Here is a 55,362-nt window from a genome sequence, read left to right as displayed (position 1 = left end):
CGCGGCAGATCTGGCCGTTCTGCGGCTCGATGACCTGGACGGTGCCGCTGGTGTCGATGAAGACGTTGACGGCGTGCGCACTGCTCTTCGTCGTGCCGAAGATGATGCCGACCGCGTAGCCGTACTCCGGGGCGGCCGCGTAGGCGTCCTTCGACGACTGCCCCTTGTAGACGTAGCTGAAGTCGTCGCAGTCGAAGTAGTTGGCCTTCCAGCTGTACTTCGCGAGCCCGGAGTTCTGGTACGTCGACATCGCCTGTGCGGTCGTGACGGCCTGGTAGAACAGGTCGCCGGTGTTGAGCTTCAGGTCGTAGCTCGCGCCGGGCCACGCGGCGCTGAACAGGCCGTTCAGCTTCTTCTGCTGCACGTAGAACTTGTGGAACGTGACCATGGCCGCAGAGTGCGAGCTCGAGACGTACGCCCAGTTCCACGAACCGGAGTCCGAGCACAGCGTCATGGTCGTCCCGTTGTTGTTCCACGACATGGTGTAGGACTGCGAGCCGTCGGGGTTGGTCTGCGCGGCCTTCGCGGTCAGCGACATCACCGGATAGCCGGTGCCGTAGTCCGACGGAGCCCAGAACGCGTACTCCCACGACGTGGCGGTGCCGTTCGAGTGCAGCGGCCACGAGCGCGCCTGCATGGTGATCGACGAGGGCGTGGAGACCGGGTTCCCGGAGAACTGCAGCGGGAACACGTCGGTCCAGTAGCTGTCGTAGGCGCCGAAGTACGCCCACTCCCACGAGCCGCTTCCCGCGTTCTGGACGTTCAGCACCCGTCCGTACGAGTCCTGCACGACGTACGGCGTGTTGGGGTCGAGCTGGTCGGCGGGGATCGGCTCGCTCAGCGAGAGGACCGGGCCCTCGCCTCTGGCGGGACCGACCGCGCTCTCGCCTCTTCTCGGGGCGTGCAGGTGTCCGGCGAGCAGGTCACCCGGATCGGCGTGCGGCTCCCGCTGGGCGGGCACGAGCAGCTCGGTGGTCTCGGTCGGGGTGATGCGCAGAATGGTCATGGCGGCCTCGGATCGGAGAAGGTTTGGACCCGCTCAACGGTCCGCCGGCCGCCACGGCCCGACAAGATATCTATGGGTGGGACAAGGGGCGACTGCGCGACACGGAGGTCCGGCACACCACCCGGAGGTGTGTCGCCGCAGGGTGAAATCCTGGCCGCGCCTTCTTGACCCGGTCAAGCAGTGCTATCGCAGCGCGGCCTCGATCGCCGAGGTGACGGCGGCGTCCTCGGGCTCGGTGCGCGGCCGGAACCGGCCGATGACCTGCCCGTCGCGCGAGACGAGGAACTTCTCGAAGTTCCACTGCACGTCACCGGCCGTGCCGTCGGCGTCCGCGTGCCGCGTCAGCTCCTGGTAGACGGCGTGCTGACCGGGGCCGTTGACCTCGATCTTCTCGAACAGCGGGAACGACACCCCGTACGTCGCCGAGCAGAACGTGGCGATCTCCTCGGACGTGCCCGGCTCCTGGCCCATGAACTGGTTGCACGGGAAGCCGACCACGGAGAAGCCCTCGGTGCCGTACTTCGCCTGCAACCGCTCCAGACCCGCGTACTGCGGGGTGAGGCCGCAGCGCGAGGCGACGTTGACGACGAGCGCCACCTTGCCCCGCAGCGCGCCGAGGTCACCGGGCTCACCCGCCAGCGTGCGGACCGGGATGTCGTAGATCTCCATGCCGCCAACGTAGTTCATTTCTTCTGCCCACCCGGAGCGGGCACGATCAGTCCGGCGAGGGAGGGCGGTGCGGGGGCGATCCCCGGCCCGCCCGCGTCGACCCAGTCGATCACGCCTTCCAGCGCCTCGTCGTCCAGCACGGACCCGACCCACACCGCCCGTGCCCCGGCGGCACGGGCGGCGGGGCTGGGCCGCACGACGACCACGTTCGACGCCTCGCACGCGTCCAGGCAGTCGGCCACGAGCACGGAGGGGAGTCGTTCGCGCAGAACCTCGAGCTGGTAGTCGTGGTCGACCTCGGGGTGCTTGCGCGCGGTGCCGCAGCAGCAGCCTCGGCACACGGTGATCCGGGAACTCATGATCACCGTTCTACGCAGTCGACGGTTCGTTGCACAACGAGAACATTCCGCTGGCCGTCCGGGGACATCGCTCCGGAAGGCTCGATTCCGTGGCACGTAAAGGAAGTTGGACAGTGCTCCTGCTGGCGATGGTGACGGCTTGCACACCCGCGCCCCCGCAGGAGCAGAGCACGCAGGTGAAGATGACCGGCGACGGCAGCATCCCCAAGAACGAGACCATCTCGCTGGACGACGACGAGCACGCCGCCATCGCCAACCTCGACCCCGGCCTGCTCCAGGCGATGCGCCAGGCCGCCGCCGACGCGAAGCTCAAGGGCGTCGAGTTCCGGGTGACGTCGGGCTGGCGCAGCGCCGAGTACCAGCAGCGGCTGCTCGACGAGGCGATCGAGCTGTACCGCAGCGAGGAGGAGGCGCGGCGGTGGGTGCACCCGCCGGAGAAGTCGGCGCACGTCACGGGCAAGGCGATCGACATCGGGCCCACCAACGCCGACGACTGGCTCATCCAGCACGGCTCGGACTACGGGTTGTGCCAGGCCTACGCCAACGAGATGTGGCACTTCGAGCTGCTCACGACGCCGGGCGGGCAGTGTCCGCAGCCGCAGGGCAACGCCGGCTAACGGCCGTGGATCACGGCCAGGGCGTGCTCGCGGGCCGGTGCGCTCAGAGTGGTGTTGAGCTCCTCGAACAGGGCCTCGGCCGTGACGCCGTTCCAGCCCGGCGGCAGGAGCGACAGGGGCAGGCCCGGGTCGCTGTACGGCAGGCGGCGCCACGCCGTGAGCATCGGGACGTAGGACTGGAACGCCTGCTCGGGTGAGGTGATGCCGGCGTCCAGGAACGGGCGGTGGCGGCGCAGGAAGTCGGCGTACAGGTCCGTCAGCTCGTCGAGGTCCCACCACGCGCGCACTTTCGAGCGCAGGTCGCCGAACGCGAAGTGCCGGCCGGTGAAGATGTCCACGTACTCGGACAGGCCGCGCCGCTCCAGGGTGCGGCGGGTCTCCGTCGCGAGGTTGCCGGGCGCCACCCACACGCCGGGGGCCGTGGTGCCGAAGCCGAGCTGGGTCAGGCTGGTGCGCAGGGCGTGGCGCTTGTCGCGTTCGGACTCGGGCACGGAGAACACGACGACCAGCCAGCCGTCCTCGGCGGTGGCGCGGCGGCGTTCGAAGATGCGGGTGTCGCCCTCGGCCAGTGTCTCCAGGGTGGGTTCGGCGAGCGCGTAGCCGGCGCCGTCGCGGCGTTCGGCTCGGACGACGCCCCGGCGCTTCAGGCGCGAGATCGACGACCTCACCGCCTGGCCCTCCACGCCCAGGTCGGCCATGAGCTGGACGACGGAGGCGACGGAGAGCCAGTTGTGCTCGCCGCGCGCGTAGAGGCCGAAGATCGTGATGATGAGCGGGCCGAGCCGGTCGCGCCCGGCGGGAGCCGCCGCTTCCACGGTCATGTTCGCGACGTTCAGTGCCCTCTCCTCACCTTGATCAGCCGAGCTTAACGCCCGGCCCGCCGAGGTCGGTCAGCGTGACGGTGTTGCGCAGCTCGCCCAGGCCGCTGACCCGTGTCACGACGACGTCGCCGTCGCGCAGGAAGACCTGAGGCTCGCGGGCGTTGCCGACGCCGCTGGGGGTGCCGGTCAGGATCACGTCGCCCGCGCGCAGGGTCATGCCCTGGCTGAGCTCGGCGATGATCCGCGCGAACGAGAACGCCATCTGCTCGCTCGACGCGTCCTGCAGCAGCACGCCGTTGACCTCGCACTGCACCCGCATGCCGGTCAGATCGACGGAGTCGGTCGTGGTCAGCCACGGGCCGAGCGGCATCGTGGCGTCGAGGCTCTTGCCCTTGAGCCACTGGCCGCCGTGCGCGCGTTGCAGGTCCCGTTGCGAGACGTCGTTCGCGACGAGGAACCCGAACACGTGGTCCAGTGCCTTCTCCTCCGGGATCGACCGGCCGTCGCGCCCGATGACCATCGCGATCTCGGCCTCGTAGTCCCACTTCTGGGACACCGCCGGGTCGTAGGCGATCGGGTCGGACGGACCGATGACCGTGTCCGGGCCCTTGGTGAAGAACGTCGGCCGCAACGGGCGGGAGACCGGGTCCTGCCCCTCGCGCTTGCCCGCGGACTCGTCGAAGTGGTCCCAGTAGTTCCAGCCGGTGCACAGGACGTCGCGGTTGAAGCGGTGCACCGGCGCTTCGAGCCGCACCTCGGTCAACGGCAGGACCTCACCGGTCTCGACCGGCGCGCCCCGCACGACCTCGTCGACCGTGCACGACAGCAGGGCGATCGACTCCCCGTCGACGACACCACCACGCCGCACACCGCCGACCGTCACAGAAGCAAGCCTCACCCGCCGACCTCCTCGGGTATCGCGTTCACGTTTCGTAGATCATGAATACGCTATCGATTCAGCTCGGCCTGACCAGCCGCTCTTCGGGGATCACGGCGACGCCGAGGATCTCGATGAGCGCCTCCGGCTGCCACAGCGCGGTGCAGCCGATGCCCGCCATGGCCGGGTATACCGGTCCGGCGAGCTCGCGCCACACCTTGCCGATCTCCCTGCCGTGGGCCTGGTAGTCCGGGATGTCGGTGAGGTAGATCGTGATGCTGACCAGGTCTTCCGGCTCGCCACCGGCCGCGCGCAACGTGGTGAGCACGTTGCCGAACGCCTGGCGGAACTGCTCGACGATGCCGCCGGGGACGATCTTCATCTGGGCGTCCAGCGCGGTCTGTCCGCCCAGGTACAGGGTGGTGCCGGCGAGGGTGCCGTGGGAGTAGCCGCTCGGCGCAGGAAGGCTGGCCGGGTTCACTGCTGCTGGCCTCATGAGTATTGACACTATCTGACGGTCGTGAAGAATACGAGATATGGAGCCCGACCTGAGCAAGTACCAGCTCGACGGCGACAACTCGATGTACCGGCTGCCCAGCGGCCTGGTCGCGCCGGTCGTCACGCGCGGCGGTGCCGAGAACCCGGACACCGCGAACTCCGGCGGCGCCATCCGGATCTCGGGCGTGAGCATCCAGCACACCCCGGCGACGAGGCTGTGGTTCGGCAAGGTCACCAACGAACCCGGCTACCGCTCGGTCACCCACCACCACGGCGAGGCCGAGACCGGCGGGTACGTGCTGTCCGGCCGCGCGCGCATCTACTTCGGCGAGAAGTTCGAGGACTACCTCGACATGGAGGAGGGCGACTGGGTGTTCGTGCCCCCGTTCATGCCGCACATCGAGTGCAACCTCGACCGCAACAACCCGCTCACGTGGATGACCACGCGGACACCGGAGAACATCGTCGTGAACCTCGACGACGTGCCGGACGAGGACCTGCGCGACTGGCTGACCCGATGACGACCTCCCGGATCTTCACCGACGCCATCGCGCTGGAGAAGGCCGAGCCGGAGCACTTCGACCTCGCCTTCACCGCCGTCACCCAGCCCTGCCCGTGGCCCAAGGCCTACGGCGGGGACCTGGTCGCCGCCGCCGCGGCCGCCGCCATGCGCTCGGTCACCGACGGCAAGACGCTGCACTCCATGCACAGCTACTTCCTGCGCCCGGCCGACATCGGCGCCGCGGTGCGGTACGAGGTCGAGGTGCTGCGCGACGGACGCGGGTACAGCACGCGCCAGGTCCGCGGCTACCAGAACGGCAAGTGCCTCTACGTCTGCCTGGCGAACTTCGCCGCGGGAGAACCCGGAGGCAGCTTCCAGGCCGAGACCGCCGCGCTACCCGGCCCGGACGCGCTGCCGAGCACCGCCGACCTCCTCGCCGAACGCTCCGGCGGCACGATGACCGAGGAGTCGAAGGCCTACTGGTCGGGCGGCCGCAGCTTCGACATGCGGCACGTGCCCGGCCCCGTCTACCTCGCGGTCGAGGGTGAGAAGGTGCCGCACCAGGCCGTGTGGATCAAGCCGTTCGACCCGCTGCGGCCCGTCGACGGACTGACCGGCGCCCAGCGCGACCTGGCCGCGCTGGCCTACGTCTGCGACTACACGATCCTCGAACCGGTCCTGCGCGTGCTCGACCTGCCGTGGGCCAGGCCTGGCCTCGTCACCGCGAGCCTCGACCACGCGATGTGGTTCCACCGCGCGGGCCCGGTCGACGACTGGCTGCTCTACGTGCAGGAGGCCGTCGCCGCCGACGAGGGCCGCGGCCTGGGGTACGGCCGCTTCTTCACCCGCGATGGTCTCCACCTCGCCACCGTTGCCCAGGAGGGCATGATTCGCGCTTCCTGACCCGCCGCCCGCGGAAGGACCCCACCATGGACACCTTCGCCCGTGACCACTTACCTCCCTCGGCGCTGTGGCCGACGATCGAGTTCACGACGCCCGAACTGGAGTACCCGGCGAGGCTCAACGCCGCCACCGAGCTCATCGACGTCCCGGTGGCGCGGTTCGGCCCCGACCGGCCCGCGCTGCGCACCCCCGCCGGCGAGGTCTGGTCGTACGGCGAGCTGCGGACCCGTGCGAACCAGGTGGCCCGGGTGCTGGTCGAGGACCTGGGTCTCGTCGCGGGGCACCGTGTTCTGCTGCGCTCGCCCAACAACCCGTGGACCGTGGCCGCGTGGCTCGGCGTCCTCAAGGCGGGCGGTGTCGTGGTGACGACCATGGCCGCGCTGAGGGCCCGGGAGCTCCAGCCGATCGTCGAGCGGACCCGCCCGTCCCTCGCGCTCGTGGACCCGCGGTTCACCGAGGACGTCCAGGAGCTGACGTCGCTGACCGTGGTGGACTACGACGACCTCCAGGTGCTCGCCGCGACCAAACCGGGGGAGTTCACCGCCGTGGACACCGCCGCCGACGACGTGGCGCTGCTCGCGCCGACGTCCGGCAGCACCGGGTCACCCAAGATCACCGCGCACTTCCACCGCGACGTCCTGTCCATCGACAACACGTTCGGCCGGCACGTGCTGCGGCTGAGCGAGGACGACGTCGTCGCGTGCACGGCCCCGTTCGCCTTCACGTTCGGCCTGGGGATGCTCGTCGTGTTCCCGTTGAGGGCCGGTGCGTGCGCGCTGCTGACCGAGGGCGGCACACCCGCCCAGATCGCGGACTTCGTGCGACAGAACGGGGTCACGGTGCTCGCGACGGCGCCGACCGCGTACAAGGCGATCCTGCGCGACGGCGTCGAGGCGAAGCTCGGCGGGCTGCGGACCGCGGTGTCGGCCGGCGAGCACATCCCGAGGGAGACCTGGCAACGGCTGCACGACCGGCTCGGGCTGCGCGTGATCGACGGCATCGGTGCCACGGAGCTGTTGCACATCTTCATCTCCGCGGCGGGGGACGACATCCGGCCGGGTTCCACCGGCAGGCCCGTGCCCGGCTACCGGGCCACCGTGCTCGGTGCCGACGGCGAGGAACTGGGGCCGGGCGAACCGGGACGGCTCGCGGTGATCGGTCCCGTCGGGTGCCGCTACCTCGACGACGAACGGCAGAAGGACTACGTGGTGGGCGGCTGGAACGTCACCGGCGACGTCTTCCACCGCGACGAGGACGGCTACTTCCACTACCACGCCCGCAGCGACCACATGATCGTCTCCTCCGGCTACAACATCGGCGGCCCCGAGGTCGAGGAGGCCATCGACACCCACCCGGACGTGCTGGAGTCCGCCGTCATCGCCAAGCCCGACGACGAACGCGGGTCGGTCGTCTGCGCGTTCGTGGTGCTGCGCGAGGGCGTGGAGGGCGGCGACGCCAAGGCCCGCGAGATCCAGGACCACGTGAAGCGCACCATCGCGCCGTACAAGTACCCGCGCGAGGTCCGGTTCCGCACCTCGTTGCCCCGCAACGCGAGCGGCAAGCTGCAGCGCTTCGCACTCCGCAAGATCGTCGAGGAGGAGGTGCCGGCGTGAAGATCGCTGTCGTCGGTGGTGGCCCGGCGGGCCTGTACTTCGCCGCGCTGATGAAGCAGCTCGACCCCGCGCACGACGTCACCATCTGGGAACGCGACGCGTCCGACGTGACGTTCGGCTTCGGCGTGGTGTTCTCCGACGAGACGCTCGGCGGGATCGAGAACGCGGATCCGGAGTTCGCCGACGCCATGTCCCGCCGGTTCGCGCGCTGGACGGACATCGACGTCCACCACCGCGGCGAGAGTCACACCGTCGGCGGGCAGGGGTTCGCCGCGATGAGCCGCAAGGAGCTGCTCCACCTGCTCCAGCAGCGGTGCCGCGACCTCGGCGTGACCGTGCACTTCTCGACGCCCGCACCGCCCGTCGGCGACCTGCGTGCCAGTCACGACCTGGTGGTCGGCGCGGACGGTGTGAACTCGCTGGTGCGGCAGTCGTCGCCGGACGTGTTCCGCTCCACTGTGGACCGCAGGCACAACAAGTACATGTGGCTCGGCACGGACCGCGTCTTCGAGGCGTTCCAGTTCTTCATCAAGGACACGCCGTGGGGGACCATGCAGGTCCACGGTTATCCCTACTCCGACACGGGTTCCACGTTCATCGTCGAGATGCACGAGGACGTCTGGCGCCGCGCCGGCTTCGACACCGCCGAGCAGTTCGCACCGGGCGTCTCGGACGAACGCGCCGTCGACCGGGTCCGCGAGCTGTTCGCGGAGGAGCTGGCGGGCCACCAGGTCTTCGCCAACAACTCGAAGTGGCTCAGCTTCACCACCGTGCGCAACGAACGGTGGCACGACGGCAACCTGGTCCTCGTCGGCGACGCCGCGCACACCGCGCACTTCTCCATCGGTTCGGGCACGAAGCTCGCGATGGAGGACTCGCTCGCCCTCGCCGCGTGCCTGCACGAACACCGCGACGTCGAGACCGCGCTGACGGCCTACGAGACCGAACGGCGTCCCGTCGTGGAGTCCACCCAACGCGCCGCGCAGGCGTCGCTGGAGTGGTTCGAGAACATCGGCATGTACGCGGACCAGGAGCCGACCCGGTTCTGCTTCAACCTGCTCACGCGCTCGCGCCGGATCACCTACGACAACCTCCGCACCCGCGACTCGGAGTTCGCCGACCGCGTGGACGCCGCCTTCGCCGCGTCCCAGGGGCTCGAGACCACCGCCCCGGCCATGTTCCAGCCGTTCCGCCTGGGGCGGCTGGAGCTCAAGAACCGCGTGATCGTCTCGGCGATGGACATGTACTCGGCGACCGACGGCGTGCCCGGCGACTTCCACCTCGTCCACCTGGGCTCCAAGGCCATGGGCGGCGCGGGACTGGTCATGACCGAGATGGTCTGCGTCTCGCCCGAGGGCCGCATCACGCCCGGCTGCACCGGCCTGTGGACCGACGGGCAACGCGACTCGTGGGCGCGGATCGTGGCGTTCGCGCACGAACGGAGCACCGCCCGCATCGGCCTGCAGCTCGGCCACTCCGGCCGCAAGGGCTCCACCCGCCTGATGTGGGAGGGCATGGACGAGCCACTGCCCGAGGGCGGCTGGGACGTCGTCGGCCCGTCCCCGCTGCCCTACGGGCCCGGATCACCCGTCCCGGCCGAGGCGACCCGCGAGGAACTGGACCGGATCACGGCGGAGTTCGTCGCGGCCGCGCAACGGGGCGCCGAAGCGGGATTCGACCTGCTCGAACTGCACTGCGCGCACGGCTACCTGCTGTCCTCGTTCCTCTCTCCGGTGTCGAACCGGCGCACCGACGAGTTCGGCGGGTCGCTGGAGAACCGGCTGCGGTACCCGCTGGAGGTGTTCGACGCCGTCCGCGCGGTGTGGCCGGCCGAGCGCCCGATGATCGTGCGCATCTCCGCGACCGACTGGGTCGACGGCGGCAACACCGAGCACGACGCGGTGGAGATCGCCCGCGCGTTCGTCGCTCACGGCGCTGATGCGATCGACGTGTCCACTGGTCAGGTCACGGCGGATGAACGCCCGGCGTACGGTCGCAGCTACCAGACCCCGTTCGCGGACCGGATCCGTCACGAGGTCACCGGTGCCGCCGTCATCGCGGTGGGTGCCATCGCGTCCTACGACGACGTCAACTCGATCCTGCTCGCGGGGCGCGCCGACCTGTGCGCGATCGGCCGCACCCACCTCTACGACCCGCACTGGACGCTGCACGCGGCGGCCGAGCAGGAGTACCGCGGTGCCGAGTGGCCTGTCCAGTTCCGCGCGGGCAGCCGCAAGCCGCCGTCCGCGCGCACCGACGCCGTGCGGCCGCGGTTGTCGCTGCTGCGGGCCGACCCGCCGGACCGGAACGTGCACCTGCGCTGGACCCCGCACCGGGAGCATTCGCTTCTCGCATAGGCATTTCCGTGGCGTTCAGGTGAAACTTCATTCGGCTATGAATTGGAATCTCCTGTCAGGTCACATGTTCAGGGCCCACGCATTGGTCTGATGGGGCAGACCTCCCGTGCACGCGGGTGAGGGGGTGTTTGGAGCCCGGCCGGTGTCCCTAGCGTCGGCGGTCTGTCTCCCGAACACACCGCCGTTGAAGGGATCTCGCTCGTGCGAAGACGTGTGCCGGCGCTGGTGCTAGCGGGCGTGCTCGCCGGCAGCACGCTCACCGCCGCTGTTCCGGTGGCCGCCCAGCCACCCGTGTCCACTCTCACCAAGTCCGTGCAGGGCGTGTCCGATCCCGCCTCGCACGGAGACGTCGCCTCCTGGGTCGTGTCCTACTCGAACGGTGCCAACGGCCCCGCCACGATCACCGACCCGATCGGCGCCGGCCAGACCCTCCTGGCCGGCTCGCTGCAGGTACCGCCGGGCTGGACCGGCACCGAGGGAAACCCCGTCACCGCAACGCATCCGAACGTGCGCAACGGCGGCAAGGCCCTGTCCAGCGTCCTCACCCCGCCCGTGCAGGCCAGTGCGAGCTCGACCGGCGGTGACGGCTTCATCCCGATCCTGCAGCGCACGCCCGACGGCCGCCTGCAGTCGTGGAACGTCTACCACCACGCGACCTTCACCGCCCCGAAGCTGGTCTGCATCGACCTCACGACCAACGCGTCGTGCGCGGGCGGTCCGTGGCCGAAACCGCTCAACACCACAGCCGGGCCGTTCGGTTCGGGTGCCACCGGTGACATCGCCAGTCCGCTTGCGGCGCAGTACGTCCGCGACCAGGCGAACCCCGCCCGCGTGTACTACTCGGCCACCACGCCCGGGTCGCTCGGCGTCGGCTGCCTCGACCTCGCCGCTCCCGGCAACTGCGGCTACTGGCCGCTGATCAACCGGGCGGGGCAGACGATCGAGATGGCCGGACTCGTCCAGATCGGCGGAAACCTCTACGGGGTCGCGAACACCGGCCAGGTGGTGTGCTGGACCCCCTCCACGCAGAGCGCCTGCGGAGGCCAGCCCTACGCGCCGATCGTGCCCCTGACCAACCACGGCAACTACTACCTCGGCGCGCTGGCCGTCGCCGGGGGCAAGCTGTTCGCCTCGTCGTCCAACATGAACAGCGGCACCCCGACGATGGGCTGCTTCGACCCCGGCACGACGAGCACGTGCGCGGGCTGGCCCTCCCCGAAGCCGTTGGGGCCCCCGGCCAACTACACCTACAACGCCTTCACCGCCTACAGTGCGACGGGTGCGGAGACCGGGGCGTGCGCGAGCACGGCCGGCGCCACGAACATCACCACCTGCTACGCCGTCGACGGGTCGGCCCTGCCCAACGGGGTGACCGGGCTGGCGAGCCAGACCTGGGTGTTCACCCCGGAGGTCGTCCGCACCGGTGACCGCGTGCGCAGCTACTTCGGCATCTGGAACGGCGCCTATCCCGCCGGTGCGACCGTCTGCCACGACTGGAGCACCGGGACGTCGTGCGCCGGACTGTCCTCGCCCGTCACCCACCCGACCGTCAACAACGGCGTCACGAGGGACTACGGCTACGCCTACGACGCTCCCACCGGCTGTCTGCTCGGGCTCGGAGACGCGGGCGTGCTGTTCTCGATGGATCCTGACACGGGGGCGTCGCCCTGCGTCCGCAGCGGCGCCTCCGTGTCCATCACCCCGTCCCAGTTCTACTGCGACGGCCAGCAACACGCCACGACCTATACCAAGGCACGGCTCGTCGGTGTGACACCGGCGAACGTGAACCTCGGCGCCTCCACCGTGAAGGCCGTGGACGGAGGCGGGAACCCCGTCACCGTCCCGGGTTTCGCCCCGGACGGCACGGTCGACCTGACCGGCGTCACGGCCTCCTCGCTGACCGTCACGGCGTCGCTCGTGCTGAACAACGCCGCGGACTTCGGCGGCGGCAACCAGCCGTCGCTGGCCATCGAGTTCAACGGTGACGCACCGCAGGTGTGCTTCCGCACCACGGTCGCCGCGGAGTGCGCGGTCACGTCCGTCGCCAACACCGCGGGCGGCACCGACGCCACCGGTGGCTTCTCGTCCAACACGGTGACACGTCAGGTCGCACCGGGTGCGGCGTGCATGCCGAACGTGGTGGTGAACAAGGAGATCTGCGGCTCGTACACGCCTTCGCACTGCAAGGCGGGCGGGGCCGGTCCGTGGGTGAAACAAGCACCCGTGGGCGTTCTGGGTCTGCTGTTCGCCACGGCGTACTGGCGGGTGACCGTGACGAACAACGGCCCGATCCCGATCGTCGACGCGTACGTGGTCGACGACGTGGAGCCGGCCTGCCAGACCGGGCCGTTCACGTTGCAGCCCGGTGAGTCCAAAGTGGTCCACTGCTCGACCTACGCGTTGCTCTCGCTGTTCCCCTTGACCAACAAGGCGAAGGCGAAGTACACGCCGGTCAACGGCACGCGTCTGTACACCGAGTGGTCGTCCGCGAAGGCGTGTTCACTGCTCTGCGCGTTGTAGTCCCGTCAGTGGAGGGGCATCAGCCGTACTCGGCCAGGTAGGTCAGGACGGCCAGCACCCGGCGGTGCTCCTCCACGTTCGCCGCCAGCCCCAGCTTCGCCATGATGCTGCCGACGTGGGTCTCGACGGTGCGTTCGTTCAGCCAGAGCCTGCGGGCGATGCCGACGTTCGTGCAGCCCTCGGCCATCAGTCCGAGCACCTCGCGTTCGCGCGGGGTGAGCGCCCCGGTGGTGGGCCGTCCGAGCAGCCGGCCCACCACCTCGGGGTCGAGCGCCGACCCGCCGCCCGCGACGCGCGTGATCGACTCCAGGAAGTCGTCGACGTCGAGCACGCGGTCCTTGAGCAGGTAACCGAACGCGCCCTGGCTCACCAGGTCGACGGAGTGCTTCGTCTCCACGTGCTGGGACAGCATCAGGATCGCGACAGCGGGCTGGGCCTCGCGGATGCGGCGCGCCGCCCTCGCGCCGTCGTCCGTCAGGCCGGGTGGCATCCGGACGTCCACGATGGCCAGATCCGGTTCCGTCCGCGCCACCAGGGCCACGAGCGTCTCGGCGTCGGCGGCCCGGCCCACGATCTCGTGGCCCGCGTGGGACAGCAGGCTCGCCAGGCCTTCCCGGAACAACGCCGAGTCCTCGCCGATCACGATGCGCACGGCAGCACCGCCTGGACGGTGGTGCCCGCGCCGGGCCTGCTGCTCAGCCGGAGCGTTCCGCCGAGCGCGGAGACCCGGTCGGCCAGCCCGGCGAGGCCCGACCCGCACGTCGGGTCCGCGCCGCCGCAGCCGTCGTCCTTCACCCACACGTTGACCTCGTCCGCCTGCTGCGAGACGCGGACGGTGATCGTGCTGGCGCGCGCGTGCTTGGCGGCGTTGGTGATCGCCTCGGCGGCGACGTAGTAGGCGGTGATCGCGATGTCGTCGGTCAGCGGTTCGGACATGATCTCCAGTGCCACCGGGACCGGCAGCGTGGTCGTGAGCGCGGCCAGCGCGTGGTGCAGGCCGTCGTCGAGGCTGGTGGGACGCAGGCCGTGGGCGATCTGCCGGAGCTCGGCGATGGCGGTGGCCAGCTCGGCGACGCCCTGGTCGAGCAGCGCGTGCACGTCGACCTCGCCGGTGGGCAGCCGCCGCTGGGCGAGCCGCATCGCCATGCCCAGCGACACCAGGCGTTGCTGGGCGCCGTCGTGCAGGTCGCGTTCGAGCCTGTGCCGTTCGGCGTCGCCCGCCTGGATGATCCGGGTGCGGCTCGCCTCCACCTCGCGCAGGGCGGTGGCGAGCTCACCGCGCAGCCGGGCGACCTCGACGAGACTCGCGGCGGAGGTGGCGACGACCTTGAGCACCGCCGGGGTGGTGCCGGACGCGGTGAGCACGCCGATCTGCGTGCCGCCCAGCGTGATCGGGACCAGCGCGGTGTCGGCCACCGCCGCGCCCTTCGCGTCCCTGAAGCCCGACGGCAGCAGCAGACCGACCCGGAGCGTGGGGTCGCGCAACGCCGTGCGGAGGGTCTCCTCGAGCTCTTCCGGTTGGGCGGTCTGGGTGTGCACGCGGTGCTGCAGGTCCTCGATGGCGAGCAGGGCGGCCCTGGTGCGGGGGAAGAGCCGCCGGTCCACGACCCGTTGCAGGCGCCGCCGGACGGGCGTCAGCAGGATCGCGCAGATCGCGGTGGCACCGGCTGCGGCGGCGGGGGAGCCCTGGCCCGCCACCAGGCCCAGCGTCAGCGCCGACAGGGCGTAGGCCCCGACCAGGACCAGCAGGACGATCGTGTAGCTGATGGTGTCGGCCAGCACGCGGTCGACGTCGTAGAGGTCGTGGCGCAGCATGGCGATGCCGACCGAGCAGAACAGCGCGACGATCGTCACCACGCCGAACACCGTTGCCACAACACCACTTCGGCCCGTCACGACGATCTCGGCCAGGCACACGACCGGGTACGCCGTCACCGCGAGCCCGGCGAACGCCAGCCACTTCAGCTGCGCCCGCACGACCCCGGTGGACCTCCGGAACCGCGCCACCAGGGAGATTCCCGCCGCCAGCACCGTCAGGACCAGCCCGATCGTCACGACGTAGCTGAGCACGTGGACCGCGTCGGACGGCGGCCCCCACGGGTGCGCGAGGCCCTCCATGGGTTCGGTGAACGGTTCTCTCGGCGTCGCGCCCACTCCTTGTTGCGCCAGGGCGAGGACGACGATCACGGGCGGCAGCGCCCGCCAGCGTCCGCCGGGCACCGAGCCGTCCGGGAAGTGCAGCAGCAGCAACGCGACCGCGGCGAGCAGCCACCAGCCGCTCTCGTTGAGCAACGCGACCACACGGGCGTCCAGCGGCACCGACCCCGGATCGCCGAGCCAGGCCCGGTAGTAGACGTCGCGCGCGGCGAGGAAGACCAGGATCGCGCCGACCCAGGCGAGGAGCGGGCCGACGGCGTTGGCGCGCACGCGGTGCTCGATCGTCACGCCCAGCGCCGCCATCGCGAGCCCGAGGACGGCGAGCCCGGCGAAGGCGAGGGCCGGCTGGGACGTGCGGACGAGGAGCCAGGCGCCGCCCGCCGTGAGCACGGCGCAGACGCCCAGAAGACCCGGTGCTACCGGTCGCGGCCACCTCATCGGCCCAGGGTAAGGCCGGTGTGACGGCTTGGCCTCCGTGTCAGCACGGAGACGCGGTACCGGGTCGGCACCGATGTGGCGGGTGCCCCCACGGCGGTTGCATGAGGCGAACCTCACCGAAGGAGCCAGAGACCATGTCCGTCGACATCACCGCGGCGCACGACACCGCCGCCACCTCCACCCGCGGACGCGTCGCCGTCCTCGCGGTCGTCCTGGGTGTCACGTCCGTCGCCGCGGTCGCGGGCGGGCTGCTCTGGCCGGAGCCCGCGGCCGGGGGCGAGACCTACTCGTACGCCGACATCGTCGTCCGCCGCGACCTGTGGTGGGGCCTGCTCACCGGTCTCGCGGCCATGCAGGTCCTCAACATCCCGTTGCAGGCGCTGGCGGCGATGTTCCTGGTCCGGCGCCGCGGTGCCGCGTGGACGACCTGGGGTGCCGCGCTCATGTGGATCGGCACCGGGCTGCAGGGAGCCGGGGGAGCGGGCTGGGCGGCGGCCTACTTCTTCCCGACCGACCCGGCCGTCGGCGCCGCGGCCGGAGAGGCGGTGTTCCGGGCGGCGAACGACTCGGCCCAGCTGTTCGCGTTCCTGATGCCCGGCGCCGTGCTCGTGTTGCTCGGCACCGTGCTGCAGTGCGTGGGACTGTTCCGCTCGCACGCCGTACCGAGGTGGGTGCCGGTGCTCCTGCTGTTCATCGTCGTCTCGTTCGTGATCCCCGGCAACGGCCTGGCGGGCCTGCTGACCAGCGTCCCGATGGCCGCCGGAGCGATCGGGCTCGGTTACCACGCCTGGCGCGCGGCCGGGTGAGGGGGCGGGATGCGGGCGACGTCGGCGAGCGGGTCGGTGTGCCGGGGCGTCCAGCCGAGCTCCGGCACACCCCGTCCCAGGCCGGGGCGGGGCGGGGCGGGCTGCGGGCGGTGATCTCCACCGAGTCCGGGACCTACGGCGCGATCGGCGCGGTGCTCGGGCTGCCGCTCGGGGTGCCGTTCGCGTGGCTCGCCGTGGCGACGCCGGCGACGGAGTGACGGTCTCGTTTCGGACGATGAGGTAATCTGGATGTTCAGAACATCTGGAATGCGTTCGGCGGGGAGTGGCGATGGTTCGGCTGACTCGGGTGCAGCAGCAGGCGCGCACGCGTGCCGCGGTGCTGGCGGCGGCGAGGGAGGAGTTCGCCGAGCACGGGTTCCTGCCGGCGAAGGTCGACCGGATCGCCGAGCGGGCGGAGCTGACGCGGGGCGCGGTGTACTCGAACTTCCCGAGCAAGCGCGCCCTGTACCTGGCCGTGCTGATCGACCTGGTCGAGCAGGTCGCCACGGGGGAGCCGCGGGCGTCCGTGTCGCCGACGTCCCGGATCGACGCGCTGGGGGTGTTCGCGAGGGTCTGGCTCGAGCGGCTGCCGCTGGTCGACGACTCGGCGCCGGGCGGGCGGCTGCAGCTGCGGTCGCTGGAGGGCGTCTTCGAGGACGAGCGGGGCCCGGCCGTGCTGGCACAGCTGGCGAGGCTGGAGGCGTTGCTGCTGGCCGTCGCCCTCGAGCGGGGTGCGCCGGTCCGGCGGGTGCGGCTGGCCGAGCTGGTGCTGACGATGCTGTCCGGTGCGGGCCACCGGGCCGAGACGTCGCCGGGGTTCGGTGACCCGTTCGACGTGGCGCACGCGTGCCGTCACCTCGCCTCGATCGAGGTGGAGGACGTCTGGGCGCCGCCGCACCTGCCGTACGTCGCTCCGGCGCAGGCCTGCTCCGACGCCTGGACCGCGCCCGAGGGCCTTGTGGACCAGATCAGCGGTGAGCAGGTCTCGTTCGGTGACGGCCTGGTCGTGGTGCTGGGCGCGGCGCGTCTGGGTGCGGCCGAGGAGGCGGTGCGCTCCGCGAAACCCGGCGAGACGGTCACGCTGGCCTTGGTCACCGGTGATCCGGAGGAGACCGGCCGCCTGGTCCGGCTGCGGGTGATGGACGCGGTGGGCTGTCTGCGGCGGGTGTACGCGTCCGAGGTCTGGCAGCACGTGCGGCTGGTGCTCGACGGCGACGCGCTGGTGGCGTCGGCGATCGGTGTCACGAGCCCAGGCGACGACACCGAGTCCGCGGTGAGCGTGCGCGGCAACAGGATCGTCGCGCGGGCCCACGGCCGCGGTGCCGGCTACGCCGCCGGAGCGCGCCGACGGGAGGCGACGTCGTGATGCTGGTTCTGCACGCGTTGCGATGCGTCGGCACGAGCGGCCTCACCCGCGTGGCGTCCTTCACGGGCCTGGGGGAGTCCGCCGTGGAGTCGGAGCTGATCGACCTCGCGGTCGCCGGTCTGGTCACGCACCACCGGGGTTTCGGCGGCTGGGCGCTGACGGAACCGGGCCGCGCCGCGGACGCCGCCGCGGTCGCGGCCGAGCTGGAGGCCGCCGGCACCCGTCCGGCCCTCGCCGAGGCGTTCGACTCGTTCCTGGTGCTGAACCCCGAACTGCTGGAGCTGTGCACGGCGTGGCAGGTGCGCGCGGCCGACGGCGTCACGACGATCAACGACCACACCGACACCGCCTACGACACCCGAGTCCTGTCGTTGTTCGCCGACCTGCACGCCCGTGCCTCGGTCGTCATCGCGGCACTGGCCGCCGCGGCCCCGAGGTTCGCGCGCTACGAGGCCCGCCTGTCCGAAGCCCTGACACGCGCCCAGGCGGGAGAGCTGGACCGCCTGGCCGACACGATCGACTCGTACCACGCGATCTGGGCAGAACTGCACGAAGACCTGCTGGCCACGCTGGGGATCGCCCGATGGACTGGGTGAGGCACCTCTCCGCCACGCTCGACGAACCGCCGGAGGTGGTGGGAGGCAAGGCGCACGGCCTGGTGCTGCTGCACCGCCTGGGCCTGCCGGTGCCCGCGGGTGTCGTCGTCACCACGTCGGCCTGCCGTGCGTTCCTCCGCGACGGCAAGCTCCCCGCCGGCCTCCACTCGGAACTGTCGGCCGCCGTCGCAGGCCTGGGGCCGTCGGTCTCCGTGCGTTCGGGCGCCGCCGTCTCGATGCCCGGCATGATGGACACGATCCTCGACCTGCACCTCACCCCTGACGCTGTGGCGGAAGCGCTGAAGTCGGTGTTCGCGTCCTGGGACACCCCACGAGCCCGCACCTACCGCACCCTGAACGGCATCCCGCACGACCTGGGCACCGCCGTGCTCGTGCAACAGATGGTGTTCGGCGACCGCGACGACCACAGCGGCTCCGGCGTGGCCTTCAGCCGCGACCCGAACACGGGGGAGAACGTGCCGTTCGGCGAGGTCCTCTTCGGACACCAGGGCTCCGACGTGGTCTCGGGCCGCTCGCTGACCCACCCGCTCGGTTCGCTGGCGGACCGCGAACCCGAGGTCTGGCGCGACCTGCTCGCCGCCCTGCGCCGGCTCGAACAGCACTACCGCGACGCCTGCTACGTCGAGTTCACGTACGAGTCCGGGAGGTTGTGGCTGCTGCAGGTACGTCCGGGCCGCTTCACCGGCGCCGCCGCCGTCCGTCTCGCCACCTCGCTGGCCGGCAGCGGCGCGATCACCCGCGCGGAAGCACTGCTGCGCGTGTCGCCACAGCACCTCTCACACGTCCGCACAGCCCGGATCTCCTCGGATGCTCACGTCATCGCACGAGGCCTGGGGGTCTGCCCGGGAGTGGCGACGGGCCGGGTGGCGCTGACGTCCGACGAGGCGGTGCGCATGTCCGCCGATGGTCCGGTGGTGCTGGTGCGGCCGGAGACGTCGCCGGACGACATCCGCGGCCTCGCGGCGGCCACCGGCATCATGACCGCGCGGGGAGGGCCGGCGAGCCACGCGGCCGTGGTGGCGCGATCGATGGGGAAGCCCGCTGTGGTCGGGGTGGCCGATCTCGTGGTGGGTCCTGCGTCCGTGGCGGTGTCCGGGCGGGACGTCGGGGCGGGCGAGGTGGTCTCGATCGACGGGACCAGCGGTGTTGTCGTTCTCGGCTCGCCGCGTGTGGTCACCTCTGGGGCGGACGAGTGCCTGGGATTGTTGCTCGGGTGGGCGGATGAGGTGTCGGGGGACCGGTCCGCGAGGGACGAGGCCGAGCGTCTTCGGGCCGCGCAGGTGGTGCTTCGGCAGGGGTAGGGCGTTCGGCGGGCTCACGGCAGAGAGGTGCCGGCGGGTTGCCCCTGCCCGCACTCCCGCCAACGCGCCCTCAGGCGGGGACGTGGCTCAAGGCCGCGCACCCGCCCCGAACCCCGTCCACCGCAGCTCCTCCGGCAGATGGCTCATGTCGTTGTAGAGCATCAAGGCCGGCGGTGTGCCCTCCCGGAACTGGAGTGCCGTCAGCCCGGTGTTGCCGCAGCTCATGGCGAGCCACCGGTCCTCTGGAGCGCCCAGGGCATGTCGCACCAGCCACGCCACCTGATAGGCGTGCGTCACCAACACCTCGTGTGACTCGACATCGGCCGGCCGCGCGAAGCGGTCCGTCAGGGCCTCTGCGAGAGCAGCACCAGAAGCTGCCTCCGCCTCGTCATAACCGTCGAAGAAGCCGGCCCAGGCGGGTGGCGGGTCGGCCGGGACGTGCGGCACGTGGTCCACGAGCTCGGCGGCCTCCGCCACCACCACACCGGGCAGGTGCGAGCCGAGGATCTGCGCGGTGCGCACCGCCCGGTCCAGCGGCGAGTGCCACACGGCGTCGATCGGCAACCGGGCCAGCCGCTGACCGAGCAGGTGGGCCTGGCGTTCGCCGGTGTCGACCAGCGAGCCGAACGCGTCCGCTGCGCCGTGCCGCACCACGTAGAGGTGCCTGGTGGCCATCCTGACCTCTCTCCAAAAGTCGTCAACATCCGGATGTTAACAACATCTGAAAGGCGAGAAGCATAGCGGTCTCGAATGCGCTGGTGCGGACGGGTGAACTGCGCGCCACTCGTCATGCAAGGCGGCGACAGTCGTTTGACCATGACTGAGTTGTAGTTGTAGCAACACAGAATTCCGTGTGCGGGGGCCAGAGAAGTCGGGGCCGAACGCGAAGGAGACGGGGAGTCGATGCACCGACTCGATGACGTGCAGGCCAGGGAACTCACGCTGGCCGCGGTGGGCGCGATCAACAGGCGTGATCACCTGTGGTCGTCCGACGCCGCGCGGTGCCTGGTGTCGGACGAACGGACGCGGGTGGTCGCGATCGACACGTGTGCGGCGATCCTGTTGCGGGGTGTGCCGCGCGGCTCGCTGAACGCGGCCGCCCGCATTCCGGTCTCCGTGCCGGCCACGCGGGGTGATCTGGCCTCCGCTCAGGCGGTCGAGGTCGCCTCGGAGGTGTTGAGCGGGCTGGCGTGTGGTGACGATCGGCGTGTCGCGGCGGCGCTGGAGACGTTGGACGAGGACCAGCAGTTCGACGCGCTGCAGGTGCTGGTGCGCGCCGCGGCGGCCTGGATCGATGCCTACGTGGGGGTCGACGGTGACACTGTGGACGCCTACTACGCGATCTCCAAGGCGGAGATGACCTGACCCGCGGAAAGTTCTCCCGCCGTTGTGCGGACTGCTCTCACCGCCCATACGGTCGTCCTGAGAGCCGGTACGAGCACAACCCCAGGAACCCGGCGCTGGAGGACTGTAGTGATCGTCGTGGTGGGTGCCGGTCTGGCCGGGCTGAGCGCCGCGCTCGAACTGGCCGCGGCGGGCCTCGAGGTCACCGTGCTGGAAGCGGGCGACGAGGTCGGCGGCCGGGTGCGGACCGACGTCGAGGACGGCGTGCGGTTCGACCGCGGGTTCCAGATCATGTTGCCGGCCTATCCCGAACTGCGGCGCCTGAAGCTGGATCCGTTCCCCGTCAGGCACTTCCGGCCGGGCGCGTTCGTGCACGACGACGGCAGGCACGACCTGCTCGCCGATCCTCGCAGTGGACCGTCCGCCTGGGACGGGTTCCTGCGCCAGCACGTGCTGAGCGCGCGGGACGTGGCGGCGGTCGTCCGGTTCTCAGGTCCGGACGCCTTCGGTCCCGTCAGGCCGTTGCTCACCGCGCCGGACCGCACGACGCGCGAGTCGTTGCGGCGGCTGGGAGTGTCGGACCGCGCGGTCGAGGCGGTGTTCCGGCCGTTCCTGTCCGGTGTGTTCCTGGAACGGGAGCTCACCACGTCGTCGAGGTTCTTCCACCTGGTGTGGCGCAGCTTCGCCCAGGGCGGTGCCGCGGTGCCGGCGCTCGGCATGGGGGAGCTGCCGAAGGCGATGGCGGAACGGCTGCCGAAGGACACCGTTCGACTGGAGACCGCGGTACGAGCCGTGCGCGACAACGGGGTGGAGCTGGAGGAGGGCGGGCGGATCGCCGCCGACGCGGTGGTGGTCGCGACGGACGGCACGACCGCGGCCAGGCTCCTGCCCGGACTGACCGAACCGCGCTGGAACGGCGTGACCACCTGGTACTTCCGGCCGTCGCGGTCCCCGTTGCGCGACGGATGCCTGGTGGTGGACGCGAACGGCGGTCCGGTCGTGAACACCGCCGTCATGTCCGAGGTGTCGCGCCCGTACTCACCGCACGCCCCGCTCGTGCAGGCCTCGGTGCTCGAGAACGCCGACGAACAGGCCGTGCGCCGGCACCTGAACCGCTTGTACGGCACGGACACCAGCCGGTGGGAGGTGTTGCGGCGCTACGACATCCCGCACGCCGTCCCCGCGATGCCCGCGCCACACCGGCTCAAGCAGTCCGTCCGCGCGGGCGACCGCCGGTACGTGTGCGGTGACCATCGGGACACGAGCTCGATCCAGGGGGCGCTGCACTCGGGCCGCAGGGCCGCGCACGCCGTGCTGGCCGACCTGCGCGGTGACCGGTGACGTTGCTGCTGTTCGGCGACCAGCTCGGCCCGCAGTTCCACCAGGGCCACGACGAGATCGTCATGATCGAGTCGGCGGCGGCCTTGCGCCGCAGGCCCTACCACCGGCAGAAGCTGCACCTCGTGGTGTCGGGCATGCGTCATCTCGCCGCCGAGTTCCCCGACCGGATCACCCTCGTGCGCGCGAACACCTACCGCGAGGCGATCCGTGAGCTGGACCGTCCACTGGTCGCGTACCAGCCGGGTTCCGCCGCCGCGCTCCAGATGCTGGAGGAGCTCGGCGTCGAGGTGCTGCCCACCCCCGCGTTCGCGTTGTCGCGTGACGAGTTCTCCGCGTGGGCGGGCCCGCGCGAGCGGTTCCTGATGGAGGACTTCTACCGCTACCAGCGCACCCGCTTCGACGTGCTGATGGAAGGCGAGAAGCCGGTCGGCGGCCGGTGGAACTTCGACACCGAGAACCGCGAACCACCACCGAAACGCGGCCGCCTCGGCGTTCCCGCCCCCTGGTGGCCGGAAGAGGACGAGATCGACGCTCAGGTGCGCGCCGACCTCGACGCGATGGACCTGCCCGCGGTCGGCCGGGACGGGCCACGTCGGTTCGCCATCACGCGTGAGGAAGCGCTGAAGGCGCTGGAGGTCTTCCTGCGCGACCGCCTCCCGCACTTCGGCCCGCACGAGGACGCCGTGCTGGCCAAGGACTGGACGATGGCGCACTCGCTGCTGTCGGTGCCGCTCAACCACGGGCTCCTGCACCCGCTGGAGGTCGTCTACGCGGCGGAGGACGCCTACCGCGACGGCACCGCGCCGCTGGCGAGCGTGGAGGGTTTCGTCCGGCAGGTGCTCGGCTGGCGCGAGTACGTCTGGCACCTTTACTGGCACCTCGGCCCGGAGTACCGGCGCCGCAACGGTTTCCGCGCCACCGCCGCGCTGCCGTCGTGGTGGGCCGAGCTGCGCCCGGCCGCGGTGCGCGCCGCCTGCCTGCGGACCGCGCTCGAAGGCGTCCGCGACCACGGCTGGGTGCACCACATCCAACGGCTGATGGTGCTCGGGAACCACGCCCTGCAACGCGGCTACGACCCGGCCGAACTCAACGACTGGTTCATCACGTCCTTCGTGGACGGGTTCCCGTGGGTGATGCCGGTGAACGTGATCGGGATGAGCCAGCACGCGGACGGCGGCGTGATCGCGACGAAGCCGTACCTCAGCGGAGGCGCCTACCTCAACCGCATGACGGACCACTGCGGCACGTGCTGGTTCGACCCGAAGCGGCGCACGGGAGAGCGGGCGTGCCCGTTCACCGCGGGGTACTGGGCGTGGCTCGACCGGCACGAGGCGCAGGTCAGCGGCAACCACCGGATGGCGCGGGCGGTGCAGGGCCTGCGCCGCATCTCCGAGCTGGACGAGGTCCGCGTGCGGGAACGCGACCGCGAGATCTTCTAACGGACGTGCGACAGCACGACCCCGATCGCCTCCGCCAGGGACTTCGGCCGGTGCACGGACGACGGCAGCGGCACGCCCTCCCACCCGGAACCGGCGACGGCGAGCACCACCCCGGGCCGCGTGCCGAGCTCTTCCAGCGGGACGCGGAGCGCCAGGTCCGGCCGGTGCGCCCAGACCAGCACGACCCGGGGACGCAGGCGGTCCACGGCGTCGCACAGCGCCTCGGCGGGCACCCGAGCCCCGAGGTTGCCCCACCTGCAGTCCTCTTCGGACAGTGCGGCGCCGAGAGCTTCCAGCGGTAACCAGTGCTGCTCGTCCGGAGCGCACGACAGCAACGCGGCGAGCACCCCGGGACCGCTCACCCGCGGGATCGAGCGCAGCGCGTGCAGGACGCTGCCGCTGGCCAGGTGCTCGATCTCGACGCCCTGACCGCTCGTGACGACCATCTCGCCGAGCTCGACCAGGGCCGGCACGAACACCGCCTCCCAGGAGGAGACGACACCGTGCGTGGCGAGGAGCTTCCCGGCGAGGTCGGCCATCGCCGGTTCGTCGAGACGTCTCGCCGCGTCCAGGAGGCCTCGTTGCGCGACGACGGCCTCCCCGGCGCCGATCGGGGTGCGGGGGCTGTGGGGACGGGCGACCGGCGGCGTGCGCGCCAGCACCGCCGCGGCGGACGCGGCCACGCCCTGGGCGGTCAGCCCGACCATCCGGCGCAGCACTTCGACGTCCGCGTCCTCGTAGCGGCGGTGGCCGCCGTCGGTGCGGACGGAGGGACCCAGGCCGTAGCGCTGGTCCCAGGTGCGGAGTGTGGTGGGGGCGATGCCGAGCATGCCTGCCACCGCACGAGGCGTGTACGTCACGTCCTACGTGCGCGTTTCGCGAGAATCGCTCTCAACTCACTTTCGCCGAGTCCTCCCCAGATGCCGAAGGTCTCGTGGACCTCCAGCGCGTGCTGCCGACATTTTTCCATGACCGGGCAGCGCTGGCAGATGGCCTTGGCCTCGGCCTCGCGGCGGTCACGCGCGGAGCCTCGCTCGTTCGGGGTGTGGAAGAAGCTCGCACTGTCCATGCCGCGGCACAGACCTTTGAGCTGCCAGTCCCACGACTCCGCGACAGGTTGAGGCAGACGGGACAGTTCAGGCATGACGAGCACGTCCTCTGGCGGTCGACCTCGGTTGGGAGGCCCATCCTAAAATCGACTCAGAAACGACGCAACTCGGGGTGACGGTCATCGCCATGAGCGCCTAGGGTGGGTCGCTCCACTGCGAAGCCGAGGGGGCAGAGTGCGGTCGGTGAGGCGGGTGCTGGCGACATCCATCGTGGTCACGTTCCTGGTCGTTTCCGCTGGTGCGGCGCACGCCGAACCAGCGCCGCCCATCACCTGGGCCACCTGCCCGGACGACCCGGCGGGCGAGTGCGGAACCCTGAGCGTGCCGCTCGACTGGGACGCGCCGCGGGGTGCGCGCATCGACCTCGCGATCGCCCGGCACCGGGCCACCGACCCGGCGCGACGGGTGGGCGTGCTGGTCGTCGACCCCGGCGGCCCCGGCGGTTCTGCGGCGGAGTTCGCGCTCTCCGGCCTGTTCAGCCCGGAGGTCCGCGCCCGGTTCGACATCGTCGGCATCGACCAGCGGGGCACGGGTGGCAGTCTCGCGATCCGCTGCGCCGACCTCATGACCGGCAAGCCGTCGACCCATCCGCGGGACGAGGCCGGGTTCGCCGCGCTGCTGCGGCACAACCAGACCGTGCTCGCCCGGTGCCGTGAACGCAGCGGACCGGTCTTCGACCACGCCGACGGGGCCACCGTGGCGCGGGACATGGACGCGGCCAGGCGCGCGCTCGGCGAACGGAAGATCAGCTACTTCGGGCTGTCGTACGGCACGACGTTCGGCCAGACGTACGCCGAGGAGTTCGGCGGTCATCTCCGGGCGATGGTCCTCGACAGCGTCGTCGACCACAGCGTGGACCTGCGCGGGTTCGTCGGGGACCGGGCGGCCGCCTCGGACGACTCGTTCCGGGAGTTCGCGAAGTGGTGCGCCGGTTCGGCCGCCTGCGTCCTGCGCGGGCAGGACGTCCGCGCGGCCTGGGAGGCGGCCCTCGTCCGGGCCGACGGTGAGCAGGGCGGACGGCAGGCCCTGCTCGACAGCATGTACTTCGCGCTGCGCGGCCCGGACTGGCTCCACGCGGCGGACCTGATCACCGGTGCGGCACGCCTGCGGGCCCAGGACTTCGAACCGAACTACGAGTCGGTCGTGCTCGCCTCGGTGTGCCAGGACTTCTCGCTGAGGATCAGGAACTTCCGCGAGTACGAACGGATGCGGGCCGACGAGCTGCGCCGCGCACCGATCATGCGCGGCAGCTTCCTCGGCCACGACGAGGCCACCGCGTGCATCGGCGTCCCCGGACGGCCCGCCAACCCGCCCCACCGCCTCGACCTCGGCGACGCGCCGAAGATCATGGTCATCAACTCGAGGTACGACCCGACGACTCCGCACGAGTGGGCGGTCGACATCCAGAGGCAGGCACCGCGCAAGACGGCGTTGCTCACCTACGAGGGCTGGGGCCACGTCGCCTACCCGCGCAGTGCCTGCACCCGGACGAACGTCGACAGCTACCTGCTGGAGCTGAAGACCCCGGCGGTCAGCTGCCCTGCCGTGCTTCCGTGATGAAGTCGCGGTACCAGCGGTAGCTGGCGCGCGGGGTGCGGACCAGCGTCTCGTAGTCGACGTGGACCAGGCCGAACCGGTGCTTGTAGCCGTGCGCCCACTCGAAGTTGTCGAGCAATGACCAGCAGAAGTAACCCCGCAGGTCCACGCCCGCCGCCTGCGCCGCCGCGATGTGGTCGCGCAGGTAGGCGATGCGCTCGGTGTCCTCGAACCCGTCCACGTCGGGGTAGACGCAGCCGTTCTCGGTGACGTAGACCGGCGGCAGATCCGGGTGCCGCGCCTTGAGGTCGGCCAGCGCGGTCGTCATGCCGACGGGTTCGACCGGCCAGCCCATGCCGGTGCGCGGCACGTCCGGGAGCTGGGTCGTGTCGACGCCGATGTCGTGGGCCGTGCGCTTCGACGGGTCCGGCTCGCGGTGCGGCGCGTCGGCCACGTGCAGCCGGTAGTAGTAGTTCAGTCCGACGTAGTCGAGCGGTTCGCCGATGATCGCGAGATCACCGTCCTGCTGGAACGAGAAGTCCGTGATGTCACCGAACATCGACGTCAGCTCGGCGGGGTAGGCCCCGCCGAACAACGGGTCGCTGAACTGCCTGCGCAGCAGGACGTCCTGCCGGGTCGCCGCGGCGACGTCGGCGGGGGAGTCGCTCACCGGCACGGTGGGGGACTGGTTGAGCACGATCCCGAACTCCTGTTCGGGCAGCCCGTTGGCGCGCATCGACTGCACGGCGAGCCCGTGCCCGAGCAGCAGGTGGTGCACCGCCGCCAGCGCGCCGTGGCCTTCCCGCGCGCCGGGTGCGTGCCGGCCTTCGCCGTAACCCACGATCGACGAGCAGTACGGCTCGTTCAGCGTGGTCCACTTCCGGACGACGTCGCCGAGCGATTCGTGCACCAGGGCGGCGTACTCGGCGAACCGGTGGGACGTGTCGCGGTTGCGCCACCCGCCCTGCTCTTCCAGCGCCTGCGGCAGGTCCCAGTGGTAGAGCGTCAGGAAGGGCTCGATCCCCTTGCCCAGCAACGCCTCGACGAGCCGCCGGTAGAAGTCGAGACCGCGCTGCTCGACCTTCCCGGCGCCCTCCGGCAGGATCCGGGACCACGACACGGAGAACCGGTACGAGTCGACGCCCAGGTCCGCGAGCAGCTGGACATCGTCCGCCCAGCGGTGGTAGTGGTCCGCCGCCACGTCGCCGGTGTCACCGGACGCGACGGCACCGGGCACGGCGGCGAAGGTGTCCCAGATGGACGGACCGCGCCCGTCGAGCGCCGCCGCTCCCTCGATCTGGTAGGCCGAGGTCGCCACACCCCAGCGAAAACCGTCAGGAAAGCTCACTGCAGTCTCCCAAGAAAAGTCAGCCCTTGACGGCGCCCGACATGATGCCGCCGACGATCTGGCGGCCGAACAACAGGAACACAGCCAGCACGGGCACCGTGCCGATCGTCGCCGCGGTCAGCACGAGCGTGTAGTCCGTGGTGTAGCCACTGGCCAAAGTGGACAGAGCGGTCTGCACGGTCGGGTTCTCCGGCGTGAGCACGACCAGCGGCCAGAAGAAGTCGTTCCACGCCTGCATGAACGTGAACAGCCCGAGCACGGCCGCCGCCGGACGCGCCGCGGGCAGCGCGACGTGCCAGAACAGCCGCAGCGAGTGGCACCCGTCCATCCGGCCCGCCTCGAGCAGCTCGTCCGGGATCGCCCGCTCGAAGTACTGCCGCATGAAGAACACGCCGAACGCCGTCACGAGCCCCGGCACGATCACCGCGTGGATCTCGCCGGCCCAGCCGAACTCGGCCATCATCATGTAGAGCGGGATGATGCCGAGCTCGGTCGGGATCGCCTGCGTGCCGATGATGAGCAGCAGCAACAGGTTGCGGCCGCGGAACTTCAGCTTGGCGAACGCGAACCCCGCCAGCGTCGAGAACAGCACCACCGACAGCGTCACCGTGCCCGACACGACGAACGAGTTCATCAACGCCAGCCAGAAGTCGGTGGTGTCGAAGACCCGCGTGATGTTCGCGAACAGGTGGCCGCCCGGCACCAGGACGGGCGGCACGGTGTCGATCGCGTCCGGTGTCTGCGAGGACACCACGAACGACCAGTACACGGGGAACGCCGAGCCGGCGAGCACGGCGATCAGGGCGGCGTACGTCCACGGCCCGGCGACACGACGGGCCAGCCTGCGCGCTCTGGCCGTCGGGCCGGTGGGCCGCACCGGTGCGGGGCGTTCCAGCACAGCGGTCATGGGGTCACTCCGTCCGGATCCGTTTGGTCACGAGGTAGCCGAGTCCGGCGACGATCACCGTGGCGATCGCCAGCACGACCGCGATCGCCGAGCTGTAGCCGAACTCGTACTTCGTGAAGCCCTGCTCGTACAGGTACAGCGCGGCGGTCTGGAACTGCCGGTCGGAACCACCGGTCGCGGCCGCCGCGCCGGGGTTGAACAGCAGCGGTTCGGCGAGCAGCCGCATGTTGCCGGTCGTCGCGATGATCGTGGAGAAGATGATCTGCGGCCGCAGCAGGGGAACGGTGATCCGCCAGAACTGCTGGCTGCCGCTCGCGCCGTCCAGGGTGGCCGCTTCGTAGAGGTTGCCCGGGATCGCCTGCATGGACGCCAGGAAGATCAGCGCGTGGTAGCCGGACCAGCGCCACACGACCATCACCGCGATGGCGATGTGCGAGGACGCCGTGCCCGCCTGCCAGTCGATCTGCCCGGCGCCGAACAGCCCCAGCGTCCAGTTGATCAGGCCGAAGTCCCGCCCGAACAGCTGCGCGAAGATGATCGTGACCGCCGCCACCGAGGTGATGTTCGGCAGGATCACGCCCATCCGGAACAGCGTGCGGGTGCGGACCTTGCGGTTGAGCAGCTGTGCGACCCACAGCGCCAGCAGGATCTGCGGGACCGTCGTCAGGAGCCACAGGCTGAGCGTGTTGCCCATGGCGTTCCAGAAGTACGGGTCCGCGAGCAGCTGCGCGTAGTTGGCGAACCAGACGAACCGAGCGGCGTCGGCGTCGATCAGGTTGCGTTCCTGCAGCGAGACCCAGACCGTGTAGAGCAGGGGGAACAGCCCGAAGACACCGAAGATCAGGAAGTACGGCGCCACGTACCCGTAGGGCGCGAACTTCGTGTCCCAGCGGTGCCTTCTGGCCGTCTTGTCGATCACCACCATTGGTCAGCTCGTCACTTCTGGACGTCGGCGACGAACTGGGTCCACGATTCCTCGCCGTTCTGCTTGCCCTGCTCGACGCGCTGCATCGCGCTGCCGATCGCGGTCTGGATGTCGCCGGCCTTGGGACCCTGGTACTGCGGGTTCAGCTTCTTCGCGGCGTCGGTGAAGAGCTTGCCGATCGGCGCGTCGTTGAAGTACGGGTTCTTGTAGTCGACGATCGCCGGGTCCTCGTACAGCTTCGGGATCGACGGCAGCAGCCCGGCGCTCTTGAACACCTTGGCCTGCTGCTCGGGCGCGGTCAGCCACGCAGCCAGCTCCACGGCCTTGTCGACGTTCTTGCCGGACTTCGGCACGGTGAGGTACGAGCCGCCCCAGTTGCCGCCACCGCCGGGCACGGACGTGACGTCCCACTTGCCCGCGGCCTCCGGACCGGCCTGGTCCTTGATCTTGGCCATCTGCCAGGCGGGGCACGTCACCGTCGCGAACTGGCCCTGCTTGAAGCCGGTGTTCCAGACGGGCGTCGAGTACAGGAGCTTCGAGGACAGACCGGACTGCACGCCGTCGACCACGAGGTCCCAGCCCGCCTTGATGTCCTTGTTCTCGCCCACGATGATCTTGTCGGACTTGTCGTAGTAGCCGACCGGGGTCTGGCCGACGATCGCGTTGAGCACGGACGGCCCGCCGTCGAACCACTTCACGCCCTCGGGCGCCTTCTCCTGGAACTTCTTGCCCGCGTTCATGAACTCCTGCCAGGTCGGCCACAGCGCGGCGACCTGGTCGCGGTCGGCCGGCAGCCCGGCGTTCTGCAGCAGGTCGCGGCGGTAGCAGATGGCGAGGCCGCCGACGTCGGTGCCGTAGCCGATCTGCTTGCCGTCCTTGCTGAGCGAGCCCTCCCACTTCCAGGGGAGCCACCGGTCCTTGAGCTGCTCGCCGCCCTTGGTGTTGAAGTCGACGAACTTGTCCGGCGTGGCCTTGAACTGGTTGATGTACCCGGTGTCGACCGCCTCGATGTCCGCGGTGCCGCTGCTGGTGGCGAGGTGCGCGGCGAGGTTCTTGTGGTGGTCCGAGTACGACGCGGTGCGGTCCGAGATCTCGATGTCCGGATGCGCGGCGGCGTACTCCTTGAGCAGCTCGGCGTAGCCGAAGTTGCCGAACAGGCCGATGGTCAGCTTGGTCTTGCCACCGGACGCGGTGCCGCTGCCGCAACCGCTGACCACCACGGCGGCAGCCAGGGCGGCGCAGCCGAGTGCGAGTGCTTTGGGGCGCATTTTCCGGGCCTCCGTTGGTTTTTGGGCGCGCTGAAACAGAGAAGGAGTTCTCCGAGAAGATTTGTGTGGCGCCTATGACAGCGGTGTTGCGTGGCGTCCGTCAAGTAACGAAACGATAAACACGTTGTTGCGTGCAGTCGTTTGACTAGCAGAAGTGCTGCTCGTAGGGTCTATGTAACCGCTTACGGTTCGATGGGAGGCCAGATGGCGACCGGGCGAGAGATCGCCCAGCTCTGCGGCGTGTCCGTCGCGACGGTGTCGCGCGTCTTCAACCAGCCGGAAACGGTCAACGAGGAAACGCGTTCCCGCGTGCTGCGCGTGGCGAAAGAGCTGGACTACCGCCCCAACGAGTCCGCGCGGGCGTTGTCGACGAAGCAGTCGACGATGATCGGCCTGGTCTGGGACACCGACCACCGCAGACCCGGCTGGCGCCACCCGTACCTGCAGGACCTGTTGCTGGGCCTGAAGTCCGCGTTGAGTGCGCACGGCTACCACCTGCTGATGCTCGCGACGAGCGGCGACGCCCGCGAGGTCGGCGCGTCACTCGCGGACCCGGTCGGCTACGTGAACATGACCCGCCGCCACCACCTCGGCGGCCTGGTCCTGATCGACAGCGGCTCGGACGCGGAGGCGTTCGAGGCGTTCGCCCAGTCCGGGGTTCCCTGCGTGGCCCTGGACGTGGCGGTCGACGGGCCTCGCGCCACTTACGTCACCTCGGACAACTTCGGCGGTGCCCGGGAGGCCGTGCGGCACCTGGTGGGGCTCGGCCACACCCGGATCGCCACGATCACCGGGCCGCCCGGGAACCAGCCTTCCGAGGCCCGCGTCTCCGGGTATCGCGCGGCGTTGCTGGACGCCGGGCTTCTGCCGCGGGACGACTACGTGGTGTCCGGAGACTTCTACCGCGCCAGTGGAATCGCTGCCATGCAACGGTTTCTGACGTTGGACTCGCCACCGACCGCGGTGCTCGCGGCCAGTGACGAGATGGCGGTGGGGGCGTTGCTCGCGGCCCGTGCCGCCGGGCTTCGGGTGCCTTCGGATCTGGCGTTGGTGGGGTTCGACGACATCGAGATCGCTTCGGTGGTGGAGCCCGCGCTGACCACCGTGGCGCAGGACAAGGCCGGGTTCGGGGTGGCCGCCGCCAAGGCGATCATGGCGATGATCACCGGTGGTGGACGGGAGGCACCGCTGGTGCTGCCGACCCAGTTGGTGGTCCGGGAGTCCTGCGGAGGGCGGTAGGGCTTCGGGATCGGTGGTGCCGGGGAAGGCCCGCCCGCTGTCTGGACGGCCCGCCGGTGCGGTCGGGAGTCCGTCGTCGGCAGGCGGCGAGGTGTCGTGGCCGTTGGCCGATGGGCTGCGCCGCATTCCTTAGTGAGTGCTGCTGTGAGTGCTGCCGAACGGTCCGTCGGACTGGCGTCGCCCGCCCTCAGGTCCGTCGGACTCGCGTCGCCCGCCCTCAGGTCCGTCGGACTGGCGTCGCCCGCCCTCAGGTCCGTCGGACTGGCGTCGCCCGCCCTCCGCGGGCGCCGCTGAGAGGTGCTCCTAGTCCTCTGTGGACGCCGCCGCGATCAGCGCGATCAGCTGCTGCCGGAAGTGCTCGTAGTCCTCGACGGCCCCGAGCAGCGTGTCGGACTCGCGCTCCTCGCGCCGCGCGGCGGCCAGGGCCCGGCGGCCCGCCGGGGTGATCTTCACCGACGTCCTGCGGCGGTCGTGGGCGTCCTGGCTGCGGACGACGTGGCCACCTCGGTCCAGGTGCTCGATCGTGCGGCTCATGGTCTGGTCGGTGACGCGGCAGAGCACCGCCAGTTCTCGTTGTGAGCGCGGGCCGTCTGCCAGGTGGTGCAGGGTGATCATGCCCGCGTGGGTGAGGCCGCGGCCCGCGAGGAAGTCCTCGAAGCGCTTCTCCACCACGCGGGCCGCCACCGACAGCAGCCTTCCCGTCGGCCACGAGGCGACGTCCGCGCGCATCTGGTCCGGGCGGTCGGTCACCGCCGGCTCGTCTACCTCGGCCACGCCTCCATCATCCCAGAGTCGCCCGATCACCCCACGTCGGCACCGAACGGCATGCTGGTCACGGGCGTGTCGCCGGCCATCGCGGACGCTATCGCGGCGGCCGCGGGCGGGTAGGCGAGTTCGCCCAAACCGCCCAGGGGTGCGGTCGACGGGACGATCGTGACGTCGATTTCGGGAGTTTGACCGATTCTCGCCCACCGGTAGTCACCGAACGACGACTCGGCGACGTGGCCTTCGCGGACGGTGATCTGCGCACCGAGCACTGTGGACAGCGCGTCGATCACGCAGCCCTCGACCTGGGCGCGGACTCCGGACGGGTGCAGGGCCACGCCCACGTCCACGGCGGCGTGCACGCGCAGGACCCGGCGGGACTCCGGCTCGGCCACGGCGATCACCGCGATCGCGGAGCCGTACTCCTCCAGGCACGCGACGCCTCGGGTGGTGCCGGGGGCCTGCGGCCCGCTCCAGCGGGCCCGGTCGGCGACGGTGTCGAGCACCTTCCGCAGGCGCGAGTCCGCGGGAAGGAGCTTGCGGCGCAGGGCCACCTGGTCGAGGCCCGCTCGTTTGCCCAGATCGCTGAGGAACGTCTCCTCGGCGTAGACGAACTGTCCCGCGTAGACGGACCGCCAGAACCCCGTGCGCAGCGGCGCGGGGCGCACGACCACCGAGACCTCGCCCGGCACCGCGTACGGGAAGTGGTCGCCGCTGGCCTTGATCAGGGCCGGGTTCGAGAAGATCGGCAGGACGGTCAACGGCCAGGTGGCCACCTCGTGCGCACGCCGGATGGGCAGACCATCCGGGCCCAGCTCCGCGGACAGGCGGTGCACGGACATCGGGCGGTACGAGTCGTGGCGCATGTCGTCGGCTCGGGTCCACAGCACCTGGACCGGCGCGCCCGCCTTGCGCGAGCAGGCCACCGCCTCCAGGACCGGGTCCGGTTCGATGCGCCGGCCGAACGCGCCGCCCGACGCCGTCGCCTCCACCCGCACGGACGTGGCCGGCAGGCCGAGCTGGCGGGCCAGCTGGGTGCGCAGCGAACCGGGGTCCTGCGTCGGAGCCCAGATGGTCACGCCATCCGGACGGACGTGTGCCGTGGCGTTCATCGGTTCCATCGGCGCGTGCGCGAGCAACGGCATCGAGTAGACCTGCTGCACGCCGTCGACGGGGCTCTGCGCGGGCAACGCGGCGCGCAGGTCCGCGAGCCATGCCCGGCTGTCGGCGGTGGGGGTGCCGCCACGCCAGGTGATCCGCAACGCGTCGCGGGCGCGCAACGCCTGGTGGGTCGACCTCGCGATGACCGCGACACCGCCCTGCCCCTCGGCCGGCGCGGTGAGCGTCAGGACGTCGACCACGCCCGGCAGGCCGCGGGCCGCGGTGTCGTCGATCGTGTCGGGGACCGCGCCGATCCACGGCGGGCGGGCGACGACGGCGACCAGGCCACCGGCCGGCCGGGCGTCGATGCCGTACCGGGTGCGGCCGGTCACGACGTCGCGGGCGTCGACGCGCCCGCCGCGGGTCTTGCCCAGCAGCCGCCACTTCTCCGGCGGCGTGAGCTCGACGGGCACGGTCGCGGGATCGAGCGCCGCCGCCCCGCGCACGAGCGCGCGGTAGGGGAGCCTGCCCCGGCGCGGATGGCACACGAAGCCGTCCCGGGCGGTGCACTCGGCGACCGGCACGCGCCAGCGCTGGGCGGCGGCGGTGACGAGCAGGCAGCGCGCGGTCGCGGCGGCCGTGCGGATCGGTGTCGAGAGCTGCCGCACCGACGTCGAGTTCGCCACGCCCTGCGAGCCGAAGCGCTCGGTGTCGCCCGGCGCCTGTTCGAGAGCGACGTCGCCGGCCTCGACCGCCAGTTCCTCCGCGACCATCAGCGCGACCACGGTCCGCACGCCCTGTCCGGTGTCCGGCCGCGGCACGGTCGCGGTGATCCGCCCGGAGTCGTCGAGCCGCACGAACACGTTCGGCGTGAACCCCCCGGCCGCGAGCGCGGGTACCGGCACCGCGACGACCAGCGCGCCGACTCCCGCGCCGCGCAGCAACGTCCGCCTGCTGATCATCGTTCCTCCCGCATGATCCGGCTCGCCCGGCGCACCGCGTCACGGATGCGGGGATAGCTGCCGCACCGGCACACGTTGTCGCGCAGGGCCTCTTCGATCGCCGCGTCGTCGGGATCGGGGTCGCGGGCGAGCAGCGCCGCCGCGGCCATAACCTGGCCGGGCTGGCAGTAGCCGCACTGCGCCACGTCGAGCTCCCGCCACGCGCGCTGCACCGGGTGGTCGCCGTCGCGCGACAACCCCTCGATCGTCGTGATCCGGGTCTTCACGCTGTCGGCCGCCGTGCGCACGCACGGCCGAGCGGCCTCACCGTCCACATGGGACGTGCAGGCGCCGCACAGGCCGACCCCGCACCCGTACTTGACCCCGGTCAGTCCCAGCTCGTCGCGCAACACCCACAGCAGGGGAGTGTCACCCTCGACGTCGACCTCTCGCCGTTCACCGTTGACGCGCAACAGATATCGGGCCACCGCGAATCCCTCCAAATTGCTCAGCGCGCTGAACGTATCACGCCGGGCACTGCATAATGCTCAGCATGCTGAACAATCTGCGGCGGTCAGACAGGGCCGTCCTCGTGTGGGGTGTGGCGGCGAGTGCGCTGCTCACCGGCCTGGTGTGGCTGCTGGGCCAGCGGCTGCACGGAGTATCGTTGCTGCCCGATCAGGGCGCCTCCTGGTACTACTGGAAGCTGCCGGACCCGACCTTCTGGACCAGGGCGTCCGCCTGGGTGGGCTACGCGGCGCACCAGCTCGTGTCATGGGGCCTGATCTACTACGCGCAGACCAGGATCCGGCGCTACACGACCGGCCTGCACCGCGTCAACGTCATCGCCCTCGGCGCGAACGCCGCGTTCTTCGCCCTGCACGCCCTGCAGACCCAGCTGTTCTACGACGGCCTCGCCCAGGACGTCTCGATCTTCAGCTCCCAGGGCTCCGTCGTCCTGCTGCTGGTGGTCGTCCTGCTGATGGAGAACCGCCGCCGCGGGCTGGTGCTGACCTGGTCCGCGCCGATCTCCGCCCAGGTCGTCGGCTTCGCACGCCGCTACCACGGCTACCTGTTCAGCTGGGCCGCGATCTACACGTTCTGGTACCACCCGATGGAGTCGTCGAGCGGGCACCTCATCGGGTTCTTCTACATGTTCCTGCTGCTGGTGCAGAGCAGTCTGATGTTCACGACATCCCACACGAACCGCTGGTGGACCCTCACCCTCGAACTGCTCGTGGCCGTGCACGGCACGCTCGTCGCCATCATGAACTCCGGTCCCAACGGCATGTGGCCGATGTTCTTCTTCGGTTTCGTGGCGATCTTCGTGCTCACCCAGATGCACGGTGTCGGGCTGAGCACCACGACACGGTGGTGGATCGGGGGAGTGTTCGTGGTCGCGGCGCTCGGGGTCTACTCGTGGCGCGGCCTGGGCAGGATCGACGAGGTCGTGCGGATCCCGTTGATCGAGTACCTGCTGGTCGGTGTGCTCGCCCTGCTGATCTGGGCCGGTGTCCGGCTCGCCCGCCTCGGCCAGTCGTGACGGGCAGGCCCCACTTCCCGCGGGGCCGCACGCCCCGCGGGTCAGGCCTTCGTCACCGACGCGATCAGCTTCGTCGCCACGTCGCGCAGCTTGACGTTCGAGCGCTGGGACTGCTCGACGAGCATCCCGAACGCGTCGTCCGCGCTGCAGGTGTGCACGGCCATCAGCACGCCCTTCGCCTGCTCGATCACGGCGCGCGACTCGAGGGCGTGCTCCAGGTGCTTGACCTTGCCCTGCGAGTGGCGCCACCGCTGGGCACTGGTGATCGTCGCCGACGCGGCTGTCGTGAACAGTCGCATGAGGCCCTCGTCGAACGGGTCGAACGCCGTCGCCGTGTAGCTGTAGAGGGTGAGGGTGCCGATGTGCCGCGCCTCGGAGTCGTCCGACGCGGGCAGCACGACCGGCACCGACAGGTACGCGCAGACCCCGGCCTTCTGGGCGGCGGCCTCGAACTCGGGCCACTGCTCGCGGTGCTCACCGATCACGGCCCGCACGGGGCTGAGCTCGAGCGCGGACTCCAGACAGGGCCCGCGGCCGGACCGGTACTGCTGCTCGTCGAGCTCGACCAGGCGCAGGTCCGTCGCGGCCGCGGTGCGCGGGTGTTCCGGCGTCACCACGGAGACGGTCACCGCGTCGGCGTCCGGAACGGCCCTGGCCGCGGTCTCCGCGACCCGCTGCAACGCGTCGTCGAGGGACTCCTCGGCGAGGAAGGCGTCCTGCAGCTCCGTCAACGCCTCGGTGGTCTCGTCCAGGCGCGACACCGCGTCTGGGCGTTCCTCGTCGACGGGTCTCATGTAGTCCGTTCGCACGTGATCGGCCATGCCGCGGCCCCTTCGTCAGCTTGGAGTCCACGGCGCCGGCTGCTTGACGCGCGTTCAGCGCATCGTACGGCCATCGGCTACATGAGGGCGCGGCCCATCGCGCCGGAACCGGGGCCGGCGACGGGTCGCTGCAAGGTCTCAACTTCCCGCGCCGGCGCCGGCCGGACCGCCCGAGGGAGGTCCTCCGTGCGAACACGCGCGTGTTCGGCGTTCTGTCAGTACCCCGCCGTTGCCCTGCTCACACGAGATCGGCGCGAACTCGTGAGCTGACCTGAAAGCAGGGCGTGGAGCCGCCGGCGGCACGGTCGCGCCAGACACGGGCGCGGGACAGGTCGACGACCACTGTGGACGCCGCGCCGGTGCGGTCCAACGCGTGCATGAGCAGCGCTCCCGCCAAGACGCCGAGCGTGAGGCCGGGTGGCGACGACGGTCCCGACGGTGACGATCATCACGGCGGTCTCGCTCTTCGGCGACCGCCACGGTGCCGAAGGGTCAGCGGCTCTCGCCGAACCAGCGGGTGAGGTGCTCGTCCAGGTCCCGCTGGTGTTCGCCGATCCAGGCGACGTGACCGTCGGGGCGCAGCAGGAGAGCCGGGACGTCGAGTGCCGCCGCCGGATCCGTGACGACATCGATTCGGTCGGCCCATCCCTCGGCGGACAGGCGTTCGGTGCGGTCGAGCAGCAGGCCGCGGCCCGTGCGCAGGTGGTCGTGGAGGCGGCCGTGCGCCAGGTCGAGGTCGCGGAGGCGGCGGCCGAGCAGGTCGGGACCCGGGCCGAGGTCGTAGCGGACGCCGAGCGCGGTGATCTTCTCGATGAGGAACCGGTTCGCCTCGTTGACGTCCATCAGCTCGGTCAGCAACCGGCGCATCGCCCGCGCGCCGGGTTCGTCGCCCGCCAGCGCGACCTGGGCGCGGGTGTTGTCGAGGACGTCCGCGGCGACCGGATGACGTTCGGCGTGGTAGCTGTCGAGCAACGCTTCCGGTGCCCAGCCGTGGACCTGCGCGGCGAGCTTCCAGCCGAGGTTGACCGCGTCCTGCACGCCCAGGTTCAGGCCCTGCCCACCGGCGGGCGGGTGGATGTGCGCCGCGTCGCCTGCGAGCAGCACCCGTCCGGTGCGGTAGCTCTCGGCCTGGCGGGTGGCGTCGCCGAACCGGGACAGCCAGCGCGGGGAGTGGACGCCGAAGTCGGTGCCGGCGAGCACTCGCAGCCGCTGCGCGAAGTCGTCGAGGGTGGGTTCGCCGCGGTCCTCGCTGACCCCCGCGGCCGGCAGGACGACGCGGTAGATCCCGTCGCCGAAGGGGCTGAAGCTGAACGCCTTGCTGGTCTCGCGGATCTCGGCGGCCTTGGCCGCGATCTCCTCCGGCGGCGCGCTCGCCGCCATCTCGCCCATCAACGTGTCGTTGCGCGAGGGTTCACCGGGGAACCCGACGCCGAGGAGCTTGCGCACGGTGCTGCGCGCGCCGTCGCAGCCGACGAGGTAGCTCGCCCGGAGCCGTTCGCCGCCGGCCAGTTCGACGGTCACGCCCTCGTCGTCCTGCTCCAGCCCGGCCACCGCGCTCCCGCGCCGGATCTGCGCGCCCAGTGCGACGGCGTGCTCCTCGAGGAGGCTCTCGACGACCGGCTGCGGGATGCCCAGCAACGTCGTGAAGTCGGAGTCGAGGCCCTCGGGCGTGGGTGTGGGGATGCCGGCGAAGGACCCTCCGACCGGACGTTGCCGCCCGCGTTCCAGGAAGCGGTCCACGAGCCCGCGCATCGCCAGGATCTCGAGGCTTCGCGCGTGCAGGCTGACGATGCGGACGAACGACGAGGCGGGCTCGGGCTCCTTCTCCACCACGAGCACCCGCACGTCGTGCAGCCGGAGCTCGGCGGCCAGCATCGCGCCGGCCGGGCCGCACCCGGCGATGATCACATCGAACATGAACCACCCGTTTTCGCAGGTCCTGAGGTCGGCGGCCCAGTCTGGAGCGCGCTGGTGGGCGCGGCAACCGATATTCGCCCGCGCTACCCGGCGAGCCCGTCGAGGTAGGCCGTGAGTCCCGCGTCGTCGAGAGCCCGGCCCGTCTCGAAGTGCTCGGCCCAGCCGTCCTGTCCCAGCAAGGCCGACGCGACCGCGACCGAATGATCCCGCGCACCCGTCACGAACGGTGTGATCTTCTTGCGCCGCAACCGATCGCCCGCTCCCAGCAGCACGGTGGCGGCCGCGGGGTCGTGCGCGCAGAGGTACCTCGCGTGCAGTTCCAGGGCTTCCGCCACCGCGTCGCGGTCGCGGGTGGTGTGGGTCAGCGAGATCCGCAGCGTGCCGGCCAGCTCCCGCCACGCCGTGACCGCGTCACCGAGCCCGTGCCGGACCACGCTGGCGCGCAGGTGGACCGTGGCCTCGACGCGGTCGTTACCGTTGCCACCGGAGGATTCCGCGAGCAGGCGGTCGGTGCGTCGCAGGGCTTCGGACGCCGCCGCGGGGTCCTCGCCCAGCAACGCCAGCGCCGCGGTGCTCTCGGCCAGCGCGGCCAGCAGGGTGTGGCCGCCGGCCGTGAGCAGGGGCACGGCCTCGGCGGCGCGGCCGACCGCGGTGGCGGTGTCGCCGAGGTCGAGCGCCAGGAAGGCGAGGTTGAACAGCGTGCGGCCGAGGTCCACCGGTCCGGTGCCCGCGCGTTTCTTGGCCGCCAGCGCGGCTTCCAGCTGCCGGAACGCGTCCTGCGGGCGGCCGATCTCGGCGAACACCGACGAGAAGTTGTTGAGGACGCGGCCGAGCATCGCGTCGTCGCCGGAGCGCCGGGCGGCGGCGAGCGCGGTGCGCAGGTGCGTCATGGCCGCGCGGGGCTTGCCCTGTTCCACCGCGACCAGGCCGAGCAGGCTCAGTGCGGCGGTGCGCGTGCTGTGGTCGTCCTCCGGCGCGGCGGCCAGCGCACGCCGGGCCGTGTCGGCCGCTCCCTCCAGGTCGCCGCGCAACGCCGCCAGCTGACCGGCCCGGACCAGCAGCACCGGGACGGCGTCGGCGCCCACCTGGCCGAGCAGCTCCGTGCCCTCGCCGAGGCGGCCGGTGGACTCGTAGTAGCGGACCAGTGCCATGGCGGTGTCCGCGTCTAGCCGCGCGGGTTCCTCGGACGCCGCCCACCGCACCGACGCACGGACGTTGGCCGCGTCGAGCGCGCCGAACACCGTGGAGCCGTCGCGCAGGCTTTCCAGGTAGTGCAAGGCGATCCGTCTTCGGACGTCGTCTCTCTCACCGGAGGCGCCGAGCAGTTCCGCGGCGAGCTCGGCGACCGTGTCCGGCAGCGTGTACCGCGACGACCAGCCGTCCGGGGTGATCCGCACCAGGTTGATGTCGACCAGCTCGGTCAGCTCCGCCAACGACTGTCCCAGCACGGTTTCCAGGTCGTCGAGCCGGACACCGCCGTCGAACCCGCCCAGCCGTCCGAACGTGGCCCGCGCGCCTGGCGTGACGAGCTCCAGCGTGGCCTCGACCGCCGTGCGCAACGAACGGTGCCGCGCGGGCAGATCGCGTGCCCCGTCGGTGAGGTACCGCAGCCGGTGCGTGAGCCGCTCGGCCAGATCGGCCGGGCGCATCAGGCGCACCCAGCCCGCCGCCAGCTCGATCGCGAGGGGCAGGTGGTCGACCTTGCGGCAGATGGTCTCGATCGCCGCCGCGGTGTCGTCGTCCGCGGCGAACCCCGGGCTGGCCAGCCGCGCGCGCCGGACGAAGAGCTCGGCGGCCGTGCCGGGAGGCAGCCCCGCCAGCGCGAGCACCCGTTCGTCGCGTACCCGCAACGGCCGCTGGCTCGTGACGACCACGGTCAGCCCCGGACAGCGGCGGGGTAGCGCCGCCAGCTGCGCCGCGGCGTCCACCAGCTGCTCGAACCGGTCCACCACGAGCACCACCCGCCGGTTCCGCAGGTGCGCGGCCACCCGGTCCGGCGGTGCGAGCCGGGACGGACCGCAGCCGAGCGCGTCCGCCACGAGGTCGCCGACGAGCGCGACGTCCGTGACGGCGGACAGGTCGAGCGTCGTCACCATCAGGTCGGTGCGCCCGTGCAGCAGCACGGCCAGTTCTGCGGCGAGGCGCGACTTCCCGGCGCCTGCGGGGCCGGTGATGGAGATCAGCCGGTGGCGCGCCTGGAGCACGAGGTCCAGCAACGACCTCAGCTCGTCCGTGCGCCCGACGAGGCCGTCGGTGCTCGGTGGCGCGGACCGGGCGGGCGCCGATCGCGGGCCTGCGGCGGCGAGGAACGCGGTGAGGTCGTCGCCGGTGAGCTTCAACGCCGTGGCCATCAGCCGCACGGACTGCGCGCGCGGTCTTCGCCTGCCCTGCTCCAGGTCCCGCAGCGCGCGATCGCTGATCCCGCTGAGCTTCGCGAGCTCCATCTGGCTCAACGCGGCGTTCGCCCGATGGCGGCGCAGCAGCTCTGCGAACGCGGAACCCTCCGGCGGCACCGGCCGACCGTAGCGGAAGTTCACCGGAAACTCCGGCCGTTTTCCTCGCTGTCACCCGTTTCCGGCGGCATCGTCGTCAGCGGACGTCGGGGGACATGTCCGCAGGGGGAAGGCAGGATTTCGTGGGGAGGACGGAATTGTCGTACTCATCAAGACGCCGGCTGGTGCTCACCTTGAGCATCGCGGCGGTCGCCGGGGCTGGGCTCACCACGCCCGCGATGGCGGCAGAGGGGGAGATCCGCGTCGGTGCGGGGGCGAAGACCATCGCCGGCCGATACGTCGTGGTGCTCAAGGAAGGCGCCACGGAGAAGGCGCGCACGACCGACACCGCGGCCGACATCGTCACGAAGAACGGTGGCGGTGAGGTGGGAGAGACCTGGCAGCACGCGCTGCACGGGTTCTCCCTCGGAGCCAGCGAGTCGGCCGCACGGCGGATCGCGGCGGACCCGAGGGTCGCCTACGTCGAGCAGGACGCCGAGATGAGCGTGGACGCGACCCAGACGACGCCGTCGGCGCTGTGGGGTCTCGACCGGCTCGACCAGATCACCGGCCGCTCGAACGGCCAGTACGTCTCCAGCGGTTCCGGTGCGCGCAACGTGCGTGCGTACGTGATCGACACCGGCATCCGCACGACCCACACCGACTTCGGCGGTCGTGCGAGCTGGGGCACCAACACGTCCGGGGACGGCAACAACACCGACTGCAACGGCCACGGCACCCACGTGGCGGGCACGATCGGCGGCACCACCCACGGTGTCGCGAAGTCCGTGCGGCTGGTCGCGGTCAAGGTCCTCACGTGCGGCGGCACCGGCAGCACCGCCGGCGTCATCAGCGGTGTCGACTGGGTGACGCAGAACGCGGTGCGCCCGGCCGTGGCGAACATGAGCCTCGGCGGCGGCGCCAGCGCGGCGCTGGACGGAGCGGTCGAGGCGTCGATCGCCTCGGGCATCACGTACGCGGTGGCCGCGGGCAACTCGGACCGCGACGCCTGCACGACCTCACCGGCGAGGGCGCCGAACGCGATCACCATCGGGGCGACCGACCGCAACGACGTGCGGCCGACCGACTGGTCGAGCGGGGGCAGCAACTTCGGCACGTGCGTGGACCTCTTCGCGCCCGGCGACGACATCACGTCGGCGTCGAACACGAGCGACACGGCGACCAGGGTGCTCAGCGGAACGTCGATGGCGGCTCCGCACGCCGCCGGGGTCGCCGCGCTGCACCTGCAGCGCAGCCCGAACGCCTCACCGACCACGGTGTGGTTCGAGATGGCGTTCGTGGGGTCCCGCAAGGACGTCGTCGTGAACCCCGGACCCGGATCGCCGAACCTGCTGCTCAACTCGCGCGCCACGTTCGGCGGCCCGGACGGCGACTACAACGACGACCAGCGCACGGACACCACCGTGTGGCGTCCGTCGACGGGCCAGTGGTTCGTGCGCAACATCAGCACGCCCCAGTGGGGCCAGCAGGGCGACGTCCCGGTGCCGGGTGACTACAACGGCGACGGCGTGTCCGACATCGCGGTGTGGCGCCCGTCCACGGGCCAGTGGTTCGTGCACGGCCAGTTCACCGTGGCGTGGGGCCAGGCCGGCGACATCCCCGTGCCCGCCGACTACAACGGTGACCAGATCACGGACGTCGCGGTCTGGCGTCCGTCGACCGGGCAGTGGTTCGTGCACGGTCAGTTCACGCAGCAGTGGGGTCAGCAGGGCGACGTTCCGGTGCCCTTCGACTTCGACGGTGACGGCGCGGCGCAGGCGGCCGTGTGGCGTCCGTCGACCGGAACGTGGCACTACATCGGGATGTTCGGTGTCGTCGTGTCCGTCCCTTGGGGACAGAGCGGTGACGTGCCGGTGCCCGGCGACTACGACGGTGACGGCGGCTTCGACCTGACGGTCTGGCGTCCGTCGACCGGCGAGTGGCACGTCCGCGGCGTCAGCTCGACGCAGTGGGGGCAGCAGGGCGACGTCCCGGTGCCCGGTGACTACAACGCCGACGGGGTCGTGGACCTGGCCGTGTGGCGTCCGTCGACCGGGCAGTGGTTCGTGCGCAACCAGTTCACGGTCGCCTGGGGTGTGCAGGGCGACAAGCCGCTGGCCTCGTAGGTAGAGCGGTCGGATGACCGGTGCCGTCCCGTGGGGGCGGCACCGGTCATTTCAGCAGTGCCAGGAACTCCGCGCGCGTGCTGTCGATGCGCGCGCTCAGCTCCACCAGCGACGGGCTCGTGCCCGACGCCTGTTCCGCCCGCGCGACCGTGCGCGCCTCCTCGAACTGCGTGCGCAGCAACGCCTTCAGCTGCTCGTCGAACTCGGCCCCCTGCGCGAACCCGACCGCGGCCAGCTCGGCGGCCGTGATCATGCCGGGCATGTCGTGGCCCTCGTGCTGGTCGCTCTCCTGCCGGCCGCTCCGCGCGAGCACCTCCCGCACCTGCGCCAGCTCGTCGCGGTAGCGCGCCGAGACCTGCGACGCCACCGGGTGCAGCGCGGAGCCCGGCCGGTTCTCGGCCAGGGTCAGGGCGGCGAGCGCGGACTCGTTCTGCGGGATCACCAGGTCCGCGAACGCCAGGTCGGTCGGGCCGAGGTCGGCAGGGGGAGCGCCGGCCGGAGAGACCGGCGCTCCGCAGCCCGTCACCACCAGGAGTGCGGCGATGAGGAGGGCTCGCACTACGGGCGGCCGTCCGGCCCGCACTTGACGATCCGGTTGATGCAGTCGCGGACTCGTTGTGCCATCTCGGCTTCCGGCCACACGTTGAAGAAGTCGCCGTGCATGGTGAAGCCGGGGCCGGACGACAGCTTGAAGCGGGCGGGGTCGCCGCTCGCGGGGTAGCGCAGGACCTGGCGCAGCTTCGGCACGGGCACCGGGTGCGTGGACGGGCAGTCACCGGCGACCGGGTAGGCCATGTGGCTCTTGTGGTCGGCGGAGTCGAGGTCCTTGCCGTTCCAGCACTGCGGGAAGTCCAGATAGGACTCGATCATGGTGCCGGCCGGGCAGTTCACGAAGTCCTTCGACGACCCGACGTGGCCCGCGTGCAGGCAGGACCAGCGCGACCTCGTGCTGTCGTCCGGCGCGGTGGCCTTGGCGTTGCCCGCGACGATGCGCAGGCCGTACGGCAACGGCTGGATGCGCGCGGTGACGTCGTCGCGCACGCCCTCGCCGAGGTAGTAGAACGTCGTGCCGGTCGGTTCGACGGGCTGGCCGTCGACCAGGAACGTCGGCACCCAGTACGACGAGAGGTCGACCTTCGGGCTGCACGTGCTCTTGGCCTTGCTCAGGCTCGTGACGTCCGAGTGGGCGTTGGTGGAGTCGTTGCCGAAGAAGCTGTGCATGTGCGAGGCGCCGGGGAGGTTCGGCAGGACGATCGGGTCGTCCGGGAGCCGGTGCGTGAACGGGCACTCGGCGACGAACTCCGCCACGCGCACCGCGTTTGGCGGGATCGGCTCCTGGGGCTTGAGCGGGGCCGCGGCCTTCGTCGTCTCGGCGGGCGCGGTGGTCGTGCCGGCCGGAGGGGGCGTGGTGGTGCCCGCGGCGCTGGTCGGCGTGGCCGTGGCCGTGGCCGTCGGCGAGGACGTCTGGCTCGCCTGCGGCTTGGCGGGCGGGGTGAAGAACATCGCGTTCGCGGTCACCGCGGACGCCGCGACGCCCGCCACGGCGAGGGCGGCGATGAACACGCGCCGCCGCAGCTTGGAAGTGGAGGCGAGGGGCATTGAGATCCTTTCGGGCAGGGCGAGACAGCGCGGTGAGGTGAGGACGTCGTCGCTCACGGCGCCGGATCGCCCGGACACCTCACGTGCCGGTCAGGGGGTTCTTCTGACCAGGAGATGTCCCGGGAGCCCGGGGATAACAGAAAAATCTCGAAGATCTTCGGCGGCGGTCTACCGAGGACCGGGTCCGCCGAGTGCGCCGAGGACGGTCGACACCTGGAGGTCGGTGCGCGCGGCCGTGTCGTCGCCGTCGCCCAGTTCCGGCGCGCCGGGCGGGAGCTGGTGCACCACGTCGAGGATCGCCAGGTAGACGCGCAGGCACCACGACGGGCACGCGGCGGTGATGGTGCCCGCGGCGTGCAGGCGGGAGAAGAGCAGCTTCGCCCCGTCCTGCACCTCGTCGCTGAGGAACCCGTGGCCCGAGTTCGTCCCGTTCACGACGTCGACGATCAGGCGGTGGCTGAACTTGATCTCGATGACGAGCTCGGTCACGCGGTGCAGGGCGACGAGCGGGGGAGAGGTGTCGACCTTGGCCTCCCGCAGCGCGCGCCGGTACTGCTCGTCGAGCTGCGCGAACAGCGCGTCCAGCAGGGCTTTGCGGGACGCGAAGCGGCGGTGGACGGTGGCGCGGGCGAGCCCGGCCTCGTCGGCGATCCGTTCCAGCGACGCGGTCGGGTCCTCGGCCAGGACGATCTTGGCGGCCTCGAGGATGCGCGTCACGTTGCGCTCGGCGTCCGCGCGAACGGGACGGGGCGGGGTGGGCGCGCTCATCTGACCTCCAAGGTGGTGACCCAGCCTAACGATCAGCCTAAATGCGACAGTGATGTCTCGCTTGTTGACACAAGTGAGACTCTTGTGTTGCATTTGCGGAGTCAAGACGTCGAACCACAGAGGTGGGGAACCATGGATCTGAAGCTCAACGGCAAGCGCGTGCTCGTCACGGGTGCCAGCAAGGGCATCGGCCTCGCGGTCGTGCGGGCGTTCGTCGCGGAAGGCGCTCTGGTCACGGCGGTGTCGCGGCGCAGCACGCCCGAGCTCGAAGCGACCGGCGCGACCTTCGTGGCCGCGGACCTCTCCGGGCCCGACGGGCCGCAGCGGATGGTCGAGGCCGTCCTCACCGCCGACCCGAGGCTGGACGTGCTCGTCAACAACGCGGGCGGCGGCACGTTGCCCGAGGGGTCGCTCGGCAGCGTCCTCGACGGCGACGACCAGATCTGGCGGGACGTCTTCGAGATGAACCTGCACTCCGCCGTGCGGGTCACGCGCGCCGCGCTCCCGGCGTTGGTCGAGGCCAAGGGCGCCATTGTCAACATCAGCTCCGACACCGCCCGGCGCATCGGCGCTCCCGGCGCCACCCCGCTGCCCTACGCGGCGGCCAAGTCGTCGCTGAACATGTTCACGCGGGCTCTCGCCGAACGGGTGGGGCCGGAGGGCGTGCGCGTCAACGCGGTCTCGCCGTCGCTCACGCGCACCTTCAGCATCGAGGGTGACGGCGGCTACATCTCGCAGGTGGCGGGGGCTTTCGGCGTCGAGCACGCCACGTTGCTGGGTGGGCTGCCCAAGGAACTCGGCATGCTGACCGGCCGGATGATCGAGCCGGACGAGATCGCCCGCGCCGTGCTGCTGCTGTCCTCGCCGACGATGCCGAGCGTGATGGGCTCGAACTGGGCCGTCGACGCCGGCTCGACCAAGGTCGTCTGACGGGCGCTACGGGAGCAGCGCTGCGAAGAGCCGCCTCAGGGTGGCCTCGAGCGTCTCCTCGTCGGTCCCGTTCAACGCGCTGCTGCCGATCACCTTGCGCAACAGCCAGAACCCCGCGATCACCGACAGCACCACCGCAGCGCGGTCGGTGCCGCGGGTGTCCGGCGCCACCTCGTACAGGTGCGCCTCGACGTGCCGTTCGATGTTCTCCCGCAGGATCTCGGCGGCGCGCGGGTTGGCCGCGGACCTGAGCATCAGCAGGAACGGCGAGAGGTCGTCCGCGGCGGGCGCGGTGCGGCGGACCAGGGCGGCGGCGATGTCGCGGGCCAGGGTCGCCGGGTCACCGCCGAGCACCGTGCGGTCGGTCATCGACACCTCCACGACCTCGGTGAAGAGCCCCTCCTTGGAACCGAAGTAGCGGTTGACCAGCATCGCGCTGACTCCGGCCGCCTGGGCGATCTCGCGGACCCCGACGCCGTCGAAGCCGAAGCGGGTGAACGCCTCGACGCCGGCGCGCAGGATCGCGGCTCGGGTGGCGGCGGCATCTCGGTGGTGTGCGGAACTCATGTATACGAGTGTAGACTTCGAAGCGAAGTATACGACTGTAGACATGTGGAGAACGTGGTGGAACTGAACCTGAAGGGCAAGCGCGCCCTGGTCACGGGCTCGAGCTCGGGCCTCGGTGAGGCGATCGCACGACTGCTGGCCGCCGAAGGAGCGGACGTCGTCGTGCACGGCCGTGACGAGGCCAGGGCCCGGGCCGTCGCGGCGGACATCGGCGCCGCCGCGACGGCGATCGGCGACCTGGCCACCGATGCCGGCGCGGACGCGGTGGCCGCGGTCGCCGGTGAGGTGGACGTGCTGGTCAACAACGCCGGCGGCTACGCCCACACCGGCTGGCAGGACGCGACGCCGCGGGAGTGGCGGGAGATCTACGAGGCCAACGTGATCTCCGCGGTCCGGATGATCCAGCGCCTCGTGCCCGGCATGCGCGCCCGCGGCTGGGGCCGGGTGATCCAGATCGGCGGTGGCCTCGGCGCACAGCCGATCGCGGTCCAGCCGCACTACAGCGCGACCCTGGCGGCCCGGCACACCCTCGCGGTCTCGCTCGCGCGCGACCTGGCGGACACCGGCGTCACGTCGAACGTGGTGTCGCCGGGCGCGATCATGGTCGACTCGGTCGAGGCCTGGCTGACCAAGCAGGCTCCGGCCAACGGGTGGGGCGAGTCCTGGGAGGAGATCGAGCGCAACGCCGTCTCCGCGCTGGTGCCCAACGACGTCGGCCGGTTCGGCCGCCCCGAGGAGATCGCCGGTGCGGTGGCCTACCTCGCGAGCTCGCACGCCGACTACATCAGCGGCGCGACGATCCGCGTCGACGGCGGCACGGTCAGGTCGGTCGTCTGACGCTGCCCGCATGCCAGTCGGGGAAGCGCGGCTTCCAGCCCAGCGCCTGGCGGGCGCGCTCGTTCGAGGCGCCGCGCACCGCGGACTCGACGGCCTGCGGCGTCGCCCGCGCCGCGTCCTCGACGTGGACGTGAACGAATGACGTGATCCCGCCGGCGTCCGAGGGCCGCGCCGACCGCTCCATCCGGGGCGTACTGCCTGCCGGGTCCGCGGAGAACACCCAGGCGCAGCATGGCTCCGGACGCCTGGATCACCTTCTCCTCCAGCGCCGCGACGGCGCGGATGGTGGTCGCCCAGCCCTCGTCCGGCGCGTTCAGGTACAACCGCGCGTCCCCGTCCGGCTGGGCAGCTGAGCGCTTTCCGTCCTTCGTGGACCGTCCGGGGTCGGCCGAGCTGCCGGAACGGCTCGGTGAGGCTTCGCGCTGGGACGCTCCCCGCAGAGTTCGCGGGCAGCCTGGACTCCCCGAACGGCCGCTGACGCTCACACGTGGGTGTCGGCGGATTCCTCGTGCTGCGCCTCGGCCTTCTGGTTCCGCTTCCGGTCGAGCAGCCACATGACGGGGGACGCGGACAGGCCGTGCAGGAGGACCGAGCCGATCACGACGAGCCCGACGATCTGCCACAGCGCGTCCTGCTCGGGGAACTCGCCCTTCTGCAGTGCGTATACGAGGTAGAACAACGACCCGACGCCGCGCACCCCGAAGAAGGCGACGACGGTCCGTTCGCGCGGACCGGTCCTGCCGCCGAGCAGGCCTATCCACCCCGCGAGCGGCCGCACGACCAGCAGCACCACCGCGGCGACGAGGATCTCCGTCCAGCCGACGCCGGACAGCAGCCCGGTGGCCGCGGCGCCGCCGAGCAGGAACACGATCAGCACCGTGAGCATGCGCTCGGCCTGCTCGATGTAGCGGTGCAGGACCTGGTGGTAGCCGTGGCGGCGTTCGCCCGCCCGGATCGCGCACGCGCACACGAAGACCGCGATGAACCCGTAGCCCTCGACCAGTTCGGTGACGCCATAGGCGAGGAAGGTCGCGGCCAGCGCCACGAAACCCTCGGCGTGCTCGGCCAGCCGGAACTTCTCCGACGGGGCCGAGAAGAACAGCTTGCCGAGCGCCCACCCGATGAGCAGGCCGATCGCGACGGCCGCCGCGAGCCGCCACAGCACGTCCACCAGGAGCCAGTGCCCGAACCACCCTGACGGCGCCACCCCGGCGACGCTGATCGCGATGGCGGCGTAGGTGAACGGGAACGCCAGCCCGTCGTTCAGGCCCGCCTCCGAGGTGAGCGCGAACCTCGCCTCGTCCTCGTCGGAGTCCGGGTTCTCGGCGGGCTCGGCGACCTGGACCTCGCTCGCGAGCACCGGGTCGGTGGGCGCGAGCGCGGCGGCGAGCAGCACGGACGCCCCGACGCCGAGGCCCAGCGCGCCCCAGCCGAGCAGGCCGACGGCGAGCATGGACAGCGGCATGGTGATGGCGAGCAGCCGCCAGGTGCTGGCCCACCCGCGGAGGCTGACCTGGCGGTTCAGCGCGAGGCCCGCGCCCATCAGCGAGACGATCACGCAGATCTCGGTGAGGTGCAGGAGCACCCCGCTGTGCTCGACGGGGTCGGGATCGGGCAGCGGCCCGGCCACCGTGAACGTCAGGGCGCCCGCGCCGAGGAAGAGCATCGGCATCGAGACGGGCGCCCGGTCGAGCAACCTGGGCAGCAGCGCGGCGGCGAGAGTGGCCAGACCCGCACCGGCGTACAGCAGCGGTCCTGGATCCACTGGTCGGCCTCCTGACGAAGAACTGTCCAGGTACCCGGCAGACCGGACCGCAAACTGGGCCCGCGCCGAGTTCGTCGAGGACGCCGGGCCCCGGCCGGTCAGCCCTGGGCGGCGCGGGCCGCGAGCATCGGCGACATGTCGAACATGCTCACGACGTGGCTGATCCGGCCGTCGGTGACGGTGAGGTGCTCGGCGCCGTGCAGGTTCCGCACGAACGGCAGGTCGACGGAGTACACGGTCACCGCGCGGGTGTCGTGGCCGAGCACGTCGACGACCTCGCCGCGGACGAGCGTGCCCACGAACGGCGCCAGGAACCGGCGGTAGCCGTCGATGCCCTCGATCCGCCCGCTGGGGGCCACGCAGACGACGTCGTCGGCGACGAGGCTGAGCGCCTTCTCGGCGTCACCGCTGGTCCAGGCCTCGACGTAGTCGCGGGCGATGGTCAGGGCGGCACCGGTGGTGGAGGTCATGGTGGAGATGTCCTTTTCCTCGGGCCGGGTCGCGCTCGTCGCGACCCGATGACCGAAGTCTCGCCCGCCCTATATGACATCTTCTGTCATGTACGGGGAGGAGATTTCCAGCCATGAAGTCCGACCGCCTGCTGTCGATCCTGCTGCTCCTGCAGACCCACGGGCAGCTGTCCGCGGCCGACCTGGCCGCGCGCCTGGAGGTCTCTGCCCGCACGATCATGCGCGACTTCGAGGCCCTGTCGGCGGCGGGCGTGCCCGTCTACACCGTCCGCGGCCCGCAAGGCGGCATCGCCCTGCTGCCGGGCTACCACACCGACGTCACCGGCCTGACCGCCGACGAGTCCCGCGCCCTGTTCGTGGTGCTGGCCGGCTCCGCCCACGCCGACCTGGGCCTCGGTCGTGCCCTGGGTTCGGCGTTGCGCAAGGTCATGGCCGCGCTGCCCGCGCCGCACCGGGACGGCGCGGACCTGACCAGCAGGCGCGTGCTGATCGATCCCGTCCGCTGGCGCGGCGCGCCGGAGGCCCCGGACCTCGACGTCTTCCAGCGGGCCGTGTTCGGAGACTGGCGGCTGCGGCTGCGCTACCGGCACGGCCGTGACAACCGGGTCCGCACCTACACGGTCGACCCCTACGGTCTCGCGAACAAGGCAGGCGTCTGGTACCTGGTCGCGGACCACCGCGGCGAACCGAATCTCTACCGCGTCGACCGGACCAGGTCGGCCGTCGTCCTCGCCGAACCCGTCCAGCGCCGGGCGGGTGTCGGGCTCGACGACGTGTGGGAGGTCCTGCGCCGCCGCATCGACGACCTGCCCTCCCCGGTGGCCGTCACCGCCCTGGTCGACGACGACGTCCTGCCCCTGTTCCTGCGCGTGCACCAGGCCGAGCTCACCGACGCCACCCCGGTCGAGGGTCCCAGGCCCGGCTGGAGCCAGGTCGACCTGCGCTTCCGCTCGCTGCGCAACGCCGAGACCCTGCTCGCCTTCGGGCCGGGCGTCGAGGTGCTCGCGCCCGAGGAGGCTCGTCAGGCACTGGTGCGGCAGGCCAAGGCGATCGTGGGCCTCTACGAACCGGGGTGACCGGCGGCGCGGGCGGCACGCCGGGCCAGGTCGGCGAACGCCTCCCGCAGCTCCGGCGGCCCGATCACCTCGACGTCGGCGTCGAAACGGGCCAGCCTCCCGGCGAGCGCGCCCCACGACCACGCGCCTGCCAGCAGCCTGGTCCGGCCGGGACCGGCCTCCTCGGCGGTGTCCTCGCCCGCGAACGGCGCCACGTCGGCGAGGGGCAGGTCGAGGACCACCTCACCGCGGCACGGCCAGGCGTCGGCGCCGTCCGACCCCTTGAACCGGGCGGACAGGAACGTCGCGACGTCGCCGCCGGGCACCTGCCGGGGTGTGAAGCGCGGCCCGTTCGGCACGCGGAGGGTCATCCGATCGGCGCGGTAGGTCCGCCAGTCGTCGCGGTCCGGACTCCACCCGACGAGGTACCAGCGGCCCGCCCGGACCACGAGGTGGTGCGGTTGCACCCGGCGCGGTGGCCCGTCGGAGTCGGGGCGGCCGGGGGAGCGGTAGTCGAACCGCAGCTCCTCGCACGAGCGGACGGCCGTGCTCAGCGCGAGCAGCAGATCGGTGTCCACCTGCGGGCCGCGCCCGGCCGGTTCGATCTCCAGCGCGTCGATCCGCTGCCGCAACCGCGACGGCATGACCTGCCGCACGGTCGCCAGGGCCCGTGCGGCGGCCTCCTCGATCCCCGCACCGGTGCCGACGGCGATCTTCAACGCCACGGCGAGCGCGACGGCCTGGTCCTCGTCGAACAGCAGTGGAGGCACCTGAGCGCCGGCTTCGAGCCGATAACCGCCATCGGGGCCTTTGACGGCGTGGACGAGGTAGCCGAGCTCGCGCAACCGGTCGACGTCGCGGCGCACGGTGCGTTCGCTGACGCCGAGCCGCTGCGCGAGCTGCAGGCCCGGCCAGTCTCGGCGGACCTGCAGCAGGGACAGCAACGACAGCAGACGTCCCGAGGTGGTGGTCGACGCGGCGATCGGCATGCGTTCAGCTTCGCACGAGAAGAGGACGTTCCCTGTCCGCTACCGGTGACAGAGTCTCTCTCATGGCACTCAACGCAGTCACCCACCTCAACTTCCGCGGCCAGGCCCGGGAGGCCCTCGAGTTCTACCGGTCGGTCTTCGGCGGAAAGCTCAACGTCGTCACCTATGGCGACTTCGGCATGCCCGCCGAGGTCCCCGGCTCGGGCAACGTCGTGTTCGGCGAGGTCGTCGCCGACAACGGGTTCCGCGTCCTCGCCTACGACGTGCCCGGAGCGACCGAACCGCTCCCGGCCGGCGAACCCACGACCCGCCGGGAGAACGGCACGACCATCACCGAGGAACGCTTCTTCCTCTCCGTCGGCGGGGAGAGCGTCGACGAGCTGACCCCGGTCTGGGACGGGCTCGCCGACGGCGCGACGATCATCGAGAAGTTCGGCCCCTCGCAGTTCTCGCCCGGCTTCGGCATGCTCGCCGACCGGTTCGGCGTCACCTGGATCGTGAGCGTCGCGGCGTAGGTCACTGTGAGTTGACATCTAGCTGGCAGAATTATGTCGCAAAGTAGTCGTAAATAGATGTTTCGAATTCTTTGATGGCGTTGATCTGCGGCGAAAGAATTTCTCCACTTTCGAGTGAACCGGCCCCTGTGGGACTCCGAATACACGGATGACAGGTGTTGATTCGTCGAAAGGGGGTGATTACATGAAGTCGACATGCTCCACAGTTCTGCGGCGCACGCTCGGTGTGGCCGGGTTCCTGATCGGGTTCGGTCTGCTCTCCGCGGGAGTGGCGAGCGCCGACGACGACTCGCCCGGCCTGCTGGGCGGCGTCGCCGGTCTCGTCTCCCCGGTGACCGACGCGGTCGCACCGGTGACCCGGACGGTCTCCCCGGTGGTGCGCGATGTCACCGCGGTGGCCGATCCGGTGCTCGAGCCGGCGCTGAAGGCCGCCCGACCGGTGACCGCACCGCTGCTGGCACCGCTGGCTCCCACCGTCGATTCCGTCGTACGGGTCGCGGGTCCGGTGCTGGAACCACTCCGGCCCGTCACCGCACCGCTGCTCACCCCCGTGGTGGCGACGGTGCAGGACGTGCCTTTGGTGACGCGGGTCGCGGAACCGTTGGTGGCACAGCCCTCCGCTCCGGCGGACGTGCCGCCGGCCCCGCCGGTCGCACAGGCGCCGGACGCGCAGTGGACCCCGGCCGTCGTGCCGGAGTCGCGCGCTGTGGTGCCGACAGACCGTGCCGCGGTGGCAGTTCTTCCGCAGCGGCAACACATCTCCGCACCTGACTTGGCGCCACCGATCGAGGCACCGCAGCAACCGCTGCCCGACGTGCCTTTCGCTTTGCCCGGCACGACGGGTTCGGTCTCGTCGAACGGATCGGCGGGCACGGCGGTGTCCGATCTCCCCACGGGCTCGGGAGTCCACGCGCACGGCGGCTCTCCAGCTGTGAGCTCGGAACCCCAGGTCCACGGGTCGTGGTGCTACTACTACGGCCGGAACCATCCCAGTTGAACAGTCCTGACAACCAAGCCGGCAGATCACCAAGCTTGATTGACAGGAAGGTTCGGCAATGCACAGCTACGTACGGCGCGGCCTGATGGCCGCAGCGTTCTCGGGAGGCTTCCTCCTGTTCGGTACGGCGATGGCGAGCGCGGACACAGGTGGCAACGGCCTCCTGGGCGACGTGAGCAACGCCGTGCACTCGGTCGTGAACGGTGGCAACGGCGGGAACTCGGGCAACGGCGGCAACGCCACCAGCTCGAACAACGCCCAGTCCGGGAACTCGGGCAACTCCGGGAACTCCGGCGACACCGGTGGCAACAGCGCCACGGGCATCTGCGTCCTGGCGGAGTGCCACACCAACGTGAGCTCGGGCGACTCCGGGAACACGGGCGCGACCGGGTCGACCGGTGACGCCTCCAACCACAGCACCACGGTGGGCGGCAACTCCGGCGCCGCGGGCAACGGTGGCGACGCCACCGCGGCCGGGCGCACCCAGAACACCGGTGCGAACGCGGGCAACGGTGGCAACTCGGGCAACGGTGGCAACGCCACCAGCTCGAACACCGCGCGGTCGGGCAACTCCGGCAACTCGGGCAACTCGGGTGACACCGGTGGCAACAGCGCCTACGGCGTCTGCCTGCTCGCCGAGTGCCACACGAACGTGAGCTCGGGCGACTCCGGGAACACGGGCGCGACGGGCTCGACCGGTGACGCTTCCAACCACAGCAACACCGTGGGTGGGAACTCCGGTCCCGCCGGTGACGGCGGCGACGCCAAGGCCGTGAGCAAGGACCAGAAGTGGGGCCACCACGACAAGTGGGGCAAGCACAGCGACAACGGCTCCACTGAGGCCACCGCGGGCAACGGCGGCAACTCGGGCAACGGCGGCAACGCCACCAGCTCGAACAACGCCACGACCGGCAACTCGGGCAACTCCGGGAACTCGGGCGACACCGGCGGCAACTCCGCCGTCGTGCGTTCCACCGGTTCGGACAAGGGCCACGGAAAGTCGTGGCACGGCACCAAGTCCTGGACCACCGTGACGTCGGGCGACTCCGGCGACACGGGTGCCACCGGCTCGACCGGTGACGCGGGGAACCACAGTGCCACCAAGGGCGGCAACTCCGGCCCGGCCGGTGACGGCGGTAACGCCTGGGCAGTGACCGAGCAGGGCAAGAAGTCCTGGAACCACGGCAAGTGGGGCAAGCACAGCGACAACGGCTCCACTGAGGCCACCGCGGGCAACGGCGGCAACTCGGGCAACGGCGGCAACGCCACCAGCTCGAACAA

Annotated in this window: 53 protein-coding genes and 1 pseudogene (1 of these 54 cut by a window edge); 24 read left to right on the top strand and 30 right to left on the bottom strand. The window is 71.1% G+C overall.

Features of this window, described 5'->3' with window-relative positions:
- From ACWF7A_RS01820 to ACWF7A_RS01810, 3 genes are all read right to left on the bottom strand, one after another.
- Positions 1-1,006, bottom strand: partial view of a lectin MOA-related protein gene (locus ACWF7A_RS01820; protein ID WP_452248484.1) — the 5' portion only. Its footprint begins 59 nt before the window's first position; the window shows 1,006 of its 1,065 coding nt (coding positions 1-1,006); its start codon is at positions 1,004-1,006; the stop codon falls past the left edge of the window.
- Between the two features lie 183 nt (positions 1,007-1,189).
- Complete coding sequence (locus tag ACWF7A_RS01815; RefSeq protein ID WP_452248898.1) at positions 1,190-1,675, bottom strand: glutathione peroxidase; 486 nt, start codon at positions 1,673-1,675, stop codon at positions 1,190-1,192.
- A gap of 14 nt (positions 1,676-1,689) precedes the next feature.
- The gene (locus ACWF7A_RS01810) at positions 1,690-2,034 is read right to left on the bottom strand and encodes a hypothetical protein (RefSeq protein ID WP_452248483.1); all 345 of its coding nucleotides are present in this window, start codon (positions 2,032-2,034) and stop codon (positions 1,690-1,692) included.
- A gap of 113 nt (positions 2,035-2,147) precedes the next feature.
- On the opposite strand from ACWF7A_RS01810, the gene ACWF7A_RS01805 reads away from it, so the two are divergent.
- A complete protein-coding gene (locus ACWF7A_RS01805) occupies positions 2,148-2,651 on the top strand; it encodes a M15 family metallopeptidase (RefSeq protein ID WP_452248482.1) in 504 nt (167 codons plus the stop codon).
- On the opposite strand, the gene ACWF7A_RS01800 is transcribed toward ACWF7A_RS01805, so the two are convergent.
- The 3 genes from ACWF7A_RS01800 to ACWF7A_RS01790 are packed head-to-tail and all read right to left on the bottom strand — an operon-like array spanning position 2,648 to position 4,845.
- Positions 2,648-3,472: a PaaX family transcriptional regulator gene (locus tag ACWF7A_RS01800; protein WP_452248481.1), complete on the bottom strand. Its 825-nt coding sequence runs from the start codon at positions 3,470-3,472 to the stop codon at positions 2,648-2,650. The genes ACWF7A_RS01805 and ACWF7A_RS01800 overlap by 4 nt on opposite strands.
- A gap of 34 nt (positions 3,473-3,506) precedes the next feature.
- Positions 3,507-4,370, bottom strand: a complete 864-nt coding sequence (locus tag ACWF7A_RS01795; protein WP_452248480.1) for a fumarylacetoacetate hydrolase family protein — start codon at positions 4,368-4,370, stop codon at positions 3,507-3,509.
- A 58-nt stretch (positions 4,371-4,428) separates the two neighbouring features.
- A complete protein-coding gene (locus ACWF7A_RS01790; protein ID WP_452248479.1) occupies positions 4,429-4,845 on the bottom strand; it encodes a RidA family protein in 417 nt (138 codons plus the stop codon).
- Between the two features lie 40 nt (positions 4,846-4,885).
- On the opposite strand from ACWF7A_RS01790, the gene ACWF7A_RS01785 reads away from it, so the two are divergent.
- The 5 genes from ACWF7A_RS01785 (at position 4,886) to ACWF7A_RS01765 (ending at position 12,742) form a co-directional block, all read left to right on the top strand.
- Complete coding sequence (locus tag ACWF7A_RS01785) at positions 4,886-5,368, top strand: cupin domain-containing protein (protein WP_452248478.1); 483 nt, start codon at positions 4,886-4,888, stop codon at positions 5,366-5,368.
- Positions 5,365-6,252: an acyl-CoA thioesterase gene (locus tag ACWF7A_RS01780; protein ID WP_452248477.1), complete on the top strand. Its 888-nt coding sequence runs from the start codon at positions 5,365-5,367 to the stop codon at positions 6,250-6,252. The genes ACWF7A_RS01785 and ACWF7A_RS01780 overlap by 4 nt, the downstream gene beginning before the upstream one ends.
- 26 nt (positions 6,253-6,278) lie before the next feature.
- Positions 6,279-7,865 (top strand): AMP-binding protein, encoded by a 1,587-nt coding sequence (locus ACWF7A_RS01775; protein ID WP_452248476.1) that lies wholly within the window; start codon positions 6,279-6,281, stop codon positions 7,863-7,865.
- Positions 7,862-10,222, top strand: coding sequence for a bifunctional salicylyl-CoA 5-hydroxylase/oxidoreductase (locus tag ACWF7A_RS01770; RefSeq protein ID WP_452248475.1), 2,361 nt, complete (start codon positions 7,862-7,864; stop codon positions 10,220-10,222). Before ACWF7A_RS01775 ends, ACWF7A_RS01770 begins: the two co-directional genes overlap by 4 nt.
- Positions 10,223-10,423: 201 nt before the next feature.
- Positions 10,424-12,742, top strand: coding sequence for a DUF7617 domain-containing protein (locus ACWF7A_RS01765; RefSeq protein WP_452248474.1), 2,319 nt, complete (start codon positions 10,424-10,426; stop codon positions 12,740-12,742).
- A 19-nt stretch (positions 12,743-12,761) separates the two neighbouring features.
- On the opposite strand, the gene ACWF7A_RS01760 is transcribed toward ACWF7A_RS01765, so the two are convergent.
- Both ACWF7A_RS01760 and ACWF7A_RS01755 read right to left on the bottom strand, forming a co-directional pair.
- A complete protein-coding gene (locus tag ACWF7A_RS01760) occupies positions 12,762-13,394 on the bottom strand; it encodes a response regulator transcription factor (RefSeq protein WP_452248473.1) in 633 nt (210 codons plus the stop codon).
- Entirely contained in the window at positions 13,382-15,337 is a 1,956-nt protein-coding gene (locus ACWF7A_RS01755) for a sensor histidine kinase (RefSeq protein ID WP_452248472.1), read from the bottom strand. Before ACWF7A_RS01755 ends, ACWF7A_RS01760 begins: the two co-directional genes overlap by 13 nt.
- Positions 15,338-15,471: 134 nt before the next feature.
- Here ACWF7A_RS01755 and ACWF7A_RS01750 point away from each other — a divergent pair, with 134 nt between their 5' ends.
- From ACWF7A_RS01750 to ACWF7A_RS01730, 5 genes are all read left to right on the top strand, one after another.
- Positions 15,472-16,143, top strand: a complete 672-nt coding sequence (locus tag ACWF7A_RS01750; protein WP_452248471.1) for a hypothetical protein — start codon at positions 15,472-15,474, stop codon at positions 16,141-16,143.
- Positions 16,140-16,361, top strand: a complete 222-nt coding sequence (locus ACWF7A_RS01745; protein ID WP_452248470.1) for a hypothetical protein — start codon at positions 16,140-16,142, stop codon at positions 16,359-16,361. Before ACWF7A_RS01750 ends, ACWF7A_RS01745 begins: the two co-directional genes overlap by 4 nt.
- Before the next feature lie 71 nt (positions 16,362-16,432).
- Entirely contained in the window at positions 16,433-17,509 is a 1,077-nt protein-coding gene (locus ACWF7A_RS01740) for a TetR/AcrR family transcriptional regulator (protein WP_452248469.1), read from the top strand.
- A complete protein-coding gene (locus tag ACWF7A_RS01735; protein WP_452248468.1) occupies positions 17,509-18,105 on the top strand; it encodes a transcriptional regulator in 597 nt (198 codons plus the stop codon). Before ACWF7A_RS01740 ends, ACWF7A_RS01735 begins: the two co-directional genes overlap by 1 nt.
- Positions 18,093-19,427 carry a PEP/pyruvate-binding domain-containing protein gene (locus ACWF7A_RS01730; RefSeq protein ID WP_452248467.1) on the top strand — a complete coding sequence of 445 codons (1,335 nt, stop codon included), beginning with the start codon at positions 18,093-18,095 and terminating at the stop codon, positions 19,425-19,427. The genes ACWF7A_RS01735 and ACWF7A_RS01730 overlap by 13 nt, the downstream gene beginning before the upstream one ends.
- Positions 19,428-19,514: 87 nt before the next feature.
- On the opposite strand, the gene ACWF7A_RS01725 is transcribed toward ACWF7A_RS01730, so the two are convergent.
- Complete coding sequence (locus ACWF7A_RS01725; protein WP_452248466.1) at positions 19,515-20,102, bottom strand: histidine phosphatase family protein; 588 nt, start codon at positions 20,100-20,102, stop codon at positions 19,515-19,517.
- Positions 20,103-20,330: 228 nt separating this feature from the next.
- Here ACWF7A_RS01725 and ACWF7A_RS01720 point away from each other — a divergent pair, with 228 nt between their 5' ends.
- The 3 genes from ACWF7A_RS01720 to ACWF7A_RS01710 all read left to right on the top strand — a co-directional run bounded on the left by ACWF7A_RS01720 (position 20,331) and on the right by ACWF7A_RS01710 (position 23,551).
- The gene (locus ACWF7A_RS01720) at positions 20,331-20,792 is read left to right on the top strand and encodes a hypothetical protein (RefSeq protein WP_452248465.1); all 462 of its coding nucleotides are present in this window, start codon (positions 20,331-20,333) and stop codon (positions 20,790-20,792) included.
- Between the two features lie 108 nt (positions 20,793-20,900).
- The gene (locus ACWF7A_RS01715; RefSeq protein ID WP_452248464.1) at positions 20,901-22,112 is read left to right on the top strand and encodes an NAD(P)/FAD-dependent oxidoreductase; all 1,212 of its coding nucleotides are present in this window, start codon (positions 20,901-20,903) and stop codon (positions 22,110-22,112) included.
- Positions 22,109-23,551: a cryptochrome/photolyase family protein gene (locus ACWF7A_RS01710; protein WP_452248463.1), complete on the top strand. Its 1,443-nt coding sequence runs from the start codon at positions 22,109-22,111 to the stop codon at positions 23,549-23,551. Before ACWF7A_RS01715 ends, ACWF7A_RS01710 begins: the two co-directional genes overlap by 4 nt.
- Here the strand turns inward: ACWF7A_RS01710 and ACWF7A_RS01705 are convergent.
- Positions 23,548-24,381 carry a MerR family transcriptional regulator gene (locus tag ACWF7A_RS01705; RefSeq protein WP_452248462.1) on the bottom strand — a complete coding sequence of 278 codons (834 nt, stop codon included), beginning with the start codon at positions 24,379-24,381 and terminating at the stop codon, positions 23,548-23,550. The genes ACWF7A_RS01710 and ACWF7A_RS01705 overlap by 4 nt on opposite strands.
- Positions 24,382-24,407: 26 nt before the next feature.
- Positions 24,408-24,695, bottom strand: coding sequence for a WhiB family transcriptional regulator (locus ACWF7A_RS01700; protein ID WP_452248461.1), 288 nt, complete (start codon positions 24,693-24,695; stop codon positions 24,408-24,410).
- A 148-nt stretch (positions 24,696-24,843) separates the two neighbouring features.
- Between ACWF7A_RS01700 and ACWF7A_RS01695 the strand changes: the two genes are divergently transcribed.
- Positions 24,844-26,217: an alpha/beta hydrolase gene (locus ACWF7A_RS01695; protein ID WP_452248460.1), complete on the top strand. Its 1,374-nt coding sequence runs from the start codon at positions 24,844-24,846 to the stop codon at positions 26,215-26,217.
- On the opposite strand, the gene ACWF7A_RS01690 is transcribed toward ACWF7A_RS01695, so the two are convergent.
- Genes ACWF7A_RS01690 through ACWF7A_RS01675 form a run of 4 tightly spaced genes read right to left on the bottom strand, consistent with a single transcriptional unit; the run spans position 26,192 to position 30,644 of the window.
- On the bottom strand, positions 26,192-27,544 hold the full coding sequence (locus tag ACWF7A_RS01690) for a GH1 family beta-glucosidase (RefSeq protein ID WP_452248459.1): 1,353 nt from the start codon (positions 27,542-27,544) through the stop codon (positions 26,192-26,194). The two genes, ACWF7A_RS01695 and ACWF7A_RS01690, sit on opposite strands and share 26 nt — an antisense overlap.
- A 19-nt stretch (positions 27,545-27,563) precedes the next feature.
- Positions 27,564-28,451 carry a carbohydrate ABC transporter permease gene (locus tag ACWF7A_RS01685; protein ID WP_452248458.1) on the bottom strand — a complete coding sequence of 296 codons (888 nt, stop codon included), beginning with the start codon at positions 28,449-28,451 and terminating at the stop codon, positions 27,564-27,566.
- Between the two features lie 4 nt (positions 28,452-28,455).
- Positions 28,456-29,376 (bottom strand): carbohydrate ABC transporter permease, encoded by a 921-nt coding sequence (locus ACWF7A_RS01680; protein ID WP_452248457.1) that lies wholly within the window; start codon positions 29,374-29,376, stop codon positions 28,456-28,458.
- An 11-nt stretch (positions 29,377-29,387) separates the two neighbouring features.
- Positions 29,388-30,644, bottom strand: coding sequence for an ABC transporter substrate-binding protein (locus tag ACWF7A_RS01675; protein WP_452248456.1), 1,257 nt, complete (start codon positions 30,642-30,644; stop codon positions 29,388-29,390).
- Between the two features lie 204 nt (positions 30,645-30,848).
- Here ACWF7A_RS01675 and ACWF7A_RS01670 point away from each other — a divergent pair, with 204 nt between their 5' ends.
- Positions 30,849-31,883 (top strand): LacI family DNA-binding transcriptional regulator, encoded by a 1,035-nt coding sequence (locus tag ACWF7A_RS01670; RefSeq protein WP_452248455.1) that lies wholly within the window; start codon positions 30,849-30,851, stop codon positions 31,881-31,883.
- A gap of 303 nt (positions 31,884-32,186) precedes the next feature.
- Here the strand turns inward: ACWF7A_RS01670 and ACWF7A_RS01665 are convergent, their stop codons facing one another.
- Genes ACWF7A_RS01665 through ACWF7A_RS01655 form a run of 3 tightly spaced genes read right to left on the bottom strand, consistent with a single transcriptional unit; the run spans position 32,187 to position 35,178 of the window.
- Positions 32,187-32,657, bottom strand: a complete 471-nt coding sequence (locus ACWF7A_RS01665) for a MarR family winged helix-turn-helix transcriptional regulator (protein ID WP_452248454.1) — start codon at positions 32,655-32,657, stop codon at positions 32,187-32,189.
- A gap of 26 nt (positions 32,658-32,683) precedes the next feature.
- On the bottom strand, positions 32,684-34,711 hold the full coding sequence (locus ACWF7A_RS01660; protein WP_452248453.1) for a molybdopterin cofactor-binding domain-containing protein: 2,028 nt from the start codon (positions 34,709-34,711) through the stop codon (positions 32,684-32,686).
- Positions 34,708-35,178, bottom strand: coding sequence for a (2Fe-2S)-binding protein (locus ACWF7A_RS01655; protein ID WP_452248452.1), 471 nt, complete (start codon positions 35,176-35,178; stop codon positions 34,708-34,710). The genes ACWF7A_RS01660 and ACWF7A_RS01655 overlap by 4 nt, the downstream gene beginning before the upstream one ends.
- Positions 35,179-35,243: 65 nt before the next feature.
- Here ACWF7A_RS01655 and ACWF7A_RS01650 point away from each other — a divergent pair, with 65 nt between their 5' ends.
- A complete protein-coding gene (locus ACWF7A_RS01650; protein ID WP_452248451.1) occupies positions 35,244-36,233 on the top strand; it encodes a hypothetical protein in 990 nt (329 codons plus the stop codon).
- A 41-nt stretch (positions 36,234-36,274) separates the two neighbouring features.
- Here the strand turns inward: ACWF7A_RS01650 and ACWF7A_RS01645 are convergent, their stop codons facing one another.
- The 4 genes from ACWF7A_RS01645 to ACWF7A_RS01630 form a co-directional block, all read right to left on the bottom strand.
- A complete protein-coding gene (locus ACWF7A_RS01645; RefSeq protein WP_452248450.1) occupies positions 36,275-37,054 on the bottom strand; it encodes an ANTAR domain-containing response regulator in 780 nt (259 codons plus the stop codon).
- Between the two features lie 238 nt (positions 37,055-37,292).
- Positions 37,293-37,451 carry a hypothetical protein gene (locus ACWF7A_RS01640; RefSeq protein WP_452248449.1) on the bottom strand — a complete coding sequence of 53 codons (159 nt, stop codon included), beginning with the start codon at positions 37,449-37,451 and terminating at the stop codon, positions 37,293-37,295.
- Between the two features lie 95 nt (positions 37,452-37,546).
- Positions 37,547-38,971, bottom strand: a complete 1,425-nt coding sequence (locus ACWF7A_RS01635; RefSeq protein ID WP_452248448.1) for an FAD-dependent monooxygenase — start codon at positions 38,969-38,971, stop codon at positions 37,547-37,549.
- Between the two features lie 83 nt (positions 38,972-39,054).
- Positions 39,055-41,508 carry an ATP-binding protein gene (locus ACWF7A_RS01630; RefSeq protein WP_452248447.1) on the bottom strand — a complete coding sequence of 818 codons (2,454 nt, stop codon included), beginning with the start codon at positions 41,506-41,508 and terminating at the stop codon, positions 39,055-39,057.
- 149 nt (positions 41,509-41,657) lie between these two features.
- On the opposite strand from ACWF7A_RS01630, the gene ACWF7A_RS01625 reads away from it, so the two are divergent.
- A complete protein-coding gene (locus tag ACWF7A_RS01625; RefSeq protein ID WP_452248446.1) occupies positions 41,658-43,589 on the top strand; it encodes a S8 family serine peptidase in 1,932 nt (643 codons plus the stop codon).
- Positions 43,590-43,635: 46 nt separating this feature from the next.
- On the opposite strand, the gene ACWF7A_RS01620 is transcribed toward ACWF7A_RS01625, so the two are convergent.
- From ACWF7A_RS01620 to ACWF7A_RS01610, 3 genes are all read right to left on the bottom strand, one after another.
- The gene (locus ACWF7A_RS01620; protein ID WP_452248445.1) at positions 43,636-44,148 is read right to left on the bottom strand and encodes a DUF305 domain-containing protein; all 513 of its coding nucleotides are present in this window, start codon (positions 44,146-44,148) and stop codon (positions 43,636-43,638) included.
- Positions 44,148-45,188 (bottom strand): DUF1996 domain-containing protein, encoded by a 1,041-nt coding sequence (locus ACWF7A_RS01615; protein WP_452248444.1) that lies wholly within the window; start codon positions 45,186-45,188, stop codon positions 44,148-44,150. Before ACWF7A_RS01615 ends, ACWF7A_RS01620 begins: the two co-directional genes overlap by 1 nt.
- A gap of 168 nt (positions 45,189-45,356) precedes the next feature.
- Positions 45,357-45,956, bottom strand: a complete 600-nt coding sequence (locus tag ACWF7A_RS01610) for a TetR/AcrR family transcriptional regulator (protein WP_452248443.1) — start codon at positions 45,954-45,956, stop codon at positions 45,357-45,359.
- 132 nt (positions 45,957-46,088) lie between these two features.
- Here ACWF7A_RS01610 and ACWF7A_RS01605 point away from each other — a divergent pair, with 132 nt between their 5' ends.
- A complete protein-coding gene (locus ACWF7A_RS01605) occupies positions 46,089-46,886 on the top strand; it encodes an SDR family NAD(P)-dependent oxidoreductase (protein WP_452248442.1) in 798 nt (265 codons plus the stop codon).
- 6 nt (positions 46,887-46,892) lie between these two features.
- On the opposite strand, the gene ACWF7A_RS01600 is transcribed toward ACWF7A_RS01605, so the two are convergent.
- A complete protein-coding gene (locus ACWF7A_RS01600) occupies positions 46,893-47,453 on the bottom strand; it encodes a TetR/AcrR family transcriptional regulator (protein ID WP_452248441.1) in 561 nt (186 codons plus the stop codon).
- 57 nt (positions 47,454-47,510) lie between these two features.
- On the opposite strand from ACWF7A_RS01600, the gene ACWF7A_RS01595 reads away from it, so the two are divergent.
- Positions 47,511-48,290 (top strand): SDR family NAD(P)-dependent oxidoreductase, encoded by a 780-nt coding sequence (locus tag ACWF7A_RS01595; RefSeq protein ID WP_452248440.1) that lies wholly within the window; start codon positions 47,511-47,513, stop codon positions 48,288-48,290.
- Here the strand turns inward: ACWF7A_RS01595 and ACWF7A_RS01590 are convergent.
- From ACWF7A_RS01590 to ACWF7A_RS01580, 3 genes are all read right to left on the bottom strand, one after another.
- Entirely contained in the window at positions 48,274-48,474 is a 201-nt protein-coding gene (locus ACWF7A_RS01590) for a hypothetical protein (RefSeq protein WP_452248439.1), read from the bottom strand. The genes ACWF7A_RS01595 and ACWF7A_RS01590 overlap by 17 nt on opposite strands.
- A gap of 297 nt (positions 48,475-48,771) precedes the next feature.
- Complete coding sequence (locus ACWF7A_RS01585; protein WP_452248438.1) at positions 48,772-50,055, bottom strand: cation:proton antiporter; 1,284 nt, start codon at positions 50,053-50,055, stop codon at positions 48,772-48,774.
- Between the two features lie 98 nt (positions 50,056-50,153).
- The gene (locus ACWF7A_RS01580; RefSeq protein WP_452248437.1) at positions 50,154-50,525 is read right to left on the bottom strand and encodes a nuclear transport factor 2 family protein; all 372 of its coding nucleotides are present in this window, start codon (positions 50,523-50,525) and stop codon (positions 50,154-50,156) included.
- Positions 50,526-50,638: 113 nt separating this feature from the next.
- On the opposite strand from ACWF7A_RS01580, the gene ACWF7A_RS01575 reads away from it, so the two are divergent.
- Entirely contained in the window at positions 50,639-51,601 is a 963-nt protein-coding gene (locus tag ACWF7A_RS01575; protein WP_452248436.1) for a helix-turn-helix transcriptional regulator, read from the top strand.
- Here ACWF7A_RS01575 and ACWF7A_RS01570 read toward each other — a convergent pair.
- Positions 51,586-52,569, bottom strand: a complete 984-nt coding sequence (locus tag ACWF7A_RS01570; RefSeq protein WP_452248435.1) for a helix-turn-helix transcriptional regulator — start codon at positions 52,567-52,569, stop codon at positions 51,586-51,588. The genes ACWF7A_RS01575 and ACWF7A_RS01570 overlap by 16 nt on opposite strands.
- Before the next feature lie 62 nt (positions 52,570-52,631).
- Between ACWF7A_RS01570 and ACWF7A_RS01565 the strand changes: the two genes are divergently transcribed.
- The 3 genes and pseudogenes from ACWF7A_RS01565 to ACWF7A_RS01555 all read left to right on the top strand — a co-directional run.
- Positions 52,632-53,084, top strand: coding sequence for a VOC family protein (locus tag ACWF7A_RS01565; RefSeq protein WP_452248434.1), 453 nt, complete (start codon positions 52,632-52,634; stop codon positions 53,082-53,084).
- A gap of 184 nt (positions 53,085-53,268) precedes the next feature.
- On the top strand, positions 53,269-54,081 hold the full coding sequence (locus ACWF7A_RS01560) for a hypothetical protein (protein WP_452248433.1): 813 nt from the start codon (positions 53,269-53,271) through the stop codon (positions 54,079-54,081).
- 58 nt (positions 54,082-54,139) lie between these two features.
- Positions 54,140-55,362, top strand: a pseudogene (locus ACWF7A_RS01555) (hypothetical protein); the annotation flags it as partial.

The sequence above is a fragment of the Lentzea sp. NPDC055074 genome (genome assembly GCF_053608005.1).
This window is presented reverse-complemented; position numbering and strand designations above follow the sequence as displayed.

Excerpts from the sequence above, each read along its gene's own strand:
- ACWF7A_RS01815 (WP_452248898.1), bottom strand. The coding sequence starts at position 1,675 with ATGGAGATCTACGACATCCCGGTCCGCACGCTGGCGGGTGAGCCCGGT.
- ACWF7A_RS01580 (WP_452248437.1), bottom strand. The coding sequence starts at position 50,525 with ATGACCTCCACCACCGGTGCCGCCCTGACCATCGCCCGCGACTACGTC.
- ACWF7A_RS01565 (WP_452248434.1), top strand. The coding sequence starts at position 52,632 with ATGGCACTCAACGCAGTCACCCACCTCAACTTCCGCGGCCAGGCCCGG.
- ACWF7A_RS01670 (WP_452248455.1), top strand. The coding sequence starts at position 30,849 with ATGGCGACCGGGCGAGAGATCGCCCAGCTCTGCGGCGTGTCCGTCGCG.
- ACWF7A_RS01720 (WP_452248465.1), top strand. The coding sequence starts at position 20,331 with ATGCACCGACTCGATGACGTGCAGGCCAGGGAACTCACGCTGGCCGCG.
- ACWF7A_RS01790 (WP_452248479.1), bottom strand. The coding sequence starts at position 4,845 with ATGAGGCCAGCAGCAGTGAACCCGGCCAGCCTTCCTGCGCCGAGCGGC.
- ACWF7A_RS01650 (WP_452248451.1), top strand. The coding sequence starts at position 35,244 with ATGCTGAACAATCTGCGGCGGTCAGACAGGGCCGTCCTCGTGTGGGGT.
- ACWF7A_RS01700 (WP_452248461.1), bottom strand. The coding sequence starts at position 24,695 with ATGCCTGAACTGTCCCGTCTGCCTCAACCTGTCGCGGAGTCGTGGGAC.
- ACWF7A_RS01785 (WP_452248478.1), top strand. The coding sequence starts at position 4,886 with ATGGAGCCCGACCTGAGCAAGTACCAGCTCGACGGCGACAACTCGATG.
- ACWF7A_RS01735 (WP_452248468.1), top strand. The coding sequence starts at position 17,509 with ATGCTGGTTCTGCACGCGTTGCGATGCGTCGGCACGAGCGGCCTCACC.
- ACWF7A_RS01570 (WP_452248435.1), bottom strand. The coding sequence starts at position 52,569 with ATGCCGATCGCCGCGTCGACCACCACCTCGGGACGTCTGCTGTCGTTG.
- ACWF7A_RS01780 (WP_452248477.1), top strand. The coding sequence starts at position 5,365 with ATGACGACCTCCCGGATCTTCACCGACGCCATCGCGCTGGAGAAGGCC.
- ACWF7A_RS01725 (WP_452248466.1), bottom strand. The coding sequence starts at position 20,102 with ATGGCCACCAGGCACCTCTACGTGGTGCGGCACGGCGCAGCGGACGCG.
- ACWF7A_RS01750 (WP_452248471.1), top strand. The coding sequence starts at position 15,472 with ATGTCCGTCGACATCACCGCGGCGCACGACACCGCCGCCACCTCCACC.
- ACWF7A_RS01705 (WP_452248462.1), bottom strand. The coding sequence starts at position 24,381 with ATGCTCGGCATCGCCCCCACCACACTCCGCACCTGGGACCAGCGCTAC.
- ACWF7A_RS01775 (WP_452248476.1), top strand. The coding sequence starts at position 6,279 with ATGGACACCTTCGCCCGTGACCACTTACCTCCCTCGGCGCTGTGGCCG.
- ACWF7A_RS01675 (WP_452248456.1), bottom strand. The coding sequence starts at position 30,644 with ATGCGCCCCAAAGCACTCGCACTCGGCTGCGCCGCCCTGGCTGCCGCC.
- ACWF7A_RS01680 (WP_452248457.1), bottom strand. The coding sequence starts at position 29,376 with ATGGTGGTGATCGACAAGACGGCCAGAAGGCACCGCTGGGACACGAAG.
- ACWF7A_RS01610 (WP_452248443.1), bottom strand. The coding sequence starts at position 45,956 with ATGAGCGCGCCCACCCCGCCCCGTCCCGTTCGCGCGGACGCCGAGCGC.
- ACWF7A_RS01660 (WP_452248453.1), bottom strand. The coding sequence starts at position 34,711 with ATGATCAGCAGGCGGACGTTGCTGCGCGGCGCGGGAGTCGGCGCGCTG.
- ACWF7A_RS01685 (WP_452248458.1), bottom strand. The coding sequence starts at position 28,451 with ATGACCGCTGTGCTGGAACGCCCCGCACCGGTGCGGCCCACCGGCCCG.
- ACWF7A_RS01605 (WP_452248442.1), top strand. The coding sequence starts at position 46,089 with ATGGATCTGAAGCTCAACGGCAAGCGCGTGCTCGTCACGGGTGCCAGC.
- ACWF7A_RS01800 (WP_452248481.1), bottom strand. The coding sequence starts at position 3,472 with ATGACCGTGGAAGCGGCGGCTCCCGCCGGGCGCGACCGGCTCGGCCCG.
- ACWF7A_RS01635 (WP_452248448.1), bottom strand. The coding sequence starts at position 38,971 with ATGTTCGATGTGATCATCGCCGGGTGCGGCCCGGCCGGCGCGATGCTG.
- ACWF7A_RS01740 (WP_452248469.1), top strand. The coding sequence starts at position 16,433 with ATGGTTCGGCTGACTCGGGTGCAGCAGCAGGCGCGCACGCGTGCCGCG.
- ACWF7A_RS01645 (WP_452248450.1), bottom strand. The coding sequence starts at position 37,054 with ATGGCCGATCACGTGCGAACGGACTACATGAGACCCGTCGACGAGGAA.
- ACWF7A_RS01560 (WP_452248433.1), top strand. The coding sequence starts at position 53,269 with ATGAAGTCGACATGCTCCACAGTTCTGCGGCGCACGCTCGGTGTGGCC.
- ACWF7A_RS01590 (WP_452248439.1), bottom strand. The coding sequence starts at position 48,474 with ATGGAGCGGTCGGCGCGGCCCTCGGACGCCGGCGGGATCACGTCATTC.
- ACWF7A_RS01730 (WP_452248467.1), top strand. The coding sequence starts at position 18,093 with ATGGACTGGGTGAGGCACCTCTCCGCCACGCTCGACGAACCGCCGGAG.
- ACWF7A_RS01600 (WP_452248441.1), bottom strand. The coding sequence starts at position 47,453 with ATGAGTTCCGCACACCACCGAGATGCCGCCGCCACCCGAGCCGCGATC.
- ACWF7A_RS01575 (WP_452248436.1), top strand. The coding sequence starts at position 50,639 with ATGAAGTCCGACCGCCTGCTGTCGATCCTGCTGCTCCTGCAGACCCAC.
- ACWF7A_RS01615 (WP_452248444.1), bottom strand. The coding sequence starts at position 45,188 with ATGCCCCTCGCCTCCACTTCCAAGCTGCGGCGGCGCGTGTTCATCGCC.
- ACWF7A_RS01810 (WP_452248483.1), bottom strand. The coding sequence starts at position 2,034 with ATGAGTTCCCGGATCACCGTGTGCCGAGGCTGCTGCTGCGGCACCGCG.
- ACWF7A_RS01755 (WP_452248472.1), bottom strand. The coding sequence starts at position 15,337 with ATGAGGTGGCCGCGACCGGTAGCACCGGGTCTTCTGGGCGTCTGCGCC.